Annotated in this window: 33 protein-coding genes (1 of these 33 running past the window's edge); 17 read left to right on the top strand and 16 right to left on the bottom strand. The window is 59.2% G+C overall.

Annotation, left to right across the window (positions count from 1 at the left end; translation table 11 throughout):
* Positions 1 to 86: 86 nt before the first annotated feature.
* The 3 genes from ACYVIS_RS08840 to ACYVIS_RS08830 all read right to left on the bottom strand — a co-directional run bounded on the left by ACYVIS_RS08840 (position 87) and on the right by ACYVIS_RS08830 (position 4138).
* Positions 87 to 800 carry an endo alpha-1,4 polygalactosaminidase gene (locus tag ACYVIS_RS08840; RefSeq protein WP_460873795.1) on the bottom strand — a complete coding sequence of 238 codons (714 nt, stop codon included), beginning with the start codon at positions 798 to 800 and terminating at the stop codon, positions 87 to 89.
* Between the two features lie 226 nt (positions 801 to 1026).
* Positions 1027 to 2634, bottom strand: coding sequence for a S10 family peptidase (locus ACYVIS_RS08835; RefSeq protein WP_460873794.1), 1608 nt, complete (start codon positions 2632 to 2634; stop codon positions 1027 to 1029).
* Positions 2579 to 4138 (bottom strand): S53 family peptidase, encoded by a 1560-nt coding sequence (locus ACYVIS_RS08830; RefSeq protein WP_460873793.1) that lies wholly within the window; start codon positions 4136 to 4138, stop codon positions 2579 to 2581. The genes ACYVIS_RS08835 and ACYVIS_RS08830 overlap by 56 nt, the downstream gene beginning before the upstream one ends.
* 463 nt (positions 4139 to 4601) lie before the next feature.
* Here ACYVIS_RS08830 and ACYVIS_RS08825 point away from each other — a divergent pair, with 463 nt between their 5' ends.
* Both ACYVIS_RS08825 and ACYVIS_RS08820 read left to right on the top strand, forming a co-directional pair.
* Positions 4602 to 13115 (top strand): GH36-type glycosyl hydrolase domain-containing protein, encoded by an 8514-nt coding sequence (locus tag ACYVIS_RS08825; protein ID WP_460873792.1) that lies wholly within the window; start codon positions 4602 to 4604, stop codon positions 13113 to 13115.
* Positions 13116 to 13352: 237 nt separating this feature from the next.
* A complete protein-coding gene (locus tag ACYVIS_RS08820) occupies positions 13353 to 14522 on the top strand; it encodes a YbfB/YjiJ family MFS transporter (RefSeq protein ID WP_460873791.1) in 1170 nt (389 codons plus the stop codon).
* A gap of 12 nt (positions 14523 to 14534) precedes the next feature.
* Here the strand turns inward: ACYVIS_RS08820 and ACYVIS_RS08815 are convergent, their stop codons facing one another.
* The 3 genes from ACYVIS_RS08815 to ACYVIS_RS08805 all read right to left on the bottom strand — a co-directional run bounded on the left by ACYVIS_RS08815 (position 14535) and on the right by ACYVIS_RS08805 (position 19496).
* On the bottom strand, positions 14535 to 16274 hold the full coding sequence (locus ACYVIS_RS08815; RefSeq protein WP_460873790.1) for a sensor domain-containing diguanylate cyclase: 1740 nt from the start codon (positions 16272 to 16274) through the stop codon (positions 14535 to 14537).
* A 101-nt stretch (positions 16275 to 16375) separates the two neighbouring features.
* A complete protein-coding gene (locus ACYVIS_RS08810; protein ID WP_460873789.1) occupies positions 16376 to 18238 on the bottom strand; it encodes a diguanylate cyclase in 1863 nt (620 codons plus the stop codon).
* A gap of 277 nt (positions 18239 to 18515) precedes the next feature.
* Positions 18516 to 19496, bottom strand: coding sequence for an aldo/keto reductase (locus ACYVIS_RS08805; RefSeq protein WP_460873788.1), 981 nt, complete (start codon positions 19494 to 19496; stop codon positions 18516 to 18518).
* A gap of 110 nt (positions 19497 to 19606) precedes the next feature.
* Here ACYVIS_RS08805 and ACYVIS_RS08800 point away from each other — a divergent pair, with 110 nt between their 5' ends.
* Together ACYVIS_RS08800 and ACYVIS_RS08795 are read left to right on the top strand one after the other, a co-directional pair.
* Positions 19607 to 20113 (top strand): hypothetical protein, encoded by a 507-nt coding sequence (locus tag ACYVIS_RS08800; protein ID WP_460873797.1) that lies wholly within the window; start codon positions 19607 to 19609, stop codon positions 20111 to 20113.
* A 165-nt stretch (positions 20114 to 20278) separates the two neighbouring features.
* A complete protein-coding gene (locus tag ACYVIS_RS08795) occupies positions 20279 to 21004 on the top strand; it encodes a hypothetical protein (protein WP_460873787.1) in 726 nt (241 codons plus the stop codon).
* Positions 21005 to 21013: 9 nt separating this feature from the next.
* On the opposite strand, the gene ACYVIS_RS08790 is transcribed toward ACYVIS_RS08795, so the two are convergent.
* Positions 21014 to 21385, bottom strand: a complete 372-nt coding sequence (locus tag ACYVIS_RS08790) for a hypothetical protein (protein ID WP_232741852.1) — start codon at positions 21383 to 21385, stop codon at positions 21014 to 21016.
* A 161-nt stretch (positions 21386 to 21546) separates the two neighbouring features.
* On the opposite strand from ACYVIS_RS08790, the gene ACYVIS_RS08785 reads away from it, so the two are divergent.
* Together ACYVIS_RS08785 and ACYVIS_RS08780 are read left to right on the top strand one after the other, a co-directional pair.
* A complete protein-coding gene (locus ACYVIS_RS08785; RefSeq protein WP_232741853.1) occupies positions 21547 to 22125 on the top strand; it encodes a GNAT family N-acetyltransferase in 579 nt (192 codons plus the stop codon).
* A 42-nt stretch (positions 22126 to 22167) separates the two neighbouring features.
* Positions 22168 to 22656, top strand: coding sequence for a GNAT family N-acetyltransferase (locus tag ACYVIS_RS08780; protein WP_460873786.1), 489 nt, complete (start codon positions 22168 to 22170; stop codon positions 22654 to 22656).
* A gap of 18 nt (positions 22657 to 22674) precedes the next feature.
* On the opposite strand, the gene ACYVIS_RS08775 is transcribed toward ACYVIS_RS08780, so the two are convergent.
* Positions 22675 to 24138, bottom strand: a complete 1464-nt coding sequence (locus ACYVIS_RS08775) for a phytoene desaturase family protein (protein WP_460873785.1) — start codon at positions 24136 to 24138, stop codon at positions 22675 to 22677.
* A gap of 203 nt (positions 24139 to 24341) precedes the next feature.
* On the opposite strand from ACYVIS_RS08775, the gene ACYVIS_RS08770 reads away from it, so the two are divergent.
* Together ACYVIS_RS08770 and ACYVIS_RS08765 are read left to right on the top strand one after the other, a co-directional pair.
* Positions 24342 to 24884: a DUF2799 domain-containing protein gene (locus ACYVIS_RS08770; RefSeq protein ID WP_232741856.1), complete on the top strand. Its 543-nt coding sequence runs from the start codon at positions 24342 to 24344 to the stop codon at positions 24882 to 24884.
* Between the two features lie 37 nt (positions 24885 to 24921).
* Positions 24922 to 25557, top strand: coding sequence for a carbonic anhydrase (locus tag ACYVIS_RS08765; RefSeq protein WP_232741857.1), 636 nt, complete (start codon positions 24922 to 24924; stop codon positions 25555 to 25557).
* A gap of 196 nt (positions 25558 to 25753) precedes the next feature.
* Here the strand turns inward: ACYVIS_RS08765 and ACYVIS_RS08760 are convergent, their stop codons facing one another.
* The 5 genes from ACYVIS_RS08760 to ACYVIS_RS08740 form a co-directional block, all read right to left on the bottom strand.
* Positions 25754 to 27169, bottom strand: a complete 1416-nt coding sequence (locus ACYVIS_RS08760) for a GGDEF domain-containing protein (RefSeq protein WP_232741858.1) — start codon at positions 27167 to 27169, stop codon at positions 25754 to 25756.
* Positions 27166 to 28575: a DUF2130 domain-containing protein gene (locus tag ACYVIS_RS08755; RefSeq protein ID WP_460873784.1), complete on the bottom strand. Its 1410-nt coding sequence runs from the start codon at positions 28573 to 28575 to the stop codon at positions 27166 to 27168. Before ACYVIS_RS08755 ends, ACYVIS_RS08760 begins: the two co-directional genes overlap by 4 nt.
* A 58-nt stretch (positions 28576 to 28633) precedes the next feature.
* Entirely contained in the window at positions 28634 to 29248 is a 615-nt protein-coding gene (locus ACYVIS_RS08750; protein ID WP_232744726.1) for an ABC transporter ATP-binding protein, read from the bottom strand.
* A gap of 430 nt (positions 29249 to 29678) precedes the next feature.
* Positions 29679 to 30653 carry an alpha/beta hydrolase gene (locus ACYVIS_RS08745; RefSeq protein WP_460873783.1) on the bottom strand — a complete coding sequence of 325 codons (975 nt, stop codon included), beginning with the start codon at positions 30651 to 30653 and terminating at the stop codon, positions 29679 to 29681.
* Positions 30654 to 30723: 70 nt separating this feature from the next.
* On the bottom strand, positions 30724 to 31458 hold the full coding sequence (locus ACYVIS_RS08740) for an SDR family NAD(P)-dependent oxidoreductase (RefSeq protein ID WP_460873782.1): 735 nt from the start codon (positions 31456 to 31458) through the stop codon (positions 30724 to 30726).
* Between the two features lie 87 nt (positions 31459 to 31545).
* Here ACYVIS_RS08740 and ACYVIS_RS08735 point away from each other — a divergent pair, with 87 nt between their 5' ends.
* A complete protein-coding gene (locus ACYVIS_RS08735; protein WP_460873781.1) occupies positions 31546 to 32193 on the top strand; it encodes a TetR/AcrR family transcriptional regulator in 648 nt (215 codons plus the stop codon).
* Between the two features lie 247 nt (positions 32194 to 32440).
* Here the strand turns inward: ACYVIS_RS08735 and gyrB are convergent, their stop codons facing one another.
* The 3 genes from gyrB to dnaA all read right to left on the bottom strand — a co-directional run bounded on the left by gyrB (position 32441) and on the right by dnaA (position 37535).
* Positions 32441 to 34891, bottom strand: a complete 2451-nt coding sequence (gyrB, locus tag ACYVIS_RS08730) for a DNA topoisomerase (ATP-hydrolyzing) subunit B (RefSeq protein WP_232741871.1) — start codon at positions 34889 to 34891, stop codon at positions 32441 to 32443.
* Positions 34892 to 34983: 92 nt separating this feature from the next.
* The gene (dnaN, locus tag ACYVIS_RS08725; protein WP_232741872.1) at positions 34984 to 36093 is read right to left on the bottom strand and encodes a DNA polymerase III subunit beta; all 1110 of its coding nucleotides are present in this window, start codon (positions 36091 to 36093) and stop codon (positions 34984 to 34986) included.
* A 2-nt stretch (positions 36094 to 36095) separates the two neighbouring features.
* Positions 36096 to 37535 (bottom strand): chromosomal replication initiator protein DnaA, encoded by a 1440-nt coding sequence (gene dnaA / locus ACYVIS_RS08720; RefSeq protein ID WP_460873780.1) that lies wholly within the window; start codon positions 37533 to 37535, stop codon positions 36096 to 36098.
* A 402-nt stretch (positions 37536 to 37937) separates the two neighbouring features.
* On the opposite strand from dnaA, the gene rpmH reads away from it, so the two are divergent.
* The 8 genes from rpmH to ACYVIS_RS08680 form a co-directional block, all read left to right on the top strand.
* Positions 37938 to 38072: a 50S ribosomal protein L34 gene (gene rpmH, locus ACYVIS_RS08715; RefSeq protein WP_232741874.1), complete on the top strand. Its 135-nt coding sequence runs from the start codon at positions 37938 to 37940 to the stop codon at positions 38070 to 38072.
* A 45-nt stretch (positions 38073 to 38117) separates the two neighbouring features.
* Entirely contained in the window at positions 38118 to 38480 is a 363-nt protein-coding gene (rnpA, locus tag ACYVIS_RS08710) for a ribonuclease P protein component (RefSeq protein WP_460873779.1), read from the top strand.
* A complete protein-coding gene (gene yidD / locus ACYVIS_RS08705) occupies positions 38477 to 38710 on the top strand; it encodes a membrane protein insertion efficiency factor YidD (protein WP_460873778.1) in 234 nt (77 codons plus the stop codon). The genes rnpA and yidD overlap by 4 nt, the downstream gene beginning before the upstream one ends.
* A gap of 123 nt (positions 38711 to 38833) precedes the next feature.
* Positions 38834 to 40531 (top strand): membrane protein insertase YidC, encoded by a 1698-nt coding sequence (gene yidC / locus ACYVIS_RS08700; protein ID WP_460873777.1) that lies wholly within the window; start codon positions 38834 to 38836, stop codon positions 40529 to 40531.
* Between the two features lie 266 nt (positions 40532 to 40797).
* Positions 40798 to 42000 carry an ABC transporter substrate-binding protein gene (locus ACYVIS_RS08695; RefSeq protein ID WP_232741878.1) on the top strand — a complete coding sequence of 401 codons (1203 nt, stop codon included), beginning with the start codon at positions 40798 to 40800 and terminating at the stop codon, positions 41998 to 42000.
* Positions 42001 to 42152: 152 nt separating this feature from the next.
* Positions 42153 to 43073, top strand: a complete 921-nt coding sequence (locus ACYVIS_RS08690) for a branched-chain amino acid ABC transporter permease (RefSeq protein WP_232741879.1) — start codon at positions 42153 to 42155, stop codon at positions 43071 to 43073.
* A gap of 71 nt (positions 43074 to 43144) precedes the next feature.
* On the top strand, positions 43145 to 44158 hold the full coding sequence (locus ACYVIS_RS08685) for a branched-chain amino acid ABC transporter permease (protein ID WP_460873776.1): 1014 nt from the start codon (positions 43145 to 43147) through the stop codon (positions 44156 to 44158).
* A protein-coding gene (locus ACYVIS_RS08680) for an ABC transporter ATP-binding protein (RefSeq protein WP_460873775.1) crosses the window boundary here: on the top strand, positions 44155 to 44695 show its 5' portion. Its footprint extends 209 nt past the window's final position; the window shows 541 of its 750 coding nt (coding positions 1-541); it begins with the start codon at positions 44155 to 44157; the stop codon falls past the right edge of the window. The genes ACYVIS_RS08685 and ACYVIS_RS08680 overlap by 4 nt, the downstream gene beginning before the upstream one ends.

The raw sequence follows: 44695 nt of genomic DNA, 5'->3' as shown, positions 1-44695 counted from the left end.
ACGACCGCTGGACGTGCCGGACTACACAGCACCGCCCACCCTGCGGCGTCTTTATAGAACCGAGCCTGCCCGGCACTCGGCGCGTCCTACTCAGGCCCACAGCTATAGCGAAAACTGTCGTCCAATTCCTGGGGCAACACCAGCGTCTGAAACCCGCGAGCGCGGGCATCGGCGCAGAGCGCGGCACGCGCCTTCGGGTTCGTACGATACGAGGCGGCATACTCGGCATTGAACACAGGTTTGCCATCGCTGATAAAGGCCTGATAACCATCGCACTCCTTATATTCATGGCATTGCTCGTTGACCGCAAAATCAAAATACTCCGCCAGATCGGCCAGTTGATCCACATCGTTTTTCAAGCCTATGGACAAGCCCAGACTATGCGCTTCAGCGGCCAGGAAACGGTTATAGTCCAGTTGCGTATCCGCTGTCAGCGGCAATCCGCTTTTGTTGGCATAACCATCCACATTGTCCGGCTCCACACCATTGCATCCCTTCCTGGCCGCCAGAGCCAGCCGTGTGCGCATGATCTGCCGCACATTGGGCGAACGCGTATCGAGCCATCTTTCCCCAGCCCAGCCATCCAGGCTACTTCCCATATCGGCCGGTTTGAATCGGGGAAAATCGGATCGCCAATCTTCGGAACTGCCGGCAGAGAAATAACAAACCACCTTCCGCCCCGCAGCCTGTAGCGCCCGAATGGCGGAAACCGGCGTATCGAACAAATCGATGTCGTAAACGGTGGCTACATGCGATGTGTTGAGTTCTCCGCTCAGTTGCCATTGCCAGGTGTCGGTCAAACCCGGTCGCCAGTAAGACGGCGGCAAAGCGGCGGCAACGTGATCGCCGCCGACGGGGCTTCCTCCCCCTGTACATCCCGCCAAAAAGGCCAGGGTGACCAGTCCCAACCTTCGCCACCATGCGCAGAGCGCAAGCCCCGTACTGTTCAATTGAATCCCCCGATGGTTTGATGCAGCCAGTATATCGAGTACGGCCCTATCCCGTTGGAGGAATGCAAACCCGGTGCTAACCCGCCTTGCGCGCCTGCAATGCCCTGATACGCATCATCGCCGGATGATCGGAGATCGCTTCGTCGATCAACTTTGCCAGATCCGCCTTCAATGCCGTTCGCGACCCGGCATCAAGGTAGATCATGTGTCCGGACGGATAGAATCCCAGTCTGAGATTCTTGCGCACAGAGGGATCCACCAACGGCATGTTTTGCAGATCGAGGGCGGTCTGATGGAACGGCGTGACGAAATCATAATAGCCATTGGCCGACAGCACCTTCAAGTCGACATTCAGGCTCATCGTGGCCGCCAGGTCTCCCGCGGTATACAGGATGATATTGCCTTTGGCATCGATCCCTTTTTGTGCTCCGGTCGGGTCGATATGGCTGAAATCCCAGTTCTGGAAGGCCTGGTCATTGAGATCTGTAAAGGCCGAGTTCGACGTGAACTTCAGCTCGTCGTTCAGATAACTGTTCCACATGGCCGTATAGACCCCCGATACCGCCGTCATGGTTGGGTCATTGCCGCCCGAGTTCGGCGCGATATTTTTAGCGATGCCCGTGTCAATGCCCGTCACACGGCCGTCATACGATCCCAATGCCAGTCCTTTGTCTTGCAGCAGGCCGGTAAGAAACAGTGACCGCCCTTGGGTGTCGCTTGCGGCAAGATCAAGATTCCACGCCATCAGCGTCGCCTGGTCGATCCCCGTGTAATCGCCAAGCCGCTTTATCGTGGCCGGCCTGGTTTTCGGAAACTCCCGCAGTGCCGTCGCGTAGTCGCCCTGCGCAAAGGAGCGGACGGTTTCCATGAATGACGACAACTGCGCGGGCCGTGGATGAACCCCGACCTTCTTGTGATACCAGGCGTCGGCCGCGGCGGTCGGCAAGACACCGATCGGATTGCCGACCTGGGCGTAATCGAGAATTGACGATTGAATCGTCACACCATTCAGATCGACGCCGTCTTCATGCAGCACGTACGAGAGCACGGCGCTGCGGGCCGTGCCATACGATTCGCCAAACAGGAACTTCGGTGAATTCCAGCGATCGTTCGCGGTGAGGTAGCGTTTGATGAACTGGGTGATCGATCTCGCATCCTGATCCACGCCCCAGAAATCCTTGTTCTTGAACGGAGCAACCGCAGCCGAATACCCTGTGCCGACCGGATTGATGAAAACCAGATCGCTCTTGTCGAGCAAACTGTCGGGATTGTCTTCGAGCGTGTACGGCGCGGGCGGTGTAAAGCCCGGCATAGCCGTTTTTATGCGCTTGGGTGCAAACGAGCCCAGCAGGACGAAAACCGATGACGATCCCGGCCCTCCATTGTAGAAAAACGTGACGGGGCGATTTTCGGGGACCTGCCCGTCGAGAGTGAAGGCGACATAGAATACTTTCGCGCACGGCTTCGAGCTGCCGGAATCGACAGCGACCAAATGCCCCGCTGTCGCCGTATACGCAAATGCGTGAACGCCAAGCCTGATCGTATGATGCGTGACCGCCGCGTTCTCGCTTGCGTCAGCAACCGAATCATCGGGCCCGTTGCCGTACGGAGTTGGGTCGAAACAGGGTTCAGAGCGCATCGGCCACCTTCCTTCCGTTCGGACTGCCCAGGCCCGTGCAGGCATCCCATCCCGATGAAGCGGCAAAACCGCCGTTGTCGCCTTGCGTAATATCGTTGAAGGCCGCGGGCTGCCGATACAATTTCGCATTCACATACCCGACTGCCTGTCCCCTGGATGCATTGATCCGGGCGATGAGCGCGGCCCATAAAGGCGCCACGGCGCTTGTACCCCCCACGACCTCCTCGGTGCCATCGATAAGCACTTGATACCCGGTCATGGGATCGGCATCGCCCGCAACGTCCGGAACACCTCGCCCGGAGAGGGCCGTACTGCCGCCATTGCGGCCTTTTACCGTCAACGTTCGCTGCCACACAGGCAAATCGAATAGAGCACTGACACCGCCGCCTCCGGCACCGCCTTGTTCGCCATCGTTCCACACCACTTCATTCAGGATGGCATTACCGGCCGCGCGCAGGCTTGTACCGCCGCACGCCAGCACATAAGGGCTGGAAGCCGGAAAATCAACATGATTCGCACCATCGGAGACGCCGTCGCTCGCGCCATTGTCTCCCGAAGCGGCACAGACCGTTATTCCCATCGCGGCGGCGGCTTGCAGCGCATCGTTGAACGCGCGTATCGACTGCGGTGTCCAGGCGGGTTCCGGGCCGCCCCAACTGATCGAAATTATCGATGGCTTATTGTGGGCGTCGTGCACCGCACTATTCAATGCGCTGAGAAAACCCGCATCGCTATTGGTAGAGAAATAAACGGCAATGTCGGCTTCGGGTGCAATCGCGCCGGCGATCTCGATATCGAGCATGACTTCGCCGTCTGGCCCGCTCGGATCGCCGCTTGGCGGATGGCTTGCACCATCCACCGAAACCACCGTCACCACCGGAGGCCTCAAGCCCAGTTTCGAAAAATAGGCCGACAGATCGCCTGGACTGTATCCGCCCCCAAGCTCGATAAGGCCTATGCATTGCCCTTTGCCCGCATTGTCCGGAAAGTTGTAGAGCGAAGCGATCTGCGTCGGTAGATAAGAGATGCGGGCGGCTTGCCGCGCTATCCGGAACGGCGGACGAAGGCGAAAATGAGATCGCGCCTGCGGACGATTATCGAGGCCAAGGACTGCGGTCACAATCTCTTTGAGCTCCTCGGGAATATGCAGCGGGCCGATTCGTCCGCGATAGCTGCCAAGAATGTGCTCGTACCCCTGCAGGTCGACATTGAACGCGGCATTGAACTGCGCGACCGTTCCCGCCAAAACGACATTGCTGCCAGCCGCATTCTTGCGTAGCACGCGAAGGCCGTATCGATCTGCAAATTCGGTGACTCTGGCGATATCCTGCGATGCGGCACTGAATTTTCGCGCAAATTCCTCACGCGACAGACAAGCCGGCGTGCTTTCTCCTGCGACAAGCCGATCGGCAATGCGACGCAACTCGTCATCGCCCCGGCGCCTCATCAGCACCGTTACTTCCAGTTGTTCTACCGGGTCGGCAGCGCCGACACACCGCGCCCCGGCAAGCTCTACCCGCTCGCTACCCGAAAGAGGAAACTTTGCCATGATGCCGACCCTCCAAAGTTGGAAAGCATGTACCAGATAAATCGGCAATCAACTCCAGCCATGTCTTCAATTTAGCAACACGGCCGACGCGGCACAAGCGCCTGCAATACGTTCTTACACATGCTCACGGATCGAACTGCAGCTCGGTACACGGCAACAATGCGGGGGCCGCTTATGGATAGTCGCCCAATCCCATCGGATAGCGCGTATGCTGTAGTGAGCCATCTGGCATACAACTGTAGTCTCTCAAGGAGTATATCCATGGCCAAAGGTCAATTACGCGGGAACAAAGAGGCAAAAAAGCCCAAGCAGCCTCCAAAGCCCGCAATGCCCGCTTCGCCGTTTGGCGCCGCCTCCACCAAAGGAGGGACACAGACATCCGAAACCAAAAAGAAATAAACGGGGGATTCTTTGCGCTGGCCCTGGCGACTGCGAAACGCCGGCGCCGGCCGGAGGGGTGCTCATGAAATCGATTTTTTCTTACGCTTTCAGGAATCGCCCTGCCGTGCCGCCATGGGACGATCAGGCACCGGTAAGGGAAGAGCTTTTCGGTATAGAACGACTCGAGCAACATGCTGAAAGCCTCGCTGCGGCGCAGCGGGTCACCACCAGGCCGCCCAAGGTGCTGCCTTTGCACACCCGGCTCGATGACAATGCAGCCGTTTTGCTTGCTGCCTATAAGGCGAGTGCCGCCGAACTCGAAGGCGGTGAAGGGGTTGTACCCGCCGCCGAATGGCTGCTCGACAATTATCATGTCGTCGAAGAACAGATCCGCGAGATTCGGGATGATTTGCCGCCTGGCTATTATCGCCAATTGCCGAAACTGGCGGAGGGACCATTTGCCGGATATCCAAGGGTCTTCGGTCTTGCGTGGGCCTTTGTGGCGCACACAGACAGCCACTTCGACCCAGACATATTGCGGCGGTTCATTACCGCCTACCAACGCGTTCAGCCCCTTACCATCGGCGAGCTATGGGCAGTGGCAATCACGCTGCGAATCGTCCTTGTCGAGAACTTGCGCCGATTGGCTGACCAGATCACCGCCGGGCGAGGCGAGAGGGCGGATGCCGACACGCTGACGAATCAGTTGCTGGTATCGGGTTCGTCCCGATCTGCGTTGGAATCAGACATCTCCACGCGCTCCTCCGGGCACTTGTCGGAACTCTTCGCCGCTCAACTCGCAAAACGGCTGAGGGACCAGGATCCAAGAACCACCCCGGCACTAGGATGGCTGGAGAAGCGGCTTGGGCTTCAAGGCGCGTCCATCGAAGACGTTGTGCTCCACTCCCAGCAAAGACAAGGGGCCTCCAACGTCACGGTGCGCAACGTTATCACCAGCATGCGGCTTATTTCCAATATCGACTGGGCCGAATTGTTCGAAAGCGTGAGCCTTGTTGACGAACGGTTGCGCACAGCCAGCACCTTTGCGGCGATGGATTTTTCGACACGCAATCTGTATCGGAGCGCCATCGAACAACTGGCTCGCGGCTCGTCATTCTCGGAACTCGACATTGCCGATCTGGTACTACAGGTCTCGCACGCAGCGGCCGAGAACGAGGCCAGTAGCGTTGCGACCGAACGCGTTGGCGATCCCGGCTACCATCTGATTGCCGAAGGCCGCCGGGCATTCGAGCAGACGATCAAATTCCGCCCCTCCGCGCGGCTGCGGATCAGCCGTTTCAACATTCGCCTGGGTATTGGCGGCTATGTCGCCGGGGTCCTGTCTGCCACAACGGCTTTGCTGGTTCTTGGGCTCTGGACGCTTGCCGCTTCCGGCATTGGGCCCGGCTGGCTTGCACTGTTTGCGCTGATTGGCTTTCTTCCGGCAACCGAAGTAGCGACGGCACTCGTCAACCGCGCAATTACGTGGAGTTTCGGCGCAACAACCCTGCCGGGTCTGGAGCTCGCGGCAGGCGTCCCGCAATCGCTTCGGACTCTCGTCGCTGTACCCACATTGCTGACCGGCGAAGCCGATCTACGGGAACAAATCGAACGGCTCGAAGTCCATCACCTGGCCGGCGCCAGCGGCGACCTGAGCTTCGCTCTCCTGACGGACGGACTTGACGCCGATCAGGAAGTTCTCGAAAGCGACGCACACCTGCTGACCGTAGCGATCGAAGCGATCGAACAACTCAACCGCCATTACGGGCCGGGGCCCGCCGGCGACCGCTTTCTTCTGCTGCATCGGCATCGCGTCTTCAATGCCGGCGAAAACAAATGGATGGGATGGGAGCGCAAAAGAGGCAAGCTGCATGAACTCAACCGGCTCCTGCGCGGGGCTACCGACACGACATTCATGCCCATCGCGGGGCGCCCGCCGCAGGTACCTCCCGATGTGCGCTACGTCATCACTCTGGATGCCGACACCAGACTGCCCCGGGATGCCGCATTGCGGCTAATCGGCAAAATGGCCCATCCACTGAACCGTCCAAAATTCAGCGATGCCCAACAGCGCGTCGTCGACGGTTATGCCATTCTTCAGCCGCGCGTCACTCCTTCGCTGCCGATCGGCCGCGAAGGCTCTCTCTACCAAAGAGTCTTCTCCAGCCCTGGCGGTATGGATCCCTATGCAGCGGCGGTCTCCGACGTCTACCAGGATCTCTTCGGGGAAGGCTCCTATACAGGCAAGGGCATCTACGATATCGATGCGTTCGAGGCGGCTCTGAGCGGCCGTGTTCCCCAGAGCACGATGCTCAGCCATGATCTCTTCGAAGGTATTTTCGCACGCGCCGGCCTGGCCTCCGATGTCGAAGTCGTCGAGGAATTTCCATCCCGCTACGATGTCGCGGCAAAGCGCCAGCATCGCTGGACCCGCGGCGACTGGCAACTCCTACCCTGGATTTTCAAACGCCGCACAGGGGCCAACGCCGTACCCTTGATCGGCCGCTGGAAAATGCTGGACAACCTCAGGCGATCTCTGTTTGCGCCGTTCACCCTGCTGGCCCTGTGCCTGTGCTGGCTGCTGCCGGCTCCCGCGGGCGTGGAAGCGGTCATGCTAGTGCTCGCCGCCATCGCTATTCCCGCATTCCTGCCCACCCTATTTTCCATACTTCCGCGTCAGAGCGGCATTCGCCTGCGCAATCACTTTCGCAGCCTGACTACCGACCTGCGGCTAGCGGCCCAGCAAACGATTCTTTCCATCGTTTTCCTGCCCGATCAGGCCTGGCGCATGGGGGATGCGATCGCAAGAACGCTGATCCGGTTATTCCGGACTCGCCGCCACCTTCTCGAATGGACCACAGCCGCGCAATCCAAGGGACGCCCGCGTCCCGATCTCTTTGGCTTTTACCGGCAAATGGCGGGAGGCACATTGCTCGGCCTCTTCATGGCTATCGCCGCAATCGCCATTGCGCCGTTGTCGTGGCCGCTGGCGCTGCCCTTCGTCTTGCTGTGGCTGGCGGCACCGGCGCTCGCCTTGTGGGCCAGCAGATCAGAGACGGTTGCGCGGCAACTCGCCATGTCAAGCTCCGATGCGCGCGACTTGCGTCTTATCGCGCGCCGCACCTGGCGTTTCTTCGAAACGCTGGTGACGCCATCAGACAACATGCTGCCGCCGGACAACTTCCAGGAAACTCCCAAGCCGGTCATTGCACACCGGACTTCGCCGACCAACATAGGGCTGTATTTGCTCTCCACCGTCGCCGCCCGCGACTTTGGCTGGGCGGGAACCACCGAAACCGTCGAACGGCTGGAAGCAACGTTCGACACATTGCAGAAGCTGCATCGGTTCAGAGGGCATTTTTTCAACTGGTACGCAACACAGGATCTGCGCGCACTTGATCCTGTTTACATTTCATCCGTCGACAGCGGAAATCTTGCCGGCCATCTGATTGCCCTCGCCAACGCCTGTGAAGAATGGGCGCAAGCCTCGTCGGTCCAGGACGCCAGACAGGGCATGAGGGACAGTCTGCAACTGGCGCGCGAAGCCGCCCATGCTCTGCCGTCGGCGAGCGGCGAGCCAGGACAGCAGCTGACTTCCATACTTGACGAGATCGGAACAAAGCTGAGCAACGACGGGCAAGGAATCGAAACCTTGTTTCCGACACTCAAGCGGCTTGCCGACAAGGGCGCCAAGGCCGCTCGCAATATATTGCCGATGGCCGAGGACGACCCCTCTCCTGATCTGATCTTCTGGATCGAGGCGCTCGGAAAAGCAGCGGCCGAACATAATCGCGACAGGCTGCAGATCGCCGCCGAACCGCATATTCTGAAAGACCGCCTGAATGCGCTCGCCGCCTTGGCACGCGAGATGGCTCTTGCAATGGATTTTGCGTTTCTCCTCGATCCTGATCGAAAATTGCTGTCGATCGGCTATTCCCTGGTCGACAATAGCCTCGACTCCAATTGCTACGATCTGCTTGCTTCGGAAGCGCGGCTTGCCAGCCTGTTCGCCATAGCCAAGGGAGACGTTGCAACACGGCACTGGCTGCGTCTGGGCCGGGCAGCGACCCCGCTTGGAGCCGGGTCGGCGCTGATCTCCTGGTCGGGGTCCATGTTTGAATACCTGATGCCATCGCTGGTGATGCGCGCACCGGCTGGCAGCCTGCTTCAGCAGACCAATCGGTTGGTGGTGCAACGCCAGGAGCTTTATGGGCGATCGCTCGGCATCCCCTGGGGGATCTCGGAATCTGCCTACAACGCCCGCGACATGGAATTCACTTATCAGTATTCCAATTTCGGCGTTCCAGGCCTGGGCTTGAAGCGCGGCCTGGCCGAAAACCTGGTCATTGCGCCCTACGCAACGGGCCTGGCGGCCATGGTGGATCCGCAAGGCGCTCGACGCAACTACGACCGCCTGGCCGAACTCGGGGCACTTGGCCGCTACGGCTTCTACGAGGCTCTCGACTTTACCCGTTCCCGGCTTCCCGACGATGAAGATGTCGCAATCGTGCGCAACTTCATGGCCCATCACCAGGGAATGACCATCGTTGCCCTGGCCAATGCATTGCACGATAGTCAGATGCGTACCCGTTTTCATCGCGAGCCCATGATCAAGGCCTGCGAACTCCTGCTCCAGGAACGCATGCCCCGGGACGTCGCCGTGGCCCATCCACGAGCCGAAGAAGTAAAGGCTTCGATCGACGCCGGCGCCGTGGCACCCACCGTGCGCCGCCTCACCGCGGCATCCGGAAGCGCCCCCATAACTCATTTGCTGTCGAACGGGCGCTACGCGGTGATGCTGACCGCAACGGGCGCGGGCTACAGCCGCTGGCGCGACATCGCTATAACCCGATGGAACGAGGACTCAACGCGTGACAACTCGGGTTCTTTTATTTTCCTGAAAGACACGCAAAGCGGGAAAGCCTGGTCCGCCAGCACGCAGCCGGTCGCAAGCGCCGCCGATTACGGGGAAGTTGTCTTCGGCGAGGATCACGCTGAATTCATCCGCCGCGACGGCTCCCTGACTACCGTCATGGACGTCCTGGTTTCCGGCGAGGACGACGGCGAAGTCCGCCGCGTGTCGCTGACCAACCGAGGGCGCCGCCCGCGTGAAATCGAACTTACCTCCTACGCCGAAGTGGTATTGACGACGGTAGCGGCCGATAGTGCGCACCCGGCTTTTGCGAAGATGTTCGTCGTCACCGAGCATCTTGCCGAATTCGATGCGCTCATCGCAACGCGCCGTCCGCGCGCGCATGACGAACCCTCGATATGGGCCGCCCACTTCGCCGTGGTGGAAGGCGAGATCGTTGCAGACCCGCAATACGAATCCGACCGAGCCCGATTCATGGGCCGAGGACGCACGGTTGCCACAGCCCTTGCCATCGAAGACGGGCAAGCGCTCTCAAATACAGTAGGAACCGTGCTCGACCCGATCTTTTCGCTGAGGCAGCGCGTCCTGATCCCACCCGGCGATGTCGCGCGGGTTTCCTTCTGGACCATTGTCGCATCGTCGCGAGCAGAACTCCTGGACCTCGTCGACAAGCACTTTGATCGAAACGCATTCGACAGGGCAAAGACCCTTGCGTGGACCCAAGCCCAGGTCCAACTGCACCATTTGAGCGTCGAGACCGATGAAGCGGCGGATTTTCAACGCCTCGCCGCGCCAATCCTGTATGCCGATCCAAGATTCAGGGCCCCTTCCGAGGCAATCATCCGCGGAGCGGGTTGCCAGTCAGGCCTGTGGCCGCACGCGATCTCGGGCGACTTGCCGATCATCCTGCTGCGTATCGACGACATCGATGACATTGCACAGGTTCGCCAACTGCTGCGTGCGCACGAATATTGGCGCATGAAGCACCTCGCCGTCGATCTTGTCATCATCAACGAGCGCGCTTCCTCTTATGTGCAGGATCTGCAAATCGAAATCGATACCGCCGTACGCAGCAGCCAGTCAAGGCCGCGCTTCGACGTGGAGCTTGCGCGAGGCGCGGTCTACGCGCTACGCGCCGACCTCATGAGTGCCGATGCCCGGGCCTTGCTGCAATCGGTCGCGCGCGTCATGCTGATTGCGCGCCGCGGGCCTATTGCCGACCAGTTCGCCCGCCTGCCCAAGACACCGGTCCAGCCAATCCCGGCCCGCAATCTGCAGTATTCCATGCTGGCACCGCAACCGTCTCCCGCGCCCGAAGGCCTCGAGTTCTTCAATGGCCTGGGCGGCTTTGACAAGAATGGCCGCGAATACGTGACCATCCTCGATGCAGGCCGGACAACTCCCGCACCTTGGATCAACGTTATCGCCAATGCCGGCTTCGGCTTCCAGGTGGCCGCCGAGGGAAGCGGCTACAGCTGGTCCGAAAACAGCCGCGAGAACCAGCTCACTCCCTGGTCGAACGACCCGGTTGGCGATCCCGCGGGAGAAGCGATCTATGTTCGCGATGACATAACCGGCGACCTCTGGACCGCAACAGCGCAACCGATTCGGGACGATGGAACCTACATTGCCCGCCACGGCTATGGCTACAGCCGCTTCGAACACCAGGCGAACGGCATTGAGCTTGATTTGCTGCAATACGTCCCTCTTGCGGATCCGATCAAAATTTCGCGGCTTACCCTTCGAAACCTCTCGGGAAAACCACGCCGCCTTTCAGTTACGACCTATGCGGAGTGGGTGCTTGGCACCTCCCGAGGCGCCGCGGCGCCATTTATCGTGACCCAGATCGATGAAACCTCCGGCGCCCTGCTGGCCCGCAACCCCTGGAACATCGTTTTTTCGGATCGCGTGGCTTTTGCCGACCTCGGCGGCCGACAAACATCCTGGACCACGGACCGTACCGAGTTTCTGGGCCGCACCGGCGGGCCGGCCGCTCCAGCCGCGCTCGCCGAAATCACACCATTATCCGGCGCAATCGGCGCCGGCCTCGATCCTTGCGCGGCCCTGCAATGCGTGGTGGAGCTGGACGCGGGCGAAACCATCGAGATCGTATCCTTCCTCGGACAATGCAGCTCCGCCGAGAAGGCCGCGGCGCTGATTGCCCACTACCGCGAAGCCAACCTCGACGCCCTTCTTCAAGAAGTAAGTGATTACTGGACGCGCGTGCTAGGAACGATCCAGGCCAAGACACCCGACCGGGCGATGGACATCATGCTCAATGGCTGGCTGCTTTACCAGACGCTTGCCTGCCGCATCTGGGCGCGCTCAGCCTTCTATCAGGCAAGCGGCGCCTATGGTTTCCGCGACCAGCTTCAGGATGGCATGGCCTTGGCAAACGCCGAGCCGGACGCAACACGACACCATCTGCTGCGTGCCGCGGCGCGACAATTTGTCGAAGGCGATGTCCAGCATTGGTGGCTGCCGCTTTCCGGACGAGGAGTAAGAACGCGTATTTCAGACGATCGGGTCTGGCTCGCATTCGCGACCGCAACGTATATCGCCAGTTCGGATGACACGGCTGTCCTGGATGAAATTGTTCCATTCCTCGAGGGCCCGACTCTGGGGCCTGGAGAGCACGACTCCTTCTTCCAGCCGACGGTCGCAAATGAATCGGCATCGCTCTTCGAGCACTGCGCCCGCGGTCTCGACCAATGCCTCGAACTCACTGGCGAACACGGCCTGCCGCTTATCGGCACCGGCGACTGGAACGACGGCATGAACCGGGTCGGTGAAGAAGGCAGGGGCGAAAGCGTGTGGCTCGGCTGGCTGCTGGTGCGAACCATCGAGATTTTCGCGCCGCTGGCCTCGGACCGGGACGCGGCCCGTGCCCAACGCTGGCGCGCCCACGCCGCTTCAGTGCGCGACGCGCTGGAGAAAGAAGCCTGGGACGGCGACTGGTACCGCCGAGCAACCTTCGACAACGGAACCTGGCTCGGTTCGAAAGACAGCCAGGAGTGCCGGATCGATTCCATTGCCCAATCGTGGTCCGTGCTGTCGGGCGGGGCCGATCCGGTGCGCGCCGCCGCGGCGATGGCGTCGCTGGACGAACATCTGATTCGCCGCGACGACGGCCTGGCGCTGCTGTTTTCGCCGCCCTTCGACAAAGGGGCGCTCGATCCCGGCTATATCAAGGGTTATCCGCCAGGGCTCCGGGAAAATGGCGGCCAGTACACCCATGCCGCCACATGGGCAATTCTCGCGTTTGCAAAGCTGGGATCGGGCGACAAGGCTGGCGAGCTGTTCGCACTGCTCAACCCGATCAACCATGCGCGTACGCCCGAGGAGGTTGAACGCTACAAGGTTGAACCTTATGCAGTCGCAGCCGACGTCTATTCCGTCCCGCCGCATGTCGGACGTGGGGGATGGACCTGGTACACAGGCTCCGCGGCCTGGATGTACCGCGCGGGCACCGAAGGCATTCTGGGTATCCGCCGCGAGGGGGCTTTCCTTATCGTCGACCCGTGTATCCCGGCCGCATGGCCGGGGTTTGAAGCCACGGTAAAAATAAAATCAAACAGCTACCATATCCATATAGACAATCCGTCGAGGCGCTGCCACGGTATCCTGCAGGCCCTTCTTGACGGCACGCCTGTCGACTGTCCCGAGGGCCGCGTGCAGGTTCCTCTGGACGGAGGGACGCACGAGCTGATGATATCCATCTAGATCCACCAAACCTTCGGATCTATCGCCGCACCGGATATTCGACAAGGCAATCAATGGCTCATAATGCGACATGGGCTGCCTGAGGGCATTGACCTTCCCACGTCAGGAAGCCTTAAGATCGACCCATGGCCCCCGGGAAGGGGTTCCAAGCAGCCACCCATTCCAGCGAGACAAGCCGTGCCGATCACGAAGGATCTACCAGGATATTCAAATGCCGCAGCAAACAATTCGTCCGCGATGTCGATAAGGCGTTCACTGTGGATAGCCGCCGGCCTGGCGATGGCTCCGGCGATAGCGCTGGGCTTGGCCAGGTTTGCCTACGCGCTGCTGCTGCCGAGCATGCGGACCGATCTTGCCTGGAGCTATACCGATGCCGGGGCGATGAATACGGCCAATGCCCTGGGCTACCTCGTGGGCGCGCTCATCGCATCCCAGGCGGCGACGCGGTTCGGAGCAAAACGCGCGTTCCTGGCCGGCTTGCTGCTGACCGCCGCCACGCTGCTTGCCTCCGGCCTGACGGCCTCGTTTACCTGGCTGATCATTCTTCGCGTGATTGCCGGCATTGCCGGGGCCGTCGCCTTCGTCATCGGCGCCGCTTTCACGGTTGCCGCCGTGCCTCGGAACAAGCCGGCGTCGATACCGCTGGCGATGGGCGTTTACCTGGGTGGCGGCGGGCTCGGAATCGTGATTTCCGCGTTTGTCGTGCCCCCCTTGCTGGCTCTCGCCGGCTGGCGTGGCGGCTGGATCATTCTGGGCGCGGTGTCCTTCCTGGGCGCCGTCGTTGCGCTGCCCGCGCTGCGACGCGTTCAGGCACCGGCGCCGCGACCCCAGGGCGACGGCCAGAAAGGATGGTCACTGCGCTTTCTGCTACCCGTTGTCGTCAGCTATGGACTCTTCGGCGCGGGCTATATCGCCTACATGACATTCATCGTGGCCTATTTGCGAAGCAGGGGCCTGGATGCATTCGACATATCGGTCTTCTGGGCCTGCCTGGGCACCGCGTCGCTCATCGCAGCCTTTCTCTGGAGTCCTCTGCTTGCGCGATTCAAGGCGGGTTGGGGCCTGGTGGCCGCACTGGGCATCGTGACAATCGGGGCGTTGCTGCCGGTCGTCTTCGACGGAAAAACGGCAGCGTTTTTCTCGGCATGGCTGTTCGGCGGGTCTTTTCTCGCGGTGGTTGCCGCCGTCACGTGCTTTGCCGGCAAGGCTGTAAAGCCACATGCCTTGACGGCGGTCATTGCTGCGCTGACGGTCTCGTTCGGACTCGGCCAATGTATTGGCCCTGTGCTCAGCGGTGCCATCTCGGACGGCCCGCATGGCGTGCAGACCGGCTTGCTGTTGTCGGCCGGCATACTGCTCATCGGAGCCATCGTCGCCATATTCCAGCGCGAACCTACCCTCAACTGACGACCCGCACCCTCAGGTGCCAACCCCTTCGTCGGCCACCACAACGCAATTGCGTCCCGATCGCTTTGCCTTGTAAAGCGCCTCGTCGGCTTCATGCAGCAAGCCATCCAGATCGATATTCCGGCCCATCAATTCCGTCAGTCCCAACGACACCGTAACCCGCACCTGCCCGCCTTGCGCCAGGACGATCACGGCATCGGCGACTTCCGTCCGAAGCCGCTGCGCTATCTCCAGCGCGTGTTCAATATCGGCGCCTATCAGTACCGCCGCAAACTCTTCTCCACCTATGCGGCCGAATACATCCACTTCACGCAACACGCCTCGAATCACCTGCGCCACTTTCCGAAGGACCGTGTCGCCGCCGCTGTGGCCCCACATGTCGTTGACCGCTTTGAAATGATCGATATCCATCATCAGCAATGACAAGGGTTCTTTGCTGCGTAAGGCACGCGCAAGTTCGCGGCCGACAAGCTCGACAAAGTAGCGCCGGTTGAACACCCCTGTCAGATAATCCGTACGGGCGTGAATCTCGGCCTCTTCTTTGTACGCGCGTTCGAGTTCAAGGGTTTTCTGCGACAAAACCAAGGCTACCGCGGATTCTTGCGCATCGCGCCGCAACTGGCGCAAGCGCATATACAGCATCGAACAGATCAGGACACTGCTTACAACGCCCTGCGTGATGAGTTCCCATTCTTCGCTGAAACTTATCTCCCAGGTGGCCCACCATCCGAAACTGGCAAGAATCGAATCTGTGGCGAAAAGAGCAAGCACGATATACGTGGCCCGCAAGAATCGCAGACTCGGAGCCTGTTCTTTTCGGGCAGAAAAGGCGACGATGACGCAATACCAGACAGCTGCCAGGGACAACAGGGCACTGATGCCGATCGCCGCCAAGGTATGGCCCGTAGCCATCGCGGCGAGCTGAACAGGGAAAATCAGCAGGAACAGATTGAGGCCGCGCATCAGCATCGGTGCCGGCACATAAAGCCTGAACAGCGCTCGGCTGAACAGGATAAACATGAATGGCACACCGCAGGTCAGAATATTGGTCAGCCAGTCGGCCATTTGCGGAGAACCGTCGGGGACAAAAGGCGCGAAATACCCGGTAATACTCAATCCATAAAGAATATAAACGGCCTGATACAAGCCAAACAGGCCTACGGTCTGCTGACGATCCACAATGTAATGGTCAATCGCCCATACCAAAGCCCACAGCATGAGCCCCATGAAAATATCTCGCAGGAAACCGGACTTCTGCTCGTTGCGCAGAGCCTCGTGCGGCTCCAGAGCCTTTACGTTCAACAAGGATTCGCTGGTGGTTTGTATTCGAAGATAGAAAGTCTGCTCAGGAGCCGTCACATTCACGACAAACCCCAGCGCAATGGCTACGCGATCGCGCTGGCTATAGGCGTATTTATCACCCGTCACCCGGGTGACCCACTCCAGGGGATTGCTGTCGCTGGCCTCATAGAGGCGAACGTCGTCCAGAAAGCTCGAACCGATATGCAGCACCACCTCACTGCCTTGGGCGGGCGCACGAACCCGCAAGCGCACCCAATGCACGGAATCCGTATAGCCCTTGGATACCTGGCGATTGAACGGAGTGAATTTGCGCCCCACGACATCGGCGATCGTCAGGTTCCCGCCACTGTCTTCCAGTATGGCGCTCGAGGCGATCAAATCGCCCGCCGCGGCCGGTGAAGCAGAAAATAATCCTATAAGGACGACAAGAACGCCAAAAAAATATTTCATAGAACAGCTATGGGCCAAAAGTTAACTCCGAACGGCAAGCAAGAGATCGGCGGGCCTGCGCCGAAACCGTGCCCATGCCAGATGCCCGCGGGGCACGAATGCTAGTCGAACGCAATTTCAACACAATTGCGACCGCTGCCTTTAGCGCGATAGAGCGCCGTATCGCTGCGGGAAAGCGAGGCGGCGACGTTCGCATCGCTTGGCTTCATCGCGGAAATACCGATACTTACCGTCACCGGGATTATTTCACCGCCCCCGACGAAAGGCGCGTCGGCTATTTGCTTCTGTACCCGCCTGGCAAAAAGAGCCGCCTCGGCGAACCCCGTGTCGGCCAGAATAACAGCAAACTCCTCGCCGCCTACGCGGCCTACGGTATCGTTCTTGCGCAGCGCCTCGCGCAGGATTGTGGCGAAGTGCTTCAGCACCTGATCGCCTATGGCATGGCCGTAGCCGTCGTTGATCGCCTTGAAATAATCAAGATCGCACATCAGAACAGCGGCACTCATGCCATTGCTGCGCTGAATCCGCGCCAGCTCTTCTTCCATGCGCGCCATGAAACAGCGTCGATTCGGCAATTGCGTCAGAAAATCGATGGTGGCGAATTCCTGTAATTCAGTCTCTATGCGCTTGCGCTCGGTCACATCGCTGATAAAGCCATGCCACAATGTGCGGCCGTCCGGCAGGCGGCAGGGCCGAGCGTCCCCCTGCCGCCAGCGCAGGCCTTGCGTGGGCAATATGACACGGTACTCGAGATGCCAGGGCATCAGGCTGGCGGCCGAGGCGGCGATCGAAGCGCTGTAATTCTGGTAATCGTCGGGATGAATGATCTCACGCATGACCGAGACATCGGTGGCAACCTGCTCTGGCGCGATCTCGTAGATATCCTTGATTCCTTCGCTGGCATAAGAGAAAAACGCAGCGCCGTCCGGCATCTGGCAATACTGGAATACCAGGCCCGGAACTTCGTTCGTCAGGCTGGTGATCAAATCCACGCTTTGCTGCAAGCGCTCGGACAAAGCCCGCATCGCCGTTATATCGGTAGTCGTGCCTATCATGCGCAGCGGATTGCCCTCGGCATCGCGGCTAACGACCTTGCCCCGGCTCGATATCCATTTGTAGCTGCCATCCTTGCAGCGGATTCTGTGCTCCACCGAATAACTATCCGTCTTTCGATCGAAATGCGCCTGTATTGTCGCCTTGACATACGCCAGGTCGTCGGGATGCACGCGGGTATAGCTTTCCTCGATGCGATTACCGATTTCCGAATCGGTGTAGCCCAGAATCGCCTTCCAGCCTGTCGAATAGTGAATCTCGCCTGTTGCGACATTTCGATCCCAGACGCCCGTTCCGCTTCCTTCGATGGCCAGCGCTATTCGCGTTTCCCTCTCCAGGGCAGCATTTTCCGCCCTGCGTATCTCCGTTTGATCGATATGACGCTCAATCGCTATGGTGGCCAGGGCCGTAACATCGGCCAGGGCTTGCCTATGCTTGTCGCCGCCCCGATCAGGTTGTTGCAGGCAGGCGGCCACAATTCCAAGTATGCCTTTGTGCATGGAGCGGATCGGGACTGCGACGCAAGCATACAAGCCATGCTCCTGGACCACGCCGGAAAAACGGCGCCAGAATTGGCTGGCCTCGAGATCCTCGGTGGCGGTATCGACAAGGGCATCGCTCGCTGCGTGCTGCGGCCAGGTTCCGGTTTCGATGCCGATACCATCGATTGCACAGCTGCAGTCCGGATGCAGGCTGGGCGCGGCGGCAAGGCGCAGGTGCTTGCCGCTTTCGTCCAGCAGGAAAATGACGGCCCATACTTCCGGATTCTGAATCTCGATGCTCGTTGCAATATCAGCCAGCGTCTGGGCCAGAGGCGCACCCTGCGCGATATTGGTCAATATCAGATTATTTTCCGCCAGCATTCTTCTATACAGGCCGAAATCCGCATTGTTGTGAGAAGTGTCCAACATTATCATGTCGTCAACATACTTGTGATCTCACCGGCAGGATGGACAGGGTGCAACTATAGGGCACGCTTTAAGCGCGCCGTTGTTTTATTATTACATCAAAACATTTTGTTAACATCCTGACAAATATACAAGATTTCCGCAGCCGCTTAATAAGAAAAATGTCTGATCAATCGTTTTTTATGTACTCCTTTCATTAAACAAGAGCCCGCGAATGTCCTCCGATGCCGTACGACAACCGGTTCCGGATCGCAAACGGCATGCCGCGGCTCCTCCGTGTTTATTTAAAACCCGCCACGGCGTGGGGCACGTAAGGCGCTTCCAGTTGCGCGATTTCCTCATCCGTGAGAGCCAGAGACAGCGCAGCAACGGCATCGTCTATATGGCTCGCTTTCGATGCGCCGACAATCGGTGCGCTAATGACCGATTTGCTCAGCATCCAGGCGAGTGCGACTTGCGCGCGGGGTACGCCGCGGCCCTTCGCGACTTGCGCAACACGTTCTATTACGGCGCGATCGGAATCGGCCGTCGACCCATATAAGGATGCGCCATAGTCATCGGTCTTGGTGCGTTCGGTGGATTCGTTCCAGTCGCGCGTCAGGCGTCCACGGGCAAGCGGGCTCCACGGCAGCACACCGATCTTCTGATCCGCGCAGAGCGGATGCATTTCACGTTCTTCCTCGCGGTAAAGCAGGTTGTAGTGATCCTGCATGGTTGCGAAACGGGTCCAGCCGTGCTGCTCCGAGGTATGCAGCGCCTTTGCGAATTGCCAGGCAAACATCGACGACGCGCCGATATAGCGCGCCTTGCCCGCTTTCACCACATCGTGCAGCGCCTCCAGGGTTTCTTCAATCGGAGTGCGATAGTCCCAACGGTGAATCTGATACAGATCGACGTAATCCATGCCAAGCCGGGTCAGGCTCGCGTCGATCGATTGCATGATGGCCTTCCTGGACAAACCCATGCCGTTCGGGCCCTTTCGCGTCGGGAAGAACACCTTGGTGGCGACAACCAGTTGATCGCGAGGCGCGAACTCACGCAGCGCGCGCCCGACGATCTCCTCGCTTGTGCCATCGGAGTAGCTGTTGGCCGTATCGAAGAAATTAATACCCGCGTCAAGGGCATGCCGGATGAGCTCGCGGCTCGCGTCTTCGGGCAGCGTCCAGGGATGGTTGCCGCGCTCGGGGACGCCGTAGGTCATGCAGCCAAGGCAGATGCGCGAGATATCCACGCCGGTGTTGCCGAGCTTGATATATTCCATTGTGTTCTCCAAAGGTGCCGCTGTACTGCGGATTCGAGTGCATGCCATATTACTGCTAAGCTTGGGTCCCTTACAGACGAATCAAGCAGGGCCATAAAATAGTGAACGACTTGAATTTCCCCGACACCGACGCGCACGACGGCGCCGACGACCACGAAACCAGGACCCAGGAACCGCGGCTATGGCGCGATGACGGTTGGACCGCTCGTGTCATAAAAAACGGCGACGACGACGGCTGGGCAGTGGAAATGATCAAAGACGGCGAAGCAGAGCCGGCGCTGGTTGGCCCCTGGACCATGGGGCGCGACAAGAAGAACCCCAAACCGCTCGATTCCGCCGCATTTTTCACGCTGGTCAAGACGGCTTCCGAAGTCTTGCGCCGCCACGAGCAACAGTTGCATGCCTTGCTGCACAAAAACATCAAAGTCACCTCGGATTCAGGATTGCTGGACATCAAGCTGGACATCGTTCCCGACGAAGACAACCCCTACGCCCTGTTAAGCGCTTGCGACGGGTTCGGCGAGCAGCTTGCGCAGGTCCGCGTGGGCACAGGCTTCAAGCTCACTATGCAAAGCGCCACGGCATGGATCGAGAACGATTTCAAGAAACCCGCTTGATCTCCCGCATACCCTATTGAATCAAGCCATGTGTCACGCAAGCGTCAGGCGTATCCAGAGTCACCAGGCCGAAGTGGAAACGGTTTTCTGATAAAGTCTCTGTCAAGCAGGCGCCCGGCAATTCCGGCGTCATGACTTCGGACACACGAAACGGACAAAAATGGCATGAATAAAGGCTGTGTCGCATGCGTAGTCTTGGCGATTGGAATGGGACTGACGGGGTGCGCCGGACCGGGCGCGGCGCCTGGGTCGCCCGGACCTCGCAACGAGAAAATGTCATTCGACCAGCTTGCGCAGACCGACTTCAACCGCACCGTCACAATTGCCATGCGCGACAACCTGGACAGCCTGACTCGCCTGCTCGGGAAGCTTTATCGCCGAAACCCGGCGCAATGGCGCAAGACCGGCGCACCCGACCTGGCAAGCGCCATAGCCGCCGGACGCCAGGCCATCCAGACGGGCCAGGCGCCTCCCGATCTGCGCGGATTGCGCGATATCCAGATTCTTTCCGTTGCCCTGGATCCCGCCTACCAGGGCGATCGGGTGGGCGCCTTCATCTTTGGCCTGGCCGATATGATCATCCAGGCCCACAATGGCAAGACGCGTTTTTATGTCTCCGATGTGCTCAACGCCCAGCACGTCTACAATGCGGCCCGCAACGTCGAGGTCGCCGCCTGGCTGCTGGCCAGCCGGCGCGATGCGTCAGGCCACCCTTTGCTGCTTTCCAACGAAATTTCCGGCGATGTCGCCAACCTAAGCTTTGAGCGGGAATTCGGGGAACTGATAGGCCGGCTCGACCTGGTGGCCAACCTGCTCGATGAAAACCTTCGACGGGTCGGCATCAACTATATGCAGGGCCTGCTCTTCTTCAATTTCCTGCCTGTGCGCTGAGCCGCCTGGTCAGTGATTGCGGCTTTTGGCTCGCTTGAACGACAAATCAAACGACAGGCTGCGGGCGATTAGAAAGCACACCAGGGCGGCCCCTATGGAAATGAATGCCAACGTGAATGCCAGCTGTTTTCCGTGCCAAAGGCCGCCAAACCATTGATTGAAGTGAACGGCCCAAACCGCCGCCTTTCCGCCAATGCGCTCCACGGCGAAATCATACTGTTTGCCGCTTCCGATCTCGTCAACCTGGTTATCCGCCGCCAATATATATATCAGGGCGGCACTGATCAGGCCCACGGCCAGGATCACGACCCCCGCCAGATAAAAGCGAAGATAAAGAGGCGATCTTTTCCCGGGCGCATCCTGCTTTTCGATATCGTTCATTATCTTCCCTGCCATTCTCATCACTGCGTTATCCGCGGCTACGCCTCATCATCGTATCAATCAAGCAGCCGGCTGGAAACCTTTTTCCACCCTGGTGTACAGTAATCCCTGGCCGGCCTTCAGCCCCAATGTCTATTGATATTTAAAGTCCCATCACACACATGGAACCACTCGTAGGTCAAAGAATATGCCTGCGCCCGCTTCTCGCTTCCGACGCAGCGGCCCTCGTTGCGGCGGCCTCCGATGGAAAGCTCTGGAACTTGCCGTTCACAGTCGTGCCGTCGTCCAAAACCGTCGATAACTACATCCGTATCGCGCTGGAAGGCCAGGCGGCAGGAACGGTCATGCCCTTTGCCATCGAGATCCGGGAAGCCAATCGGGTAATAGGCTCCACCCGCTTCTGGAAGATCGACCGTCAAAACCGGAAACTGGAAATCGGCAGCACCTGGCTATCCGCTTCGTGGCAGAGGACATATGTCAATACCGAAACCAAATTCATCATGCTGCGCTACGCGTTTGAAACGCTCGCTTGCCTGCGGGTGCAATTCACCACCGATGAAATCAACCAAAAATCCCGCAGAGCCATTCTTAGGCTCGGGGCAAAACAGGAGGGCACCATTCGCAAAGAACGCATCATGCCCGACGGTCGACAGAGAAATTCCGTACGCTTTAGCATCATCGATGAAGAATGGCCCGATGTTTGCAGAAACCTGGAGAAAAAGCTCTTTGGCAGCCCCTGACCACCTCCAGCGACCAACCAGCAACACCCAAGAGACCACGGCATGATGGAAATACGCGAGGCAAACACCCCGGAGGAAATACGAGCGGCCGCGGTGCTGTTCGAGGAATACGCGGCATCGCTCGATATCGACCTGGCGTTCCAGGATTTTGCCGCCGAAGTCGCCCTGCTCCCCGGCGCTTATGCGCCGCCTTCCGGTGCCTTGCTTCTGGCCTGGGACGGCGACGTAACGCTTGGATGCGTCGCGCTTCGACCGTTCGAACCGCCAGCCATTGCCGAACTTAAACGCCTTTACGTCCGGCCCGCCGGCCGAGGCCGGGCGGTCGGGAGCCGCCTTTCCCAGGCGGCCATAGCACGGGCGAAGCAACTCGGTTATGAGCGTGTCAGGCTCGATACCCTGCCATCCATGCTCGCGGCGCAGCGCCTCTACGGCTCTCTCGGTTTTCATGAAATCGCCCCGTACCGCTTCAACCCGGTGGAGGGCACACGCTATATGGAACTGCTGCTTCAAGAGCTCCAGCCGCCGCAATAAACCGCAAGCCCGCCGCATTCATCGCGCCCGAGACAAGCTCCCAATCAAGGCGTCCGCGGCAAATATCCCCGAGAACATCGCGGGTGCCACGCCAAAGCCCGGATACGTGGTCTGACCCGCCAGGAACAAGCCTGTCACTGGCGGCGCTTGCGGAAACTGCTGGCTGGGCTTTGCCGCCGGCGACAAGCCGTATACAGCGCCTTCGAACAAATTCATGCGGGTCGCATAATCCTTCGGACTGGTGATTCGCCTGACGGCGACATCAAGCGGGTGGTGGCGTGCAAGCGCCGCAATGGCCTCGTCGGCGGCGGCCTCTTTTGCCTCGGCATCCCACGCGCCCAGCGCCAGCGTCTGATCAACGGCCGTAAACATTTCGACAATGCTGCCGCCCGCCGATGCCAGTTCGGGCATGGTCAAGGTCGGAACGGCATAGCTCAACCATTCAATACCCGCGGGCTGCGGCGCCAGCAGCCGGTACTGCTCTTCGAGCAGGGGCACACGATTCACCGAGTGGGCGGGCGCCTGCAGCTGATTTGCCAGCCCCAGTTGGATGCACAGCGTCTGGTGTGAAAGCGGAGCATGCAGCACGCGGCGCTTCATTGACGACGGAACAGTCGACGGATCCATCAGATCGGTGAAAGTTGCCATGCCGCCGGCCGTCGAAATGACCGCGTCGGTCAATACTTCTTCTTTGCCCTCAATGACGAGCGCCCGCACCCGCCCGCCCTCGGTCCGGATTTTCTCGACCCGCGTACCGGCAATAACTTTGCCTCCAAGGTCGCAAAAAGCCTTGTGCATGACACCGCTGATTGCACCCATTCCACCCTCAGGCAGGTACAGCCCGTCTTGCAGCATGGAGATAAATCCGAAAATCTGGAAGACGGGAGTGCGTTCTGGCGGCAAACCCGTATACAAAGTCACGGCGGCGATGGCGGCACGCACCTCCGGATCGCTGAACTGGCGGCACAGTTCGGCGGCAAGACTGCCCCTGAGCTTGGGCAAGTGGCGCCACGTCCTGGACATCACGCGCAAGACGGACAAGGGCTGCGTCAACAAGTCATCCGTAAAAACCTCAAGCACCGGGCTCCATTTGGCCATGCACCTCTCGATCTCGTCCTGCAGCACAGCCGTTCGGGCTAGGCCGTTCGGACCTTCGACGAGCGCATTGCGCCCCGTACCAAAGGTGACTGACGTGCCGCCTGGCAGGAATGTCGCCTGGGGCGCATTGATGCGGCGCAATGGCAACAGGGGCTCGCGGTCCAGGCCAAGCCGGCCGAAGGCATGATCCAGCAGGCGCGGAACCGCCACAAACATGGCTCCGTTGTTGAACGTAAAGCCGTCGATATTCGTCGTTGAGCAGCAACCGCCCAGCGTGCTGCGTGCCTCGAACAGGCTGACCTCAAAGCCCTGGCGAGCCAAATGGATCCCCGCGGCCAGGCCGGAAACCCCGGCCCCAATAATGGTGACACGATCCTGACTCATGGTTCAGACTCCCCGGAAGTCCCTTCTCTGTAGATACCTCATCGCGTCGGATCGAGGCTTATCGTGCCCAATCCGGTCAGTGAATTCATGCGGTCATGCCATCCCATTTTTATTTTGTATGAAAAATTAATAATTTGATACTATACGTTCAGCCGATCCACCCAGTCGCCGGACAAGCCGGGGCCGCAAAAACAGGCTTGACCATGAAAGCGCAAATAAAAAGAACGATTATTCTTGCAGCAATCAGTGCAACCGCATTATTGAGCGGCTGCGCAAGCATGTCGCCGCAGGAATGCCAGACCGCCAATTGGTATGAACAGGGCATGCGCGATGGAATACACGGCGAACCCAGGTCGCGAGTCGAAGACCACCGCGAAGCCTGTGCCAAGCTTGGCATCCAGCCGGACGTGAAAAAATACATGGCCGGACGCGACATAGGGATCCGGCAGTATTGCACCCCCGACGTAGGCATGCAAGAAGGGCTCCAGGGGCGAAGCTACAGGAATTCCTGCCCGCCGCTCCTTGAAGCCAAGTTCCTTGACCGGTACCGCGCCGGATACCGCGTATATCAGGCGCAACAGCGGGTGAACCAGCTTGACAGCGAAGTCAACCGCAAGCAGCGCGAGCTGGACAAGGCCCGCGATGACAACAAGCGCGCACGCCTGCGCCAAGACCTGCGCGACCTCGACCGCCGCCTGCGGGACGCGCGCAACGATGTGTACTACGCAGAGCGTTCGGCGCGCTAAAATCTGAGTCGTCGCAACTCAACTCAGGTGTACCTACATGTTCCCGCAAAGACTTACCGATGGCTATGTATCATTTCTTCAAAGAAGGCTCTCACACGAGCGGGATCGATATGAAGAATTGGCCGAAGGCCAGCACCCAGAAGTAATGGTCATAGGCTGCGGCGATTCCAGGGTGGCGCCCGAAACCATTTTCGACGCCGGCCCGGGCGAGATCTTCGTGATACGCAATATTGCCAACCTGGTGCCTCCCTGCGAGTCCGATAAGGAAGACTCGTTTCACGGAACCAGCGCGGCGATCGAGTTTGGCGTCAATGCCCTTCAGGTGAAACATATCGTCGTGCTTGGCCATGCCAGTTGCGGGGGCGTAGGCGCTTTCGCCAACCAGGCCACCCCGCTGACCAAACGCGATTTCATCGGCAAGTGGATGTCGCAGATTGCGCCGGTGGCCGACCGGCTCGGCCCGCCTACCGAAGACCGCAAGAGTTGGATACGCGACCTGGAATGGGCTGTCGTCGAATACAGCCTGGAAAATCTCATGACCTTCCCCGCCGTGCGAGAGAGGGTCGAACAAGGCGAATTGACTCTGCACGGGGCTTATTTCGGTATCGCCACGGGGGTCCTGTTCGTACGCGACCCTGTCAGCGGAAAGTTCGAGCCGTATTCGGAAGTGTGATCGAAACGCGCCAGATAGCTCTACGGAATAAATCGAGGCTCGATCCGGCACAAAGTCGCTTTACCTGCTTGCGGCATCGCCGGCCAGGCTGGACGCAAACCCTCCATCGCCCGAAATGATTGCGAGCCCTCACGGCTGTAGGAAAGAAGAAACGCCGGCTATGAGGGGGGGGGGTTCGCGGTGCCCTCATAGAGCCTCACTCTTTTTTGCTTGCATCATCTTTGGCGCGGTGATGCTTCTGCGCATAAAGCCTGGCGTCCGCCGCTTCCAGCAATGATTTGGCCTGATCACCATCTTCAGGCATGGTGGCCACACCGATCGTGATCTCCGGATAGATCGCTGCACGGGCGGCGCCCTCCCGGATCACCGCGCCAATGCGATGAGCGATCTCCAGCGCCTTGGAGTGGCTCGTCAGCGGCAGCACCGCGATGAATTCATCGCCGCCGTGCCGCCCCAGGTGATCATTCTCACGCAAAATGCTGCGCAAAGTTTCGGCGACCCACGTCAAGGCGCGATCGCCCATGCTATGGCCATAGTGGTCATTGATGAACTTGAAACGATCCAGATCCATCGCCAGCACGCTCAACGGTTGCCCGCGCAGTCTATGCCGCTCCAGTTCGGCGTCCAGCCGGGAGAGAATGCCTCGACGATTGAGCACGCCGGTAAGCGGATCCTTGATGGCTTCTGTCTTGAGGTTGGCGTGGGTGGTCTCCCAGTTGGCCGTCATCCGGTTGAAGCAATCGGCCAACACCGCCAATTCGTCTCGCCCGCCGACATCCACTCGCACACCGGCCTGGCCGTCGTTGACGGAGCGTGCAGCCTGCGTCAATGCCTGCAAAGGTCGCAGCAGCGAGCGCAAGAAAACCATGGCCAGCAAGGCGGCTGCCGTCAGGGTGAGCACCCAGCTCCACATCAACCAGTGCAACTGGTCCTTGCGCCGCGCGACCGCCTTTTCATATCGAACCCTGAGCACATTGGACAGACTCACGCGAGCACTTGAGATATCCCGGGCCGCCTGCTCCAGTTCCGCGCGCGTATGGAGGTTGGTCGCGGCATCACTCCCATGCTGGGTGTGCACCTGCTGCACCAGGCGACGAACCGAAGGGCGCGCCTGCAACCAGGACTTCTGCGCGTCTTCCAGAGCATCCTCCGGCACATCCTTGCTGTCCATGCCGACACCAATGCTGGAAAAGCTGTTATCGATATTCTGGGTGAGTCCGGCGAAGCCCGGTACGGAGTCATTCGACTCGGCCAGCAGTTCATCCACCAGAGCTTGCTGAAGGTAATACTCCAGCGTGGTTAGCGGGATCAGGCCGTGTACCGACTCCTCGACGGAATCGCGAAAGGCCATCTCCTGTTCGTTCAGAACCATCACGCTCACCGCGCTGAGCACCGCCAGCGGCAGCAAGAGCACCGCCATGACCGCCATCATCCGTTGCCGTACCGAAAGCCTGCGCAATAGCATTTCGAGGCTTTTCCCCATCAGGACCCCCATGATCCAATTGCACGCCGTACGAATTGTAGCAACAATGCTATCAGGGACAATTTTCGACGCAAAACTCGGGCGGTCGAGATTACGGGTACACAAATCGGCACCGATGGCCGGACTCATTCCTTATCGGAAGGGCCATGATCCTTTAGGTCGGCAAACTTGGCCGCCATCGTCGGGTTGCCCCGAGTCAGTTTCTTGATCGTCACGTCCTGCGCTTTATCGTTTGCAAGACGAAGGTTTCGATCGGTGCCGAGCAGAGCATCCTTCGTCTTCTGCAGATGGTCGATCGACTTGTCGATCTCCTCAATTGCTATTTGAAAGCGCCTGGAGGCAAGGTCGTAGTTCTTCGAGAATGCGCTCTTGAATGTCTCGAGCTGAGTTTCAAAATCCGTGATGTCAATGTTCTGCGCCTTGACGACCGCCAGCTCCGACTTGTACTTGAGCGAGTTCATCGCCGCATTTCGCAACAGTGTGATGATCGGAAGAAAGAATTGCGGGCGGACAATGTACATCTTCGGATAGCGGTGGAATACGTCGACGATCCCGGTATTGTAGAGCTCACTGTCAGGCTCGAGCAGGGAGACCAGCACCGCATACTCGCAGCCCTTTTCGGTGCGATCCTTGTCGAGCTCCTTCAGGAAGTCCTCGTTCTTGTTCTTCGTCGCGGTGCGATCGCTCTCGTTCTTCATTTCGAACATGATCGAGACGATCTCTGTGCCAGCCTCATCGGAGTCGCGAAAGATGTAATCGCCCTTGCTTCCAGTCCGCGCGTCGTTGTCCTTTTCGAAATAGGCCCTAGGAAAGGCTGTCGCTCGAATTCGGTTGAACTCGGTCTCGCAGTGCTGCTCCAGAGTTTCGCCGACCATCTTGGTCGACAGGCGAGCCTTCATGTCCCGGAGACGCTCGATCGTGTCCTCGCGATCCTTGATCTGCGTCTCGTACTTGTCTTTGAGCGACTTCTCGGCGAGCTGCTTCTCAAGCTCCACACGCTCAAGGCCGCTCTTCAGTTCGTTGCGCTCCTTCTCGACCGCACTGACCGCCTCGGTGATCGCGAGTTTCTGAGCAACTTCGATGGCATCGAGCTTGGAATTCAGGCCCTGGATCTCCGCGTCCTTTGCGGCCGCGGCCTTCTGCAGTTCGTTCACGAGTATCGCTTCAGCCAGCCTGGAAGCGGCTTGCCCATCACGCTTCGCTTGCTCAAGTTCGTTCGCGAGCGCGTCACGCTCTTTTTCCACAGCGCTCAAGGCCTCGGTTACCGCGAGTTTCCGCGCGACCTCACCGGCATCGAGCGTGGCCTTGAGTTCCCGGATCTCGGCATCCTTGGCCGAAGCAACGCTCTGCAGTTCGCTAGTGACCTTGGCCTGGGCAAGTTCGACGGCACTCCGCTTGTCTTGCTCGGCAAGCTCAAGCCGCTCGTGCAACTGCTGCTCGAACTCGCTGTCGTAAACCTGCTTCAGAATGTCTGCGTACCCGGCCTCGTCAATCTTGAAGGCCTTCCTGCAGTGCGGGCAGATGATTTCATGCATGACTACTTACTCTCCGTATTCGCCGAGACCAGAGCAACGATAGTAGCAGCGCCGTCGCCTAACATAGTGCGGCAATATTGATTGCACTTGCCCCACAAGTCCGCACCAGTCCTGGATCGTGACTGGCAAACAGCACAACACGATCCCGGGACCAGGTTTTGAACTGTTCGGCCAATACGGAGCAAGCCCGCACGTCCAACCCATTGCTGGGGCCATCCGCGATGACGACGGCCGGTTCGCCCAAGGCGGCGGCCGTCAGGAAAACCTTACGGCGCGTACCCGTCGACATCTGTTCGAAGCGCTTGTCCAGATGCGGCTCCAGCCCCAGTTCGTAGGCCAGATCGAGCACGGCATCATCGAGTGTTGTGTTCTTTTCCAAGGCGACTTTCTCGAGCAATCCACGCCCCGTCTGCATGGGAAACGTCAAGCAATTGTCGGGCACATAGGCTATGCGGGCCTTGGCTTGCAGCGGCGACTGGGTTAGCGAATACCCGTCGATCCAGACGTCCCCGGCATCCGGCGCGACAACGCCCGCTATGATGCCCAGCAAGCTGGATTTGCCGGTGCTGTCTTCTTCGCATAGCGCCACACATCCAGGGGGGAATGTATGAGTCAGCCCCTGGAATATGAGATGGTCGTCATAGCGCTTGCTGAGATTGTCGATGCGTAGCATGTCGGGAAGTGTACGCAAGAATGCGGCGCGTGACCAGAGCTCGTACCAGACGAAGCTAGTTACAGCATCAAGGGGAACTATCGCTGACGTTTCTGAGTAACGGATGTAACCGGAGCATCGGCAATCCAGGCCACAATTTCTCAACTCAATTCTCAGCGCCCGAGTCTGCTCGGAATGCCGTCGCCGCGATCAACAGGGCAATTAGCAGGCACAACACGCAGGCCGCAAGCGCGACATGATAACCGCAAAGAAAGGCGCTGGTGGCGGCCTCGCGGAAACTCGCACCTATTACCCGCAAAACGACTGCAATGCGCCCAGTGGCAACAGTCTTCGATCAATAGCACGCACATTGCAAGGGTCCTGTGCTTTTCGTGCAAGGATAAGCCGGATTGCTCAATCGGCTTCGAACCCGCTGTTGCCGGTGCTGACCCTATGCCATCACAGGCGACAAAGCCGACTGTAAAAAAGTATGGATCGCCCCCCTGGCTGGCAGCGCTTGCGGCACGATACCGGGCAAACTCAGGAATGCATGGCCAACCCCTCGAAATTCGGTGACCTGCGTTGCCACCCCCGCCCATCGCAATCGTTCGGCGTAACATCGGCCTTGGTCGGCCAAGGGATCGTCAGTTGGGATAATGACGAGTGTTGGCGCGACTTTCGCGACGTCATCGGCGTGTAGCGGTGACAAGCTATGTGCATTGATGCCGGCCGGCACAGCGAGCCGCTGGATGAGCTGCAGAGCCTCGACAGAGAGCGTCGGCGTGTGGGCGAACTGGCTCATGGAAGGATAGGCGAACATCGACGCCGAGACATCGGTGACCGGGTTTACCAACACCTGCGCTTGCAACGTGACGCCAGTTTTCGCCGCACGGATTGCGGCAAGGGCACTGATCAAGGCCCCGCAACTCTCGCCGAATACAGCGATTCGTGTTGGATCGATACCCAACCCATCGGCGTGTTCGATTGCGTATCGAAGCACATCCCACAGATCGTCCACAGCCGTCGGCAGTGATGCGGCCTGGCTTAAAAGGCGATGTTCCACAGAGACCACGACAGCCGGCATGTGCGTCGCAAGATGACTGTTCACCCAGTCGCTCTGCACCGCTGTTCCGACGAAACCGCCGCCATGGACATGAAGCACCAGTGGTAGCTTCATCTTTCCAGCTGAATCATCGGCCTCATGTTTCGTCGCAGGCCGATAAACGCGCACCGGGAGCCCGTGGGCAGGTAATGCCAGCTCCTTCCATGTGATGAAAGCGTCCGCATCGGGCTCGCCAACAAGTGCTCGAGCCGCACCAGAGGCTCGATATCGATTCTCCGCCACGCTGTAGGCCGCTAATTCCTCATCCGAGATGGATGACCAATCAGGAGTCGGGGGACGGTGGATGACAGTATTTTTGTCCATTTCTATGTTATGCCTTGGTTGTGAAACTCTTGCACCCTGCGTTCGGGGCTTGGGGTAATTCCCCTGGCATCTACCACGGTGCTGGTTGGTCAGCGCTGAAAAAACCGCCCGTCGGCCCGCCGTCATCAAGCAATGCAAGACGCGTCGCCGAGACGGCGCCTTGCGCCGCGGTCAGGTGCCCACGGTGGCCATTCAGATCGGTTGCGGTGAATCCTGGGTTGGCGGCATTCACCTTGATGCCGGCGCCTCGGAGTTCGGCGGCCAGCAATACCGTGAACATGTTCAAGGCTGCCTTGGACGCGTTGTAGCCCAGCAGTTTGACGTGCGCGAATTCCCAGTCTTGATCACTGTTGAGCATGAGCGAGCCCAGCTCGCTGGATACATTGACAATCCGTGCCGAGGACGACTTGCACAGCAAGGGCAGCATGGCCTGGGTGACCGCCAGGCTGCCAAAGAAGTTCACATCGAAAACGTGCCGCACCGCATCGATATCGGCTTGCCCCGGCAGGCCATCCGCCTCGTCGCGACAACCGGCGTTGTTGACCAGAATATCCAGACGTCCATGCTCGCTTTCGATCGCCATGGCGGCGGCGCGAAGGGTGGCGCCATCGTTCAGATCAATAAGGACGAAATGGGCGGCTATGCCTTCCGCACGAAGCGCGGAAGCGGCGGCGGCACCTAATCTGGCGTCCCGGGCACCGAGCAGCACATGGACACCAGCCTTTCCAAGCTGCCACGTGATTTCGAAACCGATGCCCTTGTTGGCGCCTGTAACCAGCGCCAGACGAGATGGGGTGTGTTGCATTCTCTTGGAGTCCTCGTTGATCCGTAGTTGGAAAAATCCCGTGATTGGAGTAGTTTATGAAGATTCCTTCATATTTTGAATTCGCGTATGAAACTTCCAACCGCGTTGGACTTGAAGCCAAGAAAGACGCCGCGTCAGGCGCGCTCAGAGGTCACTGTCGACGTCATTTTTCAGGCGGCTATTCAGGTTCTTCTAGCTGGCGGCCCCTATAAGCTGACCACCACGCGGGTGGCGGAGCGGGCGGGGGTGTCAGTGGGAACCCTGTATCAGTATTTCCCGCATAAGCAGGCGCTGCTCTATGCCGTTCTTCAGCGCCACCTGAACGGCATCGCCGCTGCGGTGGAGGCGGCCTGTGAAGCGCATCAGGGCGATTCGGTGAGCACAATGGTGGATTCTCTCGTCGCGGCTTACATCGATGCGAAAGCCGTGTGCGTGCCCGTATCAAAGGTCCTGTACAAAGTGGCGGCGGAGCTGGAGGTGGGGGAGCTGCGCGGCGAGATATCGAAACGCATTCATCACGCGATCGTGAATCTGTTGCAGAACGCCACCAACACCAAGTTCGACGATGCGCCCGCAGTGGCCTTCACCATGCAGGCCGCAATGACAGGCACGGCCCGTGCGGTCTTTGAAAGCGGCGCTACGCCAGCCATGTTGAATATGCTACGCAGCCAACTCGCCCTTATGTGCAAGGGCTATGTCTTGTCGGTGGCGAAGCCGGGCGGCACTTCGCGGTGACTAAGCGTCGTGTCGGAGACCAGCCGTAGTCCTGCGACTACGGAAACTCGGACGCGGCAATTCCCGCTTCGTATCGAGACGGTCGGCAAAGTTATGCTTGATGTCATCGGGGCGAATAGTGGGGCTCGAGAAGCAGTTATTGCACCATTTAAAAAATGACCGCCTGATTGGCGGTCATTTTCCCAGTCGCTACAGATGGCTGACTTTTCCCACAACACTTGGCCATTTTTCCGAAATACTACAACCCTCAAACATCAATATTGCCTGCCTGCAGCGCGTGCGCCTCAATAAACGCCCGGCGCGGCTCCACGTTATCCCCCATCAGCGTTGTAAACACCTCATCGGCGGCAATCACGTCTTCGATCTGCACGCGCAGCAAGCGGCGCACAGTGGGGTCCATGGTGGTTTCCCAGAGCTGCGAGGGATTCATTTCGCCCAGGCCTTTGTAGCGTTGCTTGCTGATGCTGCGGTCGGCCTCGCCGCGCAGCCATTGCATGGCCTCGCGGAAGTCGGAAATGTACTTTTCCTTGCGCTTCTCGCCCTCGCCGCGCACCACCAAGGCGCCTATGCCCATGAGACCCAGGAAGGTTTTGGCGGCCTTGGCAAGAATGGCGTAGTCGGCTCCGCGCACAAAGCTGCGATCGAAGACACTGACGCGCACATTGCCATGGTGCATGCGATGCACCACCAGACGCCATGAATCGGCCTCTTCGTTGTGCTCGGCGGTAACCGTGACACCGTTTGGAACGGATGGGTCGTCGATCGCGTCTTGCAGGCGCTTGGCGGACGCGGCGGCCTGTTCGGCATCGATCAGGCTGATCTCCACGCCTTCGGCCATGGCCGACAGGGACGCCATATCGGTGTAGCGCGATAAACGATTGATGACCGTGTCGGCCAGAATGTATTGACGTGCCAGTTCGGCCAATGCATCGCCGGTAATGGGCGTTGCGCCATCCGCGGGGATCAACGAAGCGTCTTTCAACGCCACCTGCAGCATGAATTGCGCTTCTTCGGCATCGTCTTTCAGATAGCGCTCTTCGCGGCCTACCTTGACCTTGTAAAGCGGCGGCTGGGCAATATAGATGTGCCCGCGTTCGACCAGCACAGGCATTTGACGATACAGCAGCGTCAGCAGCAAGGTGCGGATGTGCGCGCCGTCGACGTCGGCATCGGTCATGATAATGATGCGGTGGTAGCGCAGCTTGTCGATATTGAAATCGGGGCCGATGCTGGTGCCCAGCGCGGTAATCAGCGTGGTGATCTGCTCGCTGGAAATCAGACGGTCGAAGCGGGCCTTTTCCACATTAAGGACCTTGCCGCGTAAAGGCAGAATGGCCTGGAACTTGCGGTCACGGCCCTGTTTGGCGGATCCGCCGGCGGAGTCGCCCTCGACAATATAGATTTCGCACAGGGCGGGATCTTTTTCCTGGCAGTCGGCCAGCTTGCCGGGCAAGCCCGCGCCTTCCAGCACGCTTTTGCGGCGTGTCATTTCACGCGCCTTGCGGGCCGCGTCGCGCGCACGCGCGGCGTCGATGATCTTGTTGCACAGCGCCTTGGCGTCGTTGGGATTTTCCAGCAGCCAGGTTTCCAGCGTACGCGCCACCGCCTCTTCGACAGCCGGCCGCACTTCGCTGGAAACCAGCTTGTCTTTGGTCTGGCTGCTGAACTTGGGCTCGGGCACCTTGACCGACAGGACGCAGGCCAGGCCCTCGCGCATATCGTCGCCGGTGGTGTCGACCTTGGCCTTCTTGGCCATTTCGTTATCGGCGATGTATTTGTTCAACACACGCGTCATGGCCGCGCGCAGGCCCGTCAGGTGGGTGCCGCCGTCGCGCTGGGGAATGTTGTTGGTAAAGCACAATACCGTTTCGGTGTAGCTGTCGTTCCATTGCATGGCAACATCGACGCCGACGGTGGTGTCGCCAATGGTGGACTCGGTGCTGACCGAGAACACATTGCTGTGCAATACGGTTTTGCTGCGGTTGATGAACTCGACAAAGCCCTTCACGCCCCCCAGGAAAGCAAAGTTTTCTTCTTTGTCCTGGCGCTCGTCGACCAGGCGGATCTTGACGCCGTTGTTCAGGAATGAAAGCTCGCGCAGGCGCTTGGCAAGGATCTCGTAGTGATATTCGATATTCTCGAAAATCTGATCGTCCGCCAGAAACTGGACCCGGGTTCCCTTTTTGTCGGTCGTGCCCGTTATGGCCAGAGGCTCTACCCGAGCGCCACGATGAAACTCCATTTCGTGCGTTTCACCGTTGCGCCAGATGGTCAGGCGCAGCCATTCGGACAAGGCGTTGACGCAGGACACACCCACGCCGTGCAGGCCGCCGGAAACCTTGTAGGAGTTGTGGTCGAACTTGCCGCCGGCATGCAGTTCGGTCATGACGATTTCGGCCGCGCTGCGATGGAATTCGTCGTCTTTATGAATACCGGTGGGGATGCCGCGCCCATTGTCGCTGACCGAGATGCTGTTATCGGAATGGATGGTGACGACGATATCGTCGCAATAGCCGGCCAGCGCTTCGTCAATGGCGTTATCGACAACCTCGAAAACCATATGGTGCAAGCCGGTGCCATCGGACGTATCGCCAATATACATGCCGGGACGCTTGCGCACAGCCTCGAGCCCTTTCAGCATTTTGATCGAGTCGGCACCGTATCCTGCAACGGCGGAATTCGTGGTTAGATCTGACATAGCGTGTTTAAAACCTTATAAAAGCCTTGCGGCTGCACTCCGGTCTGGCCCGCAAGGCCAGGCCGGCTGATACGACATTAATTGAACGTCGCTTAAATGCGCATGGGCATCACGACATACTTGAACTGATCGTCGTCGGGCAGTGTGATCAATGCCGACGCGTTGACATCGGGCTGGACCGACCACTGGATGGCCTCGGTCTTGACATTGGCCAGCACGTCGAGCAGGTAGCTGACGTTAAAGCCCACGTCCAGCGACTCGTGGCTGTAATCGATATCGATTTCTTCCTGGGCCTCTTCCTGCTCGGCATTGGTGGAGGAAATCTTGAGCTGGTTATCCGACAGCTGCAGACGTACGCCCTTGAGCTTGTCGGTGGTAAGAATGGCGGCCCGCTGCAGGCAGCCCTGCAAGGTTTCGCGGCTGACCGAAAAATGCCGCGTGTAATTGCTGGGAATGACGCGCGTAAAGTCGGGAAACTTGCCTTCGACCAGTTTGGACACCAGTTCGACTTCGCCAAAGCGAAAACGAATCTGGCCAGGCGCCACGTCGATGGCCACGGGCTCGTCGGTATCGCCCAGCAGGCGCTGCATTTCGAGCACGGTTTTGCGCGGCACGATGACATCCTGCTTGACCTCGATACCCTCGACCGCTGTGCCGCTATGCGCCAGGCGGTGGCCATCGGTGGCGACGGCACGCACGTAACCCGGTTCGAACACGAACAACAGGCCGTTCAGGTAATAGCGGATGTCTTGCTGGGCCATCGCAAAGTGCACCATATTGAAGAGGTGCTTGAGCGTCTTTTGCGGCAGGGAAAACGACACGTCCCACTTCTCGGGCTGCGACAGGGTCGGAAATTCGGCGGCGCCCAGGGTTTGCAAGGCAAAACGGCTTTTGCCCGACTGTACCGACAACTTGGCGCTGGCCAGGCCCAGCTTCACATCGCCCGACTCGGGCAAAGCCCGCAATATGTCGAGCAGCTTGCGCGCCGCCACGGTCGTCGATTCGTTTTCGGGACCCACGCCGAACTCGGCGTGGGTGGTGATCTGAACTTCAAGGTCGGTGGCGATAAAGGCGATCTTGTTGCCCTCTTTACGCAACAGGATGTTGGCCAGAATCGGCAACGTATTTCTTCTTTCGACTATTCCCGCCACCGTCGACAACGGTTTCAACAATGCATCGCGAGTCGTTTGTACGAGTTGCATGGTTATCCTTTTAAGGTTTGTTCTAATACGTGTAGAGCATGGTTAAGCTCGGATTGCTTGGAGCGAGCATCCGAAATTTTTCGCACGGCATGCAGCACCGTGGTGTGATCGCGCCCGCCGAACAAATCGCCGATTTCAGGCAGGCTTTTCTGGGTCAATTCTTTTGCCAGATACATGGCCACCTGGCGCGGCATGGCAATATTGGCAGGCCGGCGTTTCGAATACATGTCGGCCACCTTGATTTTATAAAAATCGGCAACGGTCTTTTGTATGTTTTCGACGGTGATCTGGCCATTGGACACCGACAACAGGTCTTTGAGCGCGTCTTTGCACACCTCGACGGTCAGGACTTCGCGGCCATGGAAACGGGCATATGCCGATACCTTGCGCAATGCCCCCTCAAGCTCGCGCACATTGCTGCGCAGATGCTTGGCAATAAAAAAGGCGACTTCCTCGGGCATGGTGACACCCTCGGATTCGGCTTTGCGCAGCAGAATGGCCACCCGCATTTCCAGCTCGGGAGGTTCAATTGCCACGGTCAGGCCCGAATCGAAGCGGGAAATCAGGCGGCTGTCGATATTGGCCAGCTCTTTGGGGTAGGTATCGGAGGTAATGATGATTTGCTTGCGCTGCGCCACCATGGCTTCGAAAGCGTAGAAAAACTCTTCCTGGGTGCGATTCTTGCCGGCAAAAAACTGAATGTCGTCGATCAGCAACAAATCGAGCGAATGATAATAACGTTTGAACTCATCGAAAGCCTTGCGCTGATAGGCTTTGACTACATCGGACACGTATTGGTCGGCGTGCACATAGCGCACGCGAGTACCGGCACCGCCCAGCAGCAAGGCATTGCCTATGGCATGGATAAGGTGGGTTTTGCCCAGGCCGACGCCGCCATATAAAAACAGGGGGTTATACGACACCCCCGGATTTTCCGCGACTTGCAGCGCCGCCGCGCGTGCCAGCTGGTTGGCCTTGCCGGTAACGAAGTTGTCGAAAGTCAGGTCGGTATTCAGGCGCGACCGATCGTGCATGGCCTCGGCGGCGACATTGGCCGCAACATTGACTGTCGCGGCCGGCGCGGGCACGGCAGCGGCGTCGGCCCGGGCGGGCGCCAAGCCCGCCCCTGGGGATTCGGAAGCGGAAACGGCTGCTGGGGCACGAGGGGCAGCGGCCGACGAAGACTGCGAGGACGAAGACGAGGCGAGTTCGAACACTACCTGCACAGGACGCTCGTACCACTCGGAGGCCAGGACTTCGATTTGGCGGGAAAAATTTTTGCGCACCCAGTCCAGCTTGAATCGATTGGGCGCAGAAACCCGCAGTACCGCCTGCGCCGTATCGAACGCAAGGGGAACCAATGGGCGAATCCATGCACTAATCTGCTGTGGGGGAAGGTCCTGCTCCAAACGTTGAACACAGGTCTGCCAAAAATCTTTCATTGTCTGCCGCTTCTGTAAACCTCGATTCTACCCTGTTGAGGGGGTAGTTATCCACAAGGCGGGCTCGGTTCGAGCCCTAGTATTTGTGCTAAGGGTTTGACTAAACGCGAATAATTTGATGAAATGATGGGCTTTTCAAGAATTTTTAACACCCAGGCGCTTATATTGGCACTTGTGTGGCGGCACGTATGGCGGCGCTTTGGCACCCATTCACGGCACCCGCATAAGTGCTGAAACGCAATGCCGGTAAGGCGTTGCAGGCATTTCTCCCTTACGTACTGTATGTACAGGGCATGCTGTAGAAGGCATGCGCCTGACACGTATCGGCGGCAATTGTTGATGCAACACTGAATACGGTAAACATTTTACAGGCTCCTGGCAGCTCTTTTATTTGGATTATCCATGCAACGCACTTACCAACCCTCCGTCACCCGCCGCAAGCGTACCCATGGCTTTCGAGTACGCATGAAAACCCGCGGTGGCCGTGCCGTGCTTAACGCGCGCCGTGCCAAAGGCCGTAAACGCCTGGCCGTTTAATAAGGCCTGCTGGCACTCGCAGCTAGCCTGTTGGCGCAAACGCCCATGCGTGCGACGCTTCCTTCAGCGGCGCGCTTGCACCGCCCCTCGGAATACGCCTCTGCCCTTAAAGGCAAGCGTATCGCCAGAGGGGCGTTGTTTGTTGTAACAACGCCTCGCGAAGCCCAGGTCGACGCAAGCTGCGCACGCCTGGGGCTGATTATTGCCAAGCGTTTTGCCGCCCGCGCCGTGACCCGCAATGCCATCAAGCGCGTCATCCGCGAGGCATTTCGCCACCGGCGCCATGAATTGCCCTTGCACGACTTTGTGTTTCGGCTCCATTCCCGGGTCGATGCCGTCTCGCTGACAGGGCTGAAGCAAATCGTGCGCCACGAAGTGGATGGCCTTCTGGATCGAGCCCTGCGATGATGAAAGCAGTGTTGATCGCACCGATCCGGTTTTATCGGTATTTTCTCAGCCCCTGGCTGGGAAGAAGTTGTCGTTTTACCCCAACGTGCTCGGCCTACGCCATCGAAGCCATCGAAGTGCACGGGCCGCTGCACGGTTTGTGGCTGGCGGCCAGACGCATTGGCCGTTGCCATCCCTGGTGTCCGGGTGGATTCGACCCGGTGCCGGGCCCGAAGCACAAACACCGGTAGGTCCGGCGGTTCAAGCCCTTGACACGCCGCCGTTTTTTAGACGTTCTTCCGCTCATCTGCGATTCAGCTGAGCTACGTTAAACTGATGGGCTTTTTGCTCAGCTTTAACCTAATACAGGCGCTATGGATATCCGACGCACCGTCCTCTGGATGATTTTCTCTTTCTCGCTGTTGCTCCTCTGGAACAACTGGCAGACTCATAACGGCAAGCCCTCGCTATTTGGAGGCAACCCGTTCGCAACTCAGACCGCCGAGGCCCCCAAGCCGGCGCCGGCTGCCAACGCGTCCGTGAACGCCAGCATCCCCTCCGGAATTCCAGCCGCGAAGACCGAGCCCCAGACGGCGACTGTGCCCGGCAATGCCCCGGCTCCTGCCAGCACCTCTGAAAAAGTCACCATCAAGACCGACGTCTACAAGCTGACTTTCGATACCTTGGGCGCACAACTGGTCAGGGCGGAACTGCTCAAGTTCAACTCGCCCGAGCATCCCGACCAGCCCATGGTCTTGCTGGACGATTCCGGCCCGAACTCGACCTATCTTGTTCAAAGCGGCGTAGTCGGCGCTCCCCAGGGCCAAAGCTACCCCACGCACCTGACCCCATTCCACCTCGTGTCCTCGGGAGCCAGCCCCACCGGCGACTCGATCAAGGTGGTGTTCCAGGCCGAAAGCGATGGCGTCAAGGTCGTCAAGACCTATACGTTGTACAAGGATCGCTACGATATCGATGTACAAAGCGATATCTATAACCTGGGCAACACGCCTATCAATCCTTCGCTGTACCTGCAGCTCACGCGTGACGGCAACGACCCTCCCAATACCTCGAAGTTCTATCACACGTTTACCGGCCCGGCGATCTATTCCAGCGAAGACAAGTTCCAGAAGGCCAGCTTTTCCGATATCGAAAAGGGCAAGGCCAGCTACATCAAAAAGGCCAACAATGGCTGGATAGGCATTGTGCAGCACTACTTTGCCACCGCCTGGGTGCCCCCGCAAGGCACCCTCCGACAAAACGAAATGCTGCACTTGTCGAACAATCTGTTTGCCGTGCGCTCCATCGAGCCGGTCGGCACGATCGATCCGGGCCAGCACCATGTTGTCGATTCGCGCCTCTGGGTTGGACCGCAAGATCAAAAGGCCATGAGCGCCCTGGCACCGGGCCTCGAACTGGTGGTCGACTACGGTTGGCTCACCATTATTGCCAAGCCACTGTTCAAGATCATGACCTGGCTGCACGCCCTGCTGGGCAACTGGGGCTGGACGATCGTGGCGCTGACCCTGCTGATCAAAGCCGTGTTTTACCCGCTTTCGGCCGCCAGCTACCGCTCCATGGCCAAGATGAAACTGGTCGCCCCGCGGCTGAAATTGCTGAAAGACAAATTCGGCGACGACAAGGCCAAAATGAACGCGGCCATGATGGAAATGTACCGCACCGAGAAAATCAATCCTCTCGGCGGATGCCTGCCCATGGTCATACAGATACCGGTCTTCATCTCGTTGTACTGGGTCTTGCTGGGCAGCGTGGAAATGCGCGGCGCTCCGTGGATACTCTGGATTCACGACCTGTCGGTGCGCGACCCCTGGTTCATCCTGCCCGCCATCATGACGGCGACGATGTTCCTGCAGATCAAGCTCAACCCGGCGCCGCCAGACCCCATGCAGGCCAAGCTCATGCTGGTCATGCCTCTGGTGTTCGGCGGAATGATGTTCTTCTTCCCCGCCGGCCTGGCGCTGTATTACTGCATCAACAATGCCGTGTCGATTGCACAGCAGCGCTACATCATGCACAGACTCGATAAGGAAAACGCCGCCGCGCACCGTTAGCGACGCGGGCGGTTTCGGCGTCATACATAGAAAGAAGGAAAGGCCCCATGCGTCGGACGGCGCATGGGGCCTTTCTATTCCAGATTGCCATATCTGAATCCAAAAACTTCATTGTTCCGGAATTCGGCAAATCTCCCAGGCTGAGCGCGCTTGCCGCATACTGTGACGCAGGCATTATCAGGCATTGGGTTATTCCCGATAGCAAATGTTTTAAGCTTAATGTAATTTAGGCGTTTTACCTATAAAATCCCCGGTCAGGAGACACTATGAAACCAGCTCGCAAGTCCGTCAAACGACGCAGTTTTCTACTCGGAAGCCTCTCGGCGGCGCTGCTCTGCGGCACACTCGCCAGCACGGCCAGCCTCGCGCAGGAACCCCTGAAAATCGGCTTTATCGGAACCCTGTCCGGGCCAGCCGGAGCACTCGGCCAAGACCAGTACGATGCCTTCATGCTGGCCATCAAGCAAAAGGGCGGCAAGCTGGGGGGCGTTCCGGTTACCGTCATCCGCGAAGACGACCAACTCAAGCCCGATGTCGGCGTACAGGCTGTCTCCAAGCTGATCAAAAGCGACCACGTACCCATCATTACCGGCGTCACGTTCTCCAACGTCATGATGGCCATACACAAGCCCATTACCGAAGGCAAGGTATTCCTGATCGGCTCCAATGCCGGCCCGGCGCCGATCGCCGGCAAATCCTGCTCGCCCTACTTTTTCTCTACCTCCTGGGACAACGACCAGCTGCACGAAGCGGGCGGCCAGCTCACGTCCGACCTGGGCTACAAGAACGTCTATGTCATGGCCCCGAACTACCAGGCGGGCCGCGACGCGGTCTCGGGCTTCAAGCGCGACTACACCGGCAAGATCATCGACGAGGTCTACACCCAGGTGAACCAGCCCGATTACTCGGCCGAAATCGCCCAGCTGCAAGCGGCCAAACCCGACGCCGTCTATGTCTTCTATCCCGGCGGCATGGGAGTGAACTTCGTCAAGCAATACCGCCAGGCCGGTTTGCTGGGCAAGCTGCCCCTGGTGTCGGTCTCGACCATCGACGGCAGCACACTGCCCGCGCTCAAATCGCTGGCAGCGGGTGCCATTACCAGCGCGCCCTATGCCCCGAATCTCGACAATCCGCAAAACAAGCAATTTGTCGAAGCCTTCGTCAAGGCCTATAAGCGCCAACCGTCCATGTACGCCGCGCAATCCTATGATGCGGCCAATCTGCTCGACTCGGCGCTGGCCAAGGTCAAGGGCAATGTGTCCAACGCCGACGCCTTCCGCAGCGCACTCAAGGCGGCCGACTTCAAGTCCGTGCGCGGGGCATTCAAGTTCGCCTCGAACCAGTTTCCGGAAGCGGGCTTTTACCGGGTCGACGTTATCGATGGCGCCAACGGCGCCGAGCTCAAGGCAGTCAGCCCCATTCACATCCAGAAACGGGCCAACTTCGCCGCTGCCTGCCCGCTGAAATAACAAGGCAGTACGGTGGCCCGTGCGGGCAGCAGCAATCGGCTCCGCCGATCCGGCTTGCGCGCACGGGCGCTTCTTGAACCCCCGGTGCCGGCACGCGCTGCGCAAGCCGGCGCCCAAGGCATAAGCAGGCCCGAGCGCCCCAGGAGTATTTTTTGAGCCTAGCTCTTTTTATCATCCAGGCCCTGAACGGCCTGCAACTCGGGGTCCTGCTGTTTCTCATGGCGGCAGGCCTGACCCTGGTTTTCGGCATCATGAATTTCGTCAACCTCGCCCATGGCTCTTTGTACATGATGGGCGCCTTCTTTGCCGCCTCCATCTACAATTACACTGGCTCATTCCTGCTGGCGGCGCTCTTGCTGATTCCGGCCATGCTGGCGCTGGGGCTGCTCGTTGAATGGGTGGCACTCAAGAAGCTCTATCAGCGCGATCACCTCGACCAGGTGCTGGCCACGTTCGGGCTGATCCTGTTTTTCAATGAGCTGGCCCGCATGATCTGGGGGCCTTCCCCCTATTACATGGAAGTGCCCGAATTTCTGAGCGGCGCCATCAATCTGTTTGGCATTTCCTATCCGGCCTATCGGTTCGTCATCATTACCGCCGGCCTGCTCGTCGCCCTGGGCTGCTACCTGCTGGTGCATAAAACCCGCATCGGCATGCTGATCCGCGCCGGATCCACCAACCGGACCATGGTGGGCGTGCTCGGCGTCAATATTGTCCTGCTCAATTCCATGCTGTTTGCGCTGGGCGCGGTACTGGCAGGCATCGCCGGCCTGCTGGCCGGACCGATACTGTCGGTTCAGGCCGGCATGGGCGAACCCATACTGATCCTGACCATGGTGGTCATTGTCATCGGCGGCATCGGATCGATCCGCGGGGCGTTTTATGCATCCTTGATCGTGGGGGTCGTCGACACGCTGGGGCGTACTGTCCTTCCCTCCCTGTTGCGCGGCTTTCTCGAACGCAGCACCGCCGACGTGGCCGGCCCAGCCCTGGCTTCCATGATGATTTACCTGCTCATGGCCTTTGTGCTGGCCATCAAGCCCCAGGGCCTGTTCCCGGTAAAAAATACCTGAGAAAGCGATATGAGCCTTCACACCCCCTGCCTGGCGCGGCCCGCTCGCCCAGCTACAGAAAGCGACTTCCAATGACGTCTTCCTCCCTCGTCCGCCGCAAATGGTCTGCCAGCACCCTGCTGGCCATTGTGCTGCTGGTGCTGCTGGCCCTGGTGCCGCTGTATGCCGCGGCGACCTCCGATCCCTTCCTGATCACCCTGAGCACCCGTATCCTGATCTTCGCCATCGCCGCCGTCTCCCTGAACCTGATCCTGGGCTACGGCGGCTTGATCAGCTTTGGCCATGCCTTGTTCCTGGGGCTGGGCGTCTACACCGCGGGCATCATGAGTTTCCATGGAATAGACAACGGCTGGCTGCAATTGCTGCTTACCTTGCTGGTCTGCGCCGGCGTGGGCTTCGTCACCGGCAGCATCGCCCTGCGCACCAGCGGAATTTCATTCATCATGATTACCCTGGCATTCGCCCAGATGTTCTTCTTTCTGATCGTCAGCCTCAGCCGTTACGGCGGCGACGATGGCCTGACCCTCGCCAGCGGCAGCCGGTTCGGCGGGCTGTTGCTGACGCAGCCGGGCATATTGTATTTTTCCGCCTTCGTTCTGCTGTGCCTCAGCCTGTATGCCTGCCACCGCCTGGTGCACTCGCGCTTCGGCATGGCGGTATGCGGCAGCAAGCTGAATGAGCGGCGCATGAAAGCCCTGGGATACCCGACCTTCCGCTACCGCCTGGCCATCTATGTGATATCGGCGGCGCTGTGCGGCATCGCCGGCCTGCTGTACGCCAACCTGACGCAATTTGCCTCGCCTTCCTATATGTCGTGGACCACCTCGGGCGACCTTATCGCCATGGTGGTCCTGGGCGGCATGGGTACGCTCGTGGGCCCCCTGTTCGGAGCCGTCGGCATGATTCTGGCCGAAGAGTGGCTCAAATCCCTGACCGAGCACTGGATGATTATTTTCGGCCCGCTGATCGTCCTCATCGTAACGCTAAGCCGGCAAGGCCTGGTCGGCCTGCTGCTACAGGCCGAACGGCGCTTTTCCCCCGGGCCGGGGGCGCCCCGTTCCCTCCCCGGCAAGGAGCCGCAATGAGCTTGCTCTCTGTTCAGAAACTGGTCAAGCGCTACGGAGGCCTGGTTGCCACCGATCATTTCGATTTCGACGTGCGGCCCGGGGAACTGCATGCCATCATCGGGCCCAACGGCGCCGGCAAAAGCACCCTGATCACCCAACTGGCCGGCGAAATCAGGCCGGACAGCGGCCAGATTCATTTCAATGGCCAGGACATCACCAGTGTAAAAGTGGAACAGCGCGCCCTGATGGGCCTGGCCCGTTCTTACCAGATCACATCGGTTTTTTCCGCCTTCACGGCGCTCCAGAATGTCATGCTCACAGTGCAGGCGCATCAAGGGCACAGCTTCCGTTTCTGGACGCCGGCCCTCGACCAGTCCGCGCTGGTCAAGCCCGCGCAGCAGGCGCTGGAAAGCGTGGGCCTGGGCGCACGCCTGCATGTGCCGGTGGCCGATATGGCGCACGGCGAACAGCGCCAGCTCGAACTCGCGATGGTACTGGCCGGACAACCTCGCCTGTTGCTGCTCGATGAACCCATGGCCGGCATGAGCCAGGCCG

The sequence above is a fragment of the Paralcaligenes ginsengisoli genome, assembly GCF_054781135.1.
This window is presented reverse-complemented; position numbering and strand designations above follow the sequence as displayed.

Coding starts and splice junctions, on each gene's coding strand:
- ACYVIS_RS08835 (WP_460873794.1), bottom strand. CDS start 2,634: ATGCCTGCACGGGCCTGGGCAGTCCGAACGGAAGGAAGGTGGCCGATG.
- ACYVIS_RS08830 (WP_460873793.1), bottom strand. CDS start 4,138: ATGGCAAAGTTTCCTCTTTCGGGTAGCGAGCGGGTAGAGCTTGCCGGG.
- ACYVIS_RS08825 (WP_460873792.1), top strand. CDS start 4,602: ATGAAATCGATTTTTTCTTACGCTTTCAGGAATCGCCCTGCCGTGCCG.
- ACYVIS_RS08820 (WP_460873791.1), top strand. CDS start 13,353: ATGTCGATAAGGCGTTCACTGTGGATAGCCGCCGGCCTGGCGATGGCT.
- ACYVIS_RS08815 (WP_460873790.1), bottom strand. CDS start 16,274: ATGAAATATTTTTTTGGCGTTCTTGTCGTCCTTATAGGATTATTTTCT.
- ACYVIS_RS08810 (WP_460873789.1), bottom strand. CDS start 18,238: ATGTTGGACACTTCTCACAACAATGCGGATTTCGGCCTGTATAGAAGA.
- ACYVIS_RS08805 (WP_460873788.1), bottom strand. CDS start 19,496: ATGGAATATATCAAGCTCGGCAACACCGGCGTGGATATCTCGCGCATC.
- ACYVIS_RS08795 (WP_460873787.1), top strand. CDS start 20,279: ATGAATAAAGGCTGTGTCGCATGCGTAGTCTTGGCGATTGGAATGGGA.
- ACYVIS_RS08790 (WP_232741852.1), bottom strand. CDS start 21,385: ATGAACGATATCGAAAAGCAGGATGCGCCCGGGAAAAGATCGCCTCTT.
- ACYVIS_RS08785 (WP_232741853.1), top strand. CDS start 21,547: ATGGAACCACTCGTAGGTCAAAGAATATGCCTGCGCCCGCTTCTCGCT.
- ACYVIS_RS08780 (WP_460873786.1), top strand. CDS start 22,168: ATGATGGAAATACGCGAGGCAAACACCCCGGAGGAAATACGAGCGGCC.
- ACYVIS_RS08775 (WP_460873785.1), bottom strand. CDS start 24,138: ATGAGTCAGGATCGTGTCACCATTATTGGGGCCGGGGTTTCCGGCCTG.
- ACYVIS_RS08770 (WP_232741856.1), top strand. CDS start 24,342: ATGAAAGCGCAAATAAAAAGAACGATTATTCTTGCAGCAATCAGTGCA.
- ACYVIS_RS08765 (WP_232741857.1), top strand. CDS start 24,922: ATGTTCCCGCAAAGACTTACCGATGGCTATGTATCATTTCTTCAAAGA.
- ACYVIS_RS08760 (WP_232741858.1), bottom strand. CDS start 27,169: ATGAGTCCGGCCATCGGTGCCGATTTGTGTACCCGTAATCTCGACCGC.
- ACYVIS_RS08755 (WP_460873784.1), bottom strand. CDS start 28,575: ATGCATGAAATCATCTGCCCGCACTGCAGGAAGGCCTTCAAGATTGAC.
- ACYVIS_RS08750 (WP_232744726.1), bottom strand. CDS start 29,248: ATGCTACGCATCGACAATCTCAGCAAGCGCTATGACGACCATCTCATA.
- ACYVIS_RS08745 (WP_460873783.1), bottom strand. CDS start 30,653: ATGGACAAAAATACTGTCATCCACCGTCCCCCGACTCCTGATTGGTCA.
- ACYVIS_RS08740 (WP_460873782.1), bottom strand. CDS start 31,458: ATGCAACACACCCCATCTCGTCTGGCGCTGGTTACAGGCGCCAACAAG.
- ACYVIS_RS08735 (WP_460873781.1), top strand. CDS start 31,546: ATGAAACTTCCAACCGCGTTGGACTTGAAGCCAAGAAAGACGCCGCGT.
- gyrB (WP_232741871.1), bottom strand. CDS start 34,891: ATGTCAGATCTAACCACGAATTCCGCCGTTGCAGGATACGGTGCCGAC.
- dnaN (WP_232741872.1), bottom strand. CDS start 36,093: ATGCAACTCGTACAAACGACTCGCGATGCATTGTTGAAACCGTTGTCG.
- dnaA (WP_460873780.1), bottom strand. CDS start 37,535: ATGAAAGATTTTTGGCAGACCTGTGTTCAACGTTTGGAGCAGGACCTT.
- rpmH (WP_232741874.1), top strand. CDS start 37,938: ATGCAACGCACTTACCAACCCTCCGTCACCCGCCGCAAGCGTACCCAT.
- rnpA (WP_460873779.1), top strand. CDS start 38,118: ATGCGTGCGACGCTTCCTTCAGCGGCGCGCTTGCACCGCCCCTCGGAA.
- yidD (WP_460873778.1), top strand. CDS start 38,477: ATGATGAAAGCAGTGTTGATCGCACCGATCCGGTTTTATCGGTATTTT.
- yidC (WP_460873777.1), top strand. CDS start 38,834: ATGGATATCCGACGCACCGTCCTCTGGATGATTTTCTCTTTCTCGCTG.
- ACYVIS_RS08695 (WP_232741878.1), top strand. CDS start 40,798: ATGAAACCAGCTCGCAAGTCCGTCAAACGACGCAGTTTTCTACTCGGA.
- ACYVIS_RS08685 (WP_460873776.1), top strand. CDS start 43,145: ATGACGTCTTCCTCCCTCGTCCGCCGCAAATGGTCTGCCAGCACCCTG.